Origin of the sequence: Pandoraea sp. PE-S2T-3 (assembly GCF_002179965.1) — a bacterium.
GTDB lineage: Bacteria > Pseudomonadota > Gammaproteobacteria > Burkholderiales > Burkholderiaceae > Pandoraea.
Window position 1 is genome coordinate 1 of record NZ_NGUQ01000005.1, and the last position, 57,671, is coordinate 57,671.

Sequence of the window (57,671 nt, forward strand, 5' to 3'; positions counted from 1 at the left end):
GCCGTCGCCGCCCACGCCGCCTCCGCCGCCGCCGCCCGCACTGTCGTCACCGCCTTGACCGCCCTTGATGACACCGGTCGACGCGTTGGTGACCGTTCCGGCGCCCACGAGGCTGACCCCGTTGCCGCCGGCCGCCGCCTCACCGCCCACGCCGGTCCCTGTACTGTTGCCAGCGCCGCCGCCGCGATTGCCCACGCCGCCGAGGATAGTGCCGGCGTTCGTCACGACGCCGCCGCCGTTGAGCCGGACACCGTCGCCGCCCTGCCCGCCGTCGGCGCCGACACCACCGGTAACGGTACCGGTGCCTGTACCACCGACGAAGGTCGCGCTTTGTGCGCTGCCGCCACCGCCTGTGCCGCCGTTGCCGCCGACAATCGTGCCGGTCGTCTGGTTGTTGAGTCTGCCGCTGCCGTCGATGAGCACGCCGACGCCGCCCGCGCCACCGAGCCCGCCGTTGCCGGAAACCGCAAGGGCGCCAGTGGCGAGTGCGGCGCCGCCATTTTCCCCGTTGCCACCGTTACCGCCGGTGATCATGCCGCTATTCGTTACGGTACTGCCGCCGGAAAGGGTTGCCCCATTGCCGCCCACGCCCGCGTCGCCACCGCGTCCGCCATAGGGGACCACGGCACCGTTGGCGCTGACTGACCCGCTGCCGCCACCGTTGCCACCGGCACCGCCAGTGACGACGCCTGAGGTGCCGTTCACGAAAGTGCCGCCTTGCGCCGAAACGACGGCGTCGCCCCCTGAGCCGCCTGCGCCGCCGTTCCCTGCGATGAAATTGGTGCCGTTGCCGCTGCCCGGAGAGGTCGCGTTGCCAAAGCTGCCGCCGCCGCCGCCGTTACCGCCTTGGCCACCGACGACGGTGCCGGTGTTGGTGGATTGCTGGCTGGTGGTGAGTTGCACCCCGACGCCGCCTGCACCGCCGCCGCCGCCATTGCCGCCGCCGCCGGTACCCGTGCTGTCGGTGCCGCCACCGCCGCCGCCGTTACCACCGCGTCCGCCCGCGATCGCGCCGCTGTTGGTTTGTCCGCCGGGGAGCTCGATACCGACCCCGCCCGCGCCGCCACCGCCGCCGCCCGCGCCGTTGCCGAGTGCACCGGTGACGTTTGTCGCGCCGCCGGTGCCACCGGTACCGCCGGTGCCTCCGGAAAGCCCCGGCACGCCGGAACCCGCCTGACCTGCGTCACCATTGCCGCCACCGCCGCCACCGGTGCCACCCGCACCGCCATTGCCGCCACTGCCTGCGGCGCCGGTGCCATCCACGCTCCCGCCGCCACCGCCGTTGCCGCCGGTGCCGTTGGTATTGCTCGCATCCGTCCCGGCGCCACCGTTCGGTGCCCCGGCGCTACCGCCTGCGCAGGTAACACCCGGCGCAGCGGTGCAACCACCGGTGCCGCCTGCGGCGAACGCTTGTGACATCGGGAATGTGACTAGCGCAGCGGCGCTGAGCGCGGCCGCCATTGCGGTGCGTACGGGAGATGCTAAAGCAGGGGATTGATGCGAGAGGCTCTGACTGGGTGCCACACTCATCCGCATTCGGACCGCGCGAGCGATAGCGGTGGGGGAATCGTTACGTTCGGTGCGGTCAATGCGATACAACATATCGGTTCGGCCTCCAACGTAGTTTGGATGAAAAAGTCTACCAAATTTCATTCCCTTACCGATACGTCATTTCATTCATATACAAACACTCGGATGCAGTCCGAATTTGTTTTCTCCTTTGATCGTTTTTCTTAAGATTCCAGTGATGGAAAGGCCTTAACTCCGCTAAATAGAGGCAAAAATGAACGCCGAGATTCAGCATGAATCATCAGGGCGTTGAGGCGACATGAGGTCTTGTAGGAAGGCGCCTACAGGACATTCCCTATCAAAACTGGCGGGTTGTCAGCTTCCATGCTCTGTAGTCCGAACGTTTATTCATATCGACAATATCGAATGATGTTCGGATTTTATTTTTGAAGGGAGTAATGCACCCGAGACTCCTACATCATTCGATGCAGGCGGAATATGTAGGTTAGATGTAGGGAGTGGTGGCCATTGCGGCACACTTGATATTTGATTTAATCGAGGCTTAATTAGTGTGAGGACCGACGTTCTATTTTTTTGAGGCCCCCAAAAGCAAAAGGCCCACATGCGAACATGTGGGCCTTGCTTGTTTGGTGCCGGCTACAGGAATCACCCCACACCTCTAAGCATTTGATTTTGAAGAAAAATATTTTTTACTGTCAAAAAATACCAACATAAGTACCAACAATATCCCCGGATGTTGGCGGACGACCGTGAACACTCATCACCGCGCGTCTCCATGGCACACGGCGAGGGCACGAAATTACGCCCAGCCTCCCACACCAAAAGAACAGCGTTCAGCCCACTGCCAAGCGCGTAAGACTTACAACTCCTCGCATGCGACCATCAAACTCTTGCCTCAGACGTTCATAGGTTTCCTCCGAGGTCATAGCGTCCTGGACCGGCGCAGGCTCCGCGCGCCGTACCTCTACGGAAACAAACGGCGTCCGATGCGTCGAACGCAGTTGCTCCATGAGCTCGTTGGAAGTTGGGACGTTGGGCATAGTCATGAAAACCTCACTGTGATTGCCGGACAAAGTACCTAGGGTTCAATTCGGGACTGAAGTAATGTTTGCGCTTAATCCACACCAAGCCCTCGGACTTCGTGATGACCGCAACATCCACTGGACCGCCCACGGACTGTGTACGTTGAGTCACCTTTTCCTTCAGTGATTCTAGCATGACCAGTGTTTCAGCCAGCTCCGCCATCTCGTTCGGTGGCAACCCGGAAATTACACTGTTCAGCGGGGCATAGTGCGTCTCCCACACCTGTGCCGACCACGCCTTTGCAAACTCTCCCTCAGCGGTAGCAATCAGCGTGGGGACAGTTGCCGCCGTCGCGGGAGCCAGATTCAGTCCGCTCACGAGCTGATTTACATGCACCCGAAACAACCCATTCACGGTAGACCAAACTTCGGGGGCAAACCCGGACAAAAACGTGTCGACCATGGACTTCTTCGCGAATGCTTCGATCACCGCTTCTACATCGTGATTGATCGCCTTCGACTCAACGTGCTCCACGATTAACCGATCTAACAGAAAGCCGTAGTACCTGAGCTCGGAATAGGCCGGGAAGTAATCCTTTTCGCCAAAACCGGCTACAACGATACCGGTATAGTCCGAATTAAAATTAACTTCGTAAAATCGATAGAGCGATTCTATTGCCAGTTCAGCGAATCCTTGGGTAGGGATTACGGCGGCTAAGTGCTGAAGTTGAGGCGCGCCAGCTAGGTAAGTTGCGATTTCCTGCGCCAACCATCCGGCATGATCCGCTTTCGCCTTAGCGACATCGGCGTCGACGAACGTCGGACTAAGCGGTTTGGCTGCATTTGTGGCGATTTCCGACGCAAGAAAATCGGCAATTGCCGCCTGCTGCACTGACGCGTCACCTGCATTCGCCAACACCGGCTTTTCCGACTGTGCCTTCTTCAGCAAATAGAAAAAGGAGCGGGCAGCAAGCTGCTTAAAGTGCTTCTCCCTATGTGCCGGGGGAAACAAATCCATATTGGCTCGTACGAATTCGGATAGCGCATCGGCATACTCCTGAACCGAATTTTTTACGTCGGAACCAAGGCTTGTCCGAAAGCTTTTTACAATTAGCTCCCAGGGGACATCTTGCAGTGCGGCGTTATTAAACAACATCACGCCAATAGGCGCGGTCGTAGACAGTTGGAATATTTTATTTGCACCGGACGCATAAGTTCGTTGAAGGTGTCCGTTCGCAAAAGTGCTGAACGTAACAGCGCTATCAGCAGCCAGCGCGACGGCCATGCGGTTGAGCACGGTCACTTCGCAAGTCACTTGGGGCCCCCCCGTATCGTTTTATTCATTCGAGTGCCAAATCAACTATTGCCTATATACGCAATCCCTTCAGAACAATCAAGTACTACCTACGTCCATACGGGCGCTTCTCTCCTCAGGGTACCGCTTACACCCATAGGGCACGAACGGCATATCTGAGCGTTACCGATCATTCAGCGCACGCGCGCTTGACGGTCGCCGTACCAATGCCAAACTCTTCGGCAGTCTCCCGAATACTTGCACCTCTTTCAGTCCGCCACGCCCTAATAGCTGCGTAGTCATGCGATCGCGCGCGCCCCTTGTATTTCCCTTCCGCCTTCGCGATCGCCACGCCCCGACGCTGCATCTCAGCACGATTCTTGTAATCGGCCTCCCCCTGCGCCGCCATAAATGCCAGTACGGCATCCCGGGTCGCTTTCTTGATGGGGTCTTGAGCTTTCCCGTCGAACACCATCCCGTTAAGTGTGCATTCGACGCGCACGCCGAGGTCCATCAATCGGCGCATGGTTCTGTGTAGTTCGTCATAACGGCGGCTAATTCGGTCAAGCCACCGCACAATGAGGACGCCACCGTGCCGTAAATCGTGCTCCGCTGTTCTCCACTGTTCGCGCTCGTCAGGGGCGACGTGGTAGCCGCTCACACCCTCGTCAATGAAAACATCCTTGTCCTGAACGCCATGCGCTTTGGCGTCGTCGTACTGGCTCGCTGAGGACTGCCCGTCCGTTGTCGAAATCCGGCCATAATAAAGCTTGCGCATGGCATCTTATGGATCATTTGAATATGTGGCTCAATTATAGCATGGCTCATTTTTACGGTTGATCCTATTGATCCATGCGGGAACGCCCAAATGACTGGCTCAATACGGTGTACCAAAACGAGCTATTTACGTTCAGTCACAAAAACATGGCTAACAGCACGTTGCCCTCCTGATTAACGGGGCGGGTCCCCAACGCACAGTTCCGTTATCCATCATTACTCGACATCGGTGAGTCAAGAAGAAATTCGCAATGCATGACCGCACTTGAGAATTACCGTTGCTGCGATGACGGCAGTACAGCATCTGTCGTTGTCAAAACTCGACAGATCAAATTTTTTTTGATACGCTGCCGCCGCTATGCAGGCGGCAGCGTGCAGCCCCCCCCTCGATGCGGCGAGAATATTCTCCTTCTAATTAATAGCGAATGAATAACACAAAGCCTTCCGTTATAGATTTGTTTTGCGGCTGCGGTGGCTTTTCGCTTGGTGCGGAATTGGCAGGCTTCCGATCTCTCGTGGCAATTGATATCGAACCAACACTACAATCCAGCTTTGGGAGGAATTTCCCCTCATCAAAGCCTGTAGAGGCTGATGTCTCAGATATTAATCAAACCGACTGGAGCCTGCTCATCGGCAGTAAACGGCCCGATGGGATTATTGGTGGTCCGCCTTGTCAAGGTTTTAGCCGAATTGGAAGGCGAAGCAAAAACGACCCGAGAAATACACTTATTCATCATTTTTATCGTCACGTTAATCTTCTTCAACCCAAATTCTTCGTAATGGAGAACGTGGAGGGTCTATTGGACGACGATAATATTGGGGTCTTAGAGGCTGCAATCGCGACTGTGTCGCATAGATACACCGTTTTAGGTCCGTTCGTAGTAAATGCCGCTGATTTTGGCGCGGCAACCAATCGTCGCAGAGCACTTGTAATAGGATACGACCCAAACGAGTTATTGCTTGAGCAATGTCTTTTCGATCAGGTGGCAGTCGAAAGAAAAGCTACCGTCCGAGATGCGATTTTTGATCTTCCGTCTCCAGTACCTCGCAATCCGCGAGATAAGAGTGATTTCGGCTGGGCGAATTACGAAACCAACGCCATTGCCATATCAGAATATGCTCAGGGTCTCCGCGAGCTACCTCCAGACGGTTTAGGCTGGTCCTCCGTGATAGAACGCCTATCATCGGGAATGGTGTCGGGGATGTTTGAAACACGCCATACGGCACCGGTGGAAGATCGGTATAGGTCGACCCCAAACGGAACTAGCGATCCGGTCAGCAAATCGTACCGTCTGAGTTGGGATGGGCAGTGTCCGACCATTCGTGCAGGCACCGGTTCCGAAAAGGGGGCGTTCCAGGCTGTGCGTCCGCTTCACCCGTCGGAACCCCGTGTGATTACAGTCAGGGAAGCGGCACGAATGCAAGCATTCCCGGATTGGTTCATTTTCCACCCTACTGTATGGCATAGCTTTCGAATGATTGGGAACAGTGTCTCCCCGAGTGTTTCGTTTGGGGTTTTGTCGGCCATATTTAAGAATCTAGGCCACAACGAATTAAACGCGGAACAGTTGAAACGCAGAGCTGCATAAGAAAGTTATCCGGGGAGTCGAGTATGGCAACAAAAAGATCGACGGCGTTCAATATCGACACAACGCCTAGCAAGCAGGTAATTGTAGAAAGTTTGACGCGTGACATATCAATCGATGCTTGCGTATTCGACTTGATAGACAACGCAGTAGACGCCGCAAGAAATTCGATTTTTGCGAAAAAATTAGATAACGGCAGCACTGAAGAATTACCTCTCTCATACAAAGGCTATGAGATAAAAATACAATTCAATGCCGATACGTTTTCCATACAAGACAATTGCGGTGGAATTTCAATCGCTGACCTTAAGACATCAGTCCTTAGGTTTGGCGAGAGATCAGCTCATCAGCTTGGAATTGGGGTGTTCGGCGTCGGACTGAATCGGGCGCTGTTTAAGATCGGCCGCATCAGTGAAATCGTCACGGATACAGGTATCCAGCGAGCGGAACTCACCTTAGACACGCGAGAATATCTGCACTCGGTCGGCTGGAAGCTTCCCGCAACTGAAGCCCCTACCACCGGAAAAACGAGTACCGCCATAAAAATTAGCGGGCTATCGACGGAGACTGCTCGGCGATTTGCTGACAAAAGCGAAATAGAAAAAATCGGCCTTGAAATCGGACGAATCTACAGTCGCTTCATAGAAAAAGGCTTGAAGATTTTCGTCAACCGAAAAGTGATCGAATCCCATGCCATTGAAATTCGAGAAAATGGTCCGTATGCTCCGGACAGGAAATTGTACAAAACAGAAGATGGAATTTCTATATTCCTTCACGCTGGCCAACATTCGAAGCATCGCTTTGTCGCGGAGCCAGATTACGACAAAGAGATTAACAGCCAAATCACCGATGAATTTGGCTGGACAATTTTTTGCAATGACCGCGCGGTAATCAGTCATGATCGGTCTGCAAAAACTGGCTGGTTTGCAAAATTCCACAGCGAGTTCTACGGTTTCGTTGGTGAAGTTAATTTTGTGGGTGATCCGGCGAAACTCCCTTGGACTACAACAAAAGAAGACGTCGACCTTAATAATCGAGCCTACCAAACTGCCCTCGACGATATGCGTCGTTTCGCGGAAAACTGGCGCAGCAACGCGACGGACGCGAAAAAGAAGAATAAGCAACGTATCCCGCTGAATCCACCTCCGTTGCCACCAAAAGCTCGGCCGGGCAAAAAGGAGCTGCCTGTCAGCAACCCGAAGCCCACCATCAAGAAAAAGGTGATCGAGAAAGTTGATCACCATCAGGTCGCAACGATCTTGCCTGCAGACATTGATGAGAAGCACTGCAATGATAAGCATCTTGCACTGGTGCACGAGGCCAAGCAATTAGTACTCGGGAATTTCGTTTATTCCGGCCTTGTCTTGATGAGGATTCTTTTCGAGGCGACTGTTGTTACCTATCTGATTCGCCACAATGCTTTTGATGCCTTTAGTGAAGCTATAAAAAAAGAGCGTGAAAAAGATAAGAAACTTAGCGTGCCGACTGGAAACTCGAGTATTCTCCCGAGCTTGGACGAGGCACTCACGTATCTCACCAAAAATCCGAACATCTTTGGGGCGGGAAAGGATCAGTATTTGAAGCACAGCCTAACCAGAATGCAGCATCATAAGAAGATGCTCAATAGTGCTGCGCATAATGCTTATCAACCAATTAATAGATCGGAGGCTCTTCAGATTCGGGATGAAATCCTCCCTATTTTGCGTCACCTCATAGAGAACTAACGAAGGCGGTCGAGTACGCAAGCAGTCCAACTATCGGCCATTGCGGGCGTTCAATCACATCGATCTAACCTCGCGATAAACCAATCCGCAAGCATGAGTTGGTGCCGACACTTTTGGCGATCATGTCACCAGCGTGCGAACTGCTGCCGGTGATGCCCCGACTATTATCCTGATAAGTTCGGCCTTAAATACCACTTAAGAAAGGGCTTCCATAGGTTCTACCCGAGCCGTACCGTGGGCCACGTCAGTATTCCCGCTGTCATCAACAAGGTACTCAAACCGTGGTCATCCGCCGGAACTAGTGCATAAAAATCACGCGGAAGCGGACGTTGTTAGCTAGTCAGCCGCGACCAGGCCGTTGCTAGCTCGCTGGTTGTTTGCGAGCATTGGGCTGCTGCCGGTTACATTGTCCACCTTAACTTGGTGTCCATTAAACCGGCAGCAGCCCACATCGCCGTGATCCGGCCGTCGAGAACGGACTTTGTCCGCGTGCAGTTGCGCCCCCTCTCATCCACTTCGGGCCGCCTGCGCGGTGTGCGCTTTGATGTCCAATACTCCAGCTCCAGCCAGATATGCCCCGTACGGCCAGTTGAGTGAACCGCCGTGGCGTTCGGCAGCACTCAGAAGTGTAGTCTCATGGCAAGAGCCATTCAGCAAAGTTGAGGGCGTGGTGCTCGGTCCGCGTGAATGTTACGGTGTCCGAGTATCCATCAATCCCGACGACTGCCACTGCGCCCGATGAGCGCCCATGCATGCAGACTAACGTTGATGTGATGTCTCGATCGGAAACCACCGCTTCGTGGTAGGCATGACGTTCAACATGATATGTTTCCCCGCAAGTCAGCGTGCACTTTCGCTGAATAGTTGCTTTGACTCGCGCGGCGGTCTTGCGGAGAGTGTTCGACGTTGCTGCGGCGTATCGATCGCCACCATAGCTAACCTCGTAGAGCGGTTGGTCACCAGTCGCGGCTGTCGCGACGTTGTATAGGACATTGGTAATCTGCCCTTTGAGGATTCGGCTTTCTACATGGCAATTGTGCGTGTGGATGAACGCAGGCATTCCACTCACGGCCCTAGGCCCTCGGGGCCAGAAATGCAGGCGCCACTCCTCCGTCTCGGTACGCCCTAGAAGCACGACAAAAAATCCATGTGGATGAATCAGACAAGTAGGATTCTCCCGCACCAGCCACGTCATAACGGCTGCTCGAAGCGTTGGCAGCGGCTCTGCTCGAACCCGGTTCCATTCCAGAGGGAAGCCGATGTTAGCGAGCATAGGGTGATGCAGATTTCATTGCCTGCATGGCCTGTGCTTCTAAGCTCTCAATAAGGGCACTCTTGCCGAACATAGCGAGGAGCGTTGTCGGCAATCCGCTATCACCGTCCAGGGTAACGCGGTACGCTTCGTCGCGTATCCAGGCAAATTCGTTAACGAACGCGGAAAAATCGCGGTGACTACGCAGATAGCGAGAGGCGGCGTCCTTTGGGTCCTCACGAGTGACCAGCAACTCGTCTGATGAGCCGTCGATGCGGAAAGTCGACAGACGCCCACTCAGAAATAGGTGGATGTCAATCAGTCCGAGATTTTGTCGCGAGACTTCAATGAGGGTGAGGATGGTCGCTAGCACCTCTTGTTGAACGTAGCGGGTGTCCCAGGACTTATGATCAAACGACGACGCTTTGCGATATATTGCATATTTGTCGCAGACGGTTTCGTTGCGAAAATCGAGCAGGACAACCTCCACTCGAATTGGGAGCCGGTTCTGGCGAGCTTGCCTCTCTAAAATCGGAAGAATTACCGCCCTAAAGTGCCTGCCGGTGCGCACGAAGATTTTGTAATCGGTAGCCTTCTTCGCGATGCCCTCTAAAGCCTGACCGATGTCTTTCGGCAGCAAAACAGTGGTCGCTGCGAGGTCATTCGGGTCGACAAAGAAATAAAGAAGGTACAGCCCCGAGGCAAGTGCAAAGACACCGCCTGCAACGATGGAAATAAATAGGCTGTTTACGGCGGCCCAGACAGGCGTGTTTGGAGCGTATAAGGCTATCGCGAGGATGCCGAAGACGCCAATTACGAGCAGTAAACAGGAAAAGAACAGAAAGCTCCGTCGCTGCGACGGCGAACTCAGGACACCGTATAAAGACATGGCGAATCGGCGATCGTATGAATGAGATTGGTATTTTGGACGAACGCAAAAATGATGATGCGGCTGGTGGTTTATGGCAAGCATCATCAAAATACTCGCATTCATCAGGTGAACCACGGTACAACTCGTGCCTGAGGCCATCTACATCTCGAAAGGGCATTTGCAGTGATGCGCCGCACTTGCCGCACTTTTAATCGTTGAGCCCACCGCGGAGAACATTTTGAACGTGCCGAAACCTGCGGAGATTTTTTCTTGGGCACCGCCGAGTATGCGCTTGAATTATCTTGTGTTACCGCTGAACGCCGTGCAATTGACGCAGGGTGACCCATTCGGGTGGACGTGTGGAGGTACATTCCCCCGCCATCGGTCAATTTGTATGGTTCCGCGGTGGGCCGGGCGTTGCGAGCGGCAGTATCTGTGAGGGGCATGAGTAGATACCAACACTTCGTTTTTGGTACCAACCAATATACCAGCAAGATTTTCGGCGGTCGTCGGACGGCCTCGGACGTAGAAAAACAAAAAACCCCGGGAAATCGTTGATTTCTCGGGGTTTTTGAAGCTCATCGGACTTCGATGAACTTAAATATGGTGCCGGCTGCAGGACTCGAACCCGCCACCTGATGATTACAAATCAACTGCTCTACCAGATGAGCTAAGCCGGCGAAGTCGCACATTGTAACCGATTCATTGGCTATTGCGACTACCTGTCAGTGCAAAATTCCTCACAACCGCGTCCGTTTGGGGAACCGCTCAAAGAGCACTTCCCCATCCGCACACGACGCCGTGAATTACTTCACCACTTTCAGGTGTCCACGCGGGGCATTGCTGCCAGCCGCGCCATTGCCGCCAGGACGTGGCGGCTCCGGATCGTCCTCGTCAGACTCCGGCGACGACGGTACCGATTCCAACTCCGGTCCCGCATCCGCCTGTGCCTGCTTGTCGACCGGGAAGGCCATTCCCTGACCATTCTCGCGGGCATAAATCGCCAGCACGTTCGGCACCTGCACCTCAACCTTCTGCGAGATGCCGCCGAAGCGGGCGCTGAATTCAATCCAGTCGTTGCCCATCTGGAGTCCGCTCGTGGCATCGAAGCTGATGTTCAGCACGATCTCGCCATCTTTCACAAACTCGCGCGGGACTCGCGTCTTGGCATCGACATGCACGGCCAGATACGGCGTGTACCCGTTATCGGTACACCACTCGTACAGCGCGCGCAGTAAATAGGGCTTGGTAGACGTTTCAGGAGGCATAAGACATTTCGTCCCCCCTTGGCCAGCCAGCCCGCCAACTTCGGCAGGCCGGCCCGCGCCAGCGGGGTATCGACGCATTCGCGACGTAATAACGCCGTATTAACGACGCATGACCTTTTCGGACGGCGTCAGCGCTTCAATGTACGCCGGACGGCTGAAAATACGCTCGGCATACTTCATCAACGGGGCAGCATTCTTCGACAACTCAATGCCGTAGTGATCCAGACGCCACAGCAGCGGCGCAATCGCCACGTCGAGCATCGAGAACTCTTCGCCCAGCATGTACTTGTTCTTCAAGAAGATCGGTGCAAGCTGCGTCAGACGATCACGAATCGATTGGCGAGCGGCCTGATGGGCCTTCTCGGCCGCACGGCCCTTGTCGTTCTCAAGCGTGCTCACGTGCACGAACAACTCTTTCTCGAAGTTGAACAGGAACAGGCGCGCACGCGCACGCTGCACCGGGTCTGCCGGCATCAACTGCGGATGCGGGAAACGCTCGTCAATGTACTCATTGATGATGTTCGATTCGTACAGAATCAGGTCGCGTTCAACAAGAATCGGCACCTGACCGTACGGATTCATCACCGCAATGTCTTCCGGCTTGTTGAACAGGTCGACGTCACGGATCTCAAAATCCATGCCTTTTTCGAACAGAACCAGCCGGCAACGCTGGGAGAAGGGGCAGGTCGTGCCCGAGTACAAAACCATCATAGCGCGTCTTCCTTAAAAACCAACGGGGCCGGGGTGGGAAACCGACGCTTCCCTGACCCTGGCCCCGTCGTACAGACGTTATTTTACTTCACGTCCTTCCAATAGGCCGCATTCAGGCGCCAGGCAAGCACCGTAAAGAGTCCCAAGAACAACAAAACCCAGACGCCAAGCTGCCTGCGCGTACGCTGCGCCGGCTCCGACATCCAATCCAGATAAGATACCAGATCAGCCATGGCAGAATCGAATTCCACCGGTTTCATCGTCCCTTGAGTGATCTGCACGAACTGTGCCGGGCCATGCTCCGCGCCCTCCACATGCTTCAATCCACGCTGTCCCTGCAACTGCCAGAACGGGTTCGGCATGCCCACATTCGGGAACGCCACGTTGTTCCAGCCCGTCGGGCGCGCATCGTCACGATAGAACGTGCGCAGGTACGTATACAGCCAGTCCGTCCCCCGCGCACGCGCCTCCACCGACAAATCCGGCGGCGCCGAACCGAACCAGTCCTTCGCATCCGCCGCACGCATCGCCACGGTCATCGTCTCGCCAATCTTGTCGGTCGTGAAAAGCAGATTGTTCTTGATCTCCGCTTCCGATAACCCAAGATCCTTGAGACGCGAATACCGCATCGATGCCGCCGAGTGGCAATTCAGACAGTAATTCACGAAAAGCTTGGCCCCGCGTTGCAGCGACGCCAGGTCGTCCACGCGGTTGGGCGCCGTATCGAGCGGCCCGCCCTCTTCCGCCATGGCCGGCGCCACAAAACCGCTGAGGAGCGCCAGGATGAGCAACAGTTTTTTCATCTTGATATCCCTAGTCGACTTGAGTGCGCTCAATGCGCCGCGAAGGTGACGCGCTCGGGCACCGGCTTGAACGTGCCGCGTTTGCTCCAGATCGGCATCAGCCAGAAGAATCCGAAGTAATACAGCGCGCCGATTTGCGAGACCGCAGTCTTCACGGGCGTCGGCTCCTGGATACCCAGGTAACCCAGCACAGCAAAGATGACGACGAGGATACCCAACAACACCTTATGAAATCCCGGACGGTACCGGATCGACTTCACCGGGCTCTGGTCCAGCCACGGCAGGAAGAACAGCGTCACCACCGCGCCGCCCATCACCACCACGCCCCAGAACTTGGCTTCGATCAGGAACATCGCCAACAACAGCAACACCACGCCGCCGGAACCCGCCACCTTGGTGGTGGCCGCTGCGCGACCCTTGATCCACCACACCGCCGCGACGATCACCGTCAACGCCATCAGGATGTGCTTGAAGTCATCGGTCGTGGCCCGCAGCATCGAGTAGAACGGCGTGAAGTACCAGACCGGTGCGATGTGCGGCGGCGTCTTGAGCGAGTCGGACGGGATGAAGTTGTTCGCTTCGAGGAAGTACCCGCCCATCGTCGGCGCAAAGAACACGATCGCCGAGAACACCATCAGGAACACACCCACACCCATGATGTCGTGCACGGTGTAGTACGGGTGGAACGGAATGCCGTCGAGCGGCCGGCCGTTGGCGTCCTTCTTGTCCTTGATCTCGATACCGTCGGGGTTGTTCGAACCCACTTCGTGCAACGCAATGATGTGCGCCACGATCAGGCCGATCAGCACCAGCGGGATCGCAATCACGTGGAAGGCGAAGAAGCGGTTGAGCGTCGCGTCCGACACCACATAGTCGCCACGAATCCACAGCGACAGATCGGGGCCGATGAACGGAATTGCCGAGAAGAGGTTCACGATCACCTGTGCGCCCCAGTACGACATCTGACCCCACGGCAGCAGATAACCGAAGAACGCCTCGGCCATCAGGCATAGGAAGATCAGACACCCGAACACCCACACCAGCTCACGCGGTTTGCGGTACGAACCGTACAACAGCCCGCGGAACATGTGCAGATACACCACCACGAAGAACATCGACGCACCCGTGGAGTGCATGTAGCGGATGAGCCATCCCCATGGCACCTCGCGCATGATGTATTCGACCGACGCAAACGCAAGGTTGGCGTCCGGCTTGTAGTTCATCACCAGGAAAATGCCGGTGACGATCTGAATCACCAGCACCAGCATCGCCAGCGATCCGAAGAAATACCAGAAGTTGAAGTTTTTAGGGGCGTAGTACTCGGAAGCGTGATCTTTCCAAAGCTGTGTCAGCGGGAAGCGGCGATCGATCCAGCCCAGCAAGCCCGTCGTGTCGACCTGTTTGTCGGCGGCCATGGTTACGCTTCTCCTTTTTCGTCTTTACCGATCACGAGCCGGGTGTCGTTCACGAACATGAAACGAGGAACGTCGAGATTCTTCGGTGCCGGCTTGTTCTTGAACACGCGGCCCGACATGTCGTACGTGGAACCATGGCACGGGCACAGGAAGCCCGGGTCGTGCCCCAATGCTGGGATGGTATTGGCGTCGTAAGGACCCGATGGAATGCAGCCCAGATGGGTGCAGATGCCGACCACAACGAGCAGATCCTTATGCTCGGCACGCGCCCGGAACGCGTTCTTGCAATACTCGGGCATCGGGTAGGAGAACGTCTCCTTGGAGTCCGGATCAGCGAGTTCGCCCGTCACTTTGGACAGCGAATCCATTTCCGCCGGCGTGCGGCGCACGATCCACACCGGCAGACCACGCCACGCCACGGTCATCTTCTCACCGGGCTTGAGATTACTGATATCGGCCTCGACCGGCGCACCGCCCGCCTTGGCTCGCTCAGAGGGTTCCAGAGAACTGACGAAAGGAACAAGTGTTGCAACGCCGCCCACGCCTCCAGCTACGGACGTTGCAATCAGCAGATTCCGGCGGCTACTGTCGACGGCCTTTTCTTGATTGTCACTCATCACAAGCCCCACACGGTTGATTTGATATTTCCGTCAACCTTAAATCATACGCGAGCGTAAATGCCTGAAACAACGGCAAAACGCCCCAGTCTCCTAGTGGTTTTCGCGTATTTTCAAAGGATTAACGTACCCTGCGGGCGGCTGATGCTCACCCGGGGTTTCGCTTCTGGGATGCTGCACGAGAGTCGCTATGATCGCCGCTTTCGTTGACGCGTGCACGACATTTAGTCATCATTTTCCCTGTCTCACCCCGGTGACAGCTACTGTGCGCGCCCCCGGCCCTCATTAAAACAGCGGAGGAATGGCATGAGCTTCATGTCGGAATTCAAGGAATTTGCCGTCAAAGGCAATGTGGTCGATCTGGCCGTCGGTGTGATCATCGGCGCGGCATTCGGCAAGATCGTCGACTCGGTCGTCAAAGACCTCATCATGCCGATTGTCGGCGCCATCTTCGGTGGCCTCGACTTCTCGAGCAAATTCATTCTGCTCGGCGCCATCCCGCCCGACTTCAAGGGCAACCCCACGTCGTACGCCGATCTGACCAAGGCCGGCGTTGCCGTCTTCGGTTACGGCAACTTCATCACGGTCGCCATCAACTTCATCATTCTGGCGTTCATCATCTTCATCATGGTCAAGCAGATCAACCGCTTGAAGCGCCCGGCCCCGGAAGCCCCGGCGGCACCGGCCCCGACGCCGGAAGACATCGTTCTGCTGCGCGAAATCCGCGACAGCCTCAAGAAGCAGAACGGCTGAGCTTTCTTGCCCTGTCCGCCAGCCACCCGCGCAGCGCGGTGGCTGGCCTTCGACACTGCCCCAACGCCGCCCCCGATTCAGACCGACTCAGACCGGATTAGGCATGTCGAAGAATTTGTGTTCGAGGCCGAAACGTTCGGCGACATGTTCGCCAACCGCTCTCGCCCCGCCGCGCTCCGTGGCGTGGTGCCCTGCCGCCAGATAGCCCACGCAGCACTCGTGTGCGAGGTGGGTGGTCGGTTCGGACACTTCGCCGCTGATGTAGACGTCCGCCCCTGCTGCAATGGCGGCGTCGAAGAAGCCCTGCGCGCCCCCAGTGCACCACGCGACGCGACGGACCACGCGATCGGGCGCCCCCAGCATGAGCGGTGTGCGACCCAGTGTCGCTTCGACATGCGCGGCGAGTTCGGCCAAAGTCGTGGGCTGCGCGGGCTTGCCGAGCCATCCGAGCTGATCGGGGCCGAAACGCCCGCCATCGTCGGCGAATCCCAACAGTTTGCCGAGCTGCGCGTTGTTGCCCAACTCAGGGTGTGCGTCGAGTGGCAGATGGAAGGCGAACAGGTTGATGTCGTTGCCGATCAGCAAGCCAAGGCGACGGCGTTTCATCCCCACAACACGCGCATCTTCGTTCTTCCAGAAGTAGCCGTGATGGACGATGACCGCGTCAGCGCCCCAGTCACGTGCCGCTTCGAGAAACGCCAGGCTGGCGGTCACGCCGCTGGCGATTTTGCGGATCTCATCGCGCCCTTCAACCTGTAGGCCGTTGGGGCAGTAATCGCGAAATTGCGCGATTTGCAGGGTATCGTTCAGATACAATTCGAGTTCAACACGATTCATATAAGGTCTCGCTCTTTCATGCTCAGACGCTTCTGGCTACTGTTCGCGCAAGCGGTCACCGTGCTGCTTGCGTTGCTCTTCATCATTGCCACGCTCAAGCCGCAGTGGTTGCAACGCCAGGGTTCGTTCGGCAAACAGTTGGCCAACCCGATCATCGCCCTTCAGGAAGTCGCTCCCAGCCTGTCGGACAAGCCGGCTACCGGCTCTTACGCCGACGGCGCGCAAAAGGCCATGCCCGCGGTCGTCAGCATTTTTCCAGCAAGGAACAAAAGCAGAATCGCGACCCGCGCCTTGATGACCCGCTGTTCCGTTACTTCTTCGGCGACGGCGGCGGCACGGTGCGGCAAGACCCGGTCTCGAGCCTCGGCTCGGGCGTGATCGTCAGCAGTGAAGGCTATATTCTCACGAATCATCACGTGGTGGACGGCGCCGACGAGATCGAAGTCGCCCTCGCCGATGGCCGCAAAGCCCGCGCGAAACTCGTCGGCAGCGACCCCGAGACCGATCTGGCCGTGCTCAAGATCACGCTGGACAACCTGCCCGCCATCACGCTCGGCCGCATGGATCAGGTGCGCGTCGGCGACGTGGTGCTCGCCATCGGGAACCCGTTCGGCGTCGGCCAGACGGTGACAATGGGCATCATCAGCGCGCTCGGCCGGAATCACCTCGACATCAGCACGTTCGAGAACTTCATCCAGACGGATGCGGCGATCAACCCCGGTAACTCCGGTGGCGCACTGGTCGACGTGAACGGCAATCTACTCGGCATCAACACCGCGATTTACTCGCGCAGCGGCGGCAACATGGGGATCGGCTTCGCCATTCCGGTGTCGACGGCGCGCACGGTGCTCGAGAGCATCATCACCAGCGGCACGGTCACGCGCGGCTGGGTCGGTGTCGAGCCGCAGGACATCACGTCCGATATCGCCGAGTCGTTCGGCTTGCAGCAGGACTCGGGCGTGATCATCGCCGGCGTCGTGCAAGGCGGGCCGGCGGACAAGGCTGGCGTGCAACCGGGCGATATCCTGACCAAGGTCAACGACGAGTCGATCCGCGACACGACCGAGTTGCTCAACGTGATCGCGCAGATCAAGCCGGGTACGCAGGCGAAGATCCACGTCACACGCAAGAAGAAGGATATGGACCTGACCGTGACCATCGGCAAGCGTCCGCCGCCGCCCAAGCGCCCCGCGCAGGACGACGACGACAGCAACGACGAGAACGGCGCCGACTGACGGCAAGCTGGGGTCCACGCCCCGGCGTTGGAAGGACAAAACGGCTGCGCTTCGGCGCGGCCGTTTTTGTTTGGCCGACGCGTTTGTCCGACGCGTCTGTCCGCCGCGTTTTGCATCGCCACGGGCTTCGCACCGGATTGGCATGGGTAATAAAAAAGCACGGGACGCAGCCCGTGCTTTTTTATTACTCGTGGGGACTCACACCTTCGTCACGTCGTCACGTTGTTATGTCGTCACGTCGTTACGGCGTTGCCTGCCCGTTCTCTTTCTCTTCGTTCGGGTGTCCTTGCTTGACGAAGATCCGTGCGGCGATCAGGCCAAGTTCGTAGAGGATACAGAGCGGGATGGCCAGCATCAGCTGCGAGAGCATGTCCGGCGGCGTCACCACGGCGGCGAGCACGAAGGCACCAACGATCACGTACGGGCGAATCTGCTTGAGCTTCTCGATGCTCACGACGCCCATGCGCGCCAGCACCACCACGACCACCGGCACTTCGAAGGTCACCCCGAAGCATAGGAACATGGTCAGAACAAAACTCACGTAATTGTCGATATCGGTATTCATCTCCGCGCCCAGCGGCGCGTTGTAATGCGCCATGAAGTGGAACACGGTCGGGAACACCAGAAAGTATGCGAACGCCATGCCGATCAGGAACAGCGAGTAACTGCTCACTACCAGCGGAAACACCAGCTTCTTCTCGTGCTGATAAAGCCCCGGTGCGACAAACGCCCATGCCTGATACAGCACGATGGGGAGCGCGATCACGAACGCGACCATCATCGTGACCTTCATCGGGACGAAGAACGACCCGGTGATGTCGGTGACGATCATCTTGCCGCCAGCGGGCAGCGATTGCGTCAGCGGGCGCGAGAGCAGGCGGAAGATGTCCGGCGCCCAATACACCAGCGAGAGGAACACCACGATCACCGCCGCACCCGCGCGAATGATGCGGTTGCGCAGCTCGATCAGGTGCGAGATGAAAGTCTCTTCGGTGCCCCCGTCAGGGGTTTGCTTGTCGTCGCTCACGTCGACTTATCCAGGAATGAGGCCGGTACGGCGCAAGGTGGCGGGAAGTAAGGTGCGCACGCGCCTCAGAAGAACTTGACGGGCCGGCGCAGCTTGGCCGGCGTATGCCGCGCGACCCGCGCCGCGCCCGACTGCACTTTCGTGCGCGTGGCGCTGGCCTGCTTGAACCACACCGGCGTTGCATTGCGGCGCACGCGCCAGTTGCGGCGCTTGGTCGACGCACGAATGCCGGACGTGACGACCGGCTCGGCGAGGTAGCTGTCGGAGTAGCCGGTCGCGGCATCGGTGCCACCCCCGGCCATCTCGCTGGACGACGTGCCCGTGGCGCTGGCCCAGGCCTCGTTGAGCGAGGACTCCTGCTCATTCAGATGTTTCTGAACCGTGCTCTGGGCGCTGCGAGCCGCGTTCTCGAACTCGCTTCGCATGTTGCGAAGTTCGTCGAGCTCCATCTCGCGGCCCACCTCGGCCTTCACATCGTTGATGTAACGCTGGGCGCGGCCAAACAGCGCACCCGCCGTGCGTGCCACCTTCGGCAGACGCTCGGGACCGATCACGACCAGCGCCACAACGCCGATCAACATCAGTTTGGAAAGGCCGAGATCGATCATGTCGACGCCGACTTAGCCTTGCTTGTTGTTGCTCGCGTCCTTGGCCTGCACGTCGATGGTCGTCGAATCGCGCAGTTCCTTGGCCGTCATCGGGTCTTCCTTGGCAGCCGGGGCGCTTTCGCCTTCCTTCATGCCATCCTTGAAACCCTTGACCGCACCGCCCAGATCGCTGCCCATGTTACGCAGCTTCTTGGTGCCAAAAACCATCATCACGATCACCAGCACGATCAGCCAGTGCCAAATACTCAACGAACCCATGACCACTCTCCTTGCGTGATTCGCCCTCGTCGCCTGGCGGCGAGGGTCTTATCGGACGATCCCGCCCGATGCATTGTATTTGCCCGTGTGAGCGCGGCAATGTGCCCCATTGTGGCACATCGGGCGTCACGTCCAGCATCGTAACCGCGTCAGACGCCGGGTAGAAATAAATGTTTCGTGAAACCTTTCCCGATGCGGCACTAGCGCACTGTGAACCGGCGATCTGCGGCAATTTTCCGCATCCCGCCGGGGCTTCACGTCATTTGCCTCACATGCGCTTCCACGGCCGCGGCCCGGCCAGAATATGCATGTGAAGATGATAAACCTCTTGTCCGCCGCCCGGGCCGTTGTTCACGACCACGCGGAAGCCGTTGCCGTCGACGTTCTCAGGGTCGCCGTCGTAGGCGTAACCCTGCTCGGCAGCGAGCTTCGGCGCGAGCAGCAGCATCTTGCCGAGCAATGCCTGGTCTTCCGGCTGGGCATCCTGCAACGTGGCGATGTGCTTGCGCGGCACCATGAGCAGGTGCAGGTCGGCAGCCGGATTTATGTCCTTGAACACAATCACGTCGTCATCGGTGTACACCTGCGTGCTCGGGATCTGCCCGGCGACGATTTTGCAGAAGATACAGTTGTCGTGCGTCATGCGGATGTCTTCCTCTCCAATGTCTCAAAGGGAGTGACCCAAAGGGAGTGCCCCAAATCGACGGCCTCGATCAATCGGGGCCGCCTGCGTCAGCGATCAGGTGCGCGCCGCGTACATGGGCTTGTTGTCGTTCAGGTAGAGCCAGCCCTTCACGATCCGGTACAGCGTCCAGATGCCGAGCACCCAGAGAATCGCGAAGCCGACCATCACCACCGCCAGCGCCACGCCCAGCACGCCCCACAGCACCGACCACCAGAAGGTGCGGATCTGCCACGTGAAGTGCGACGCGTAGAGCGTGCCGACGGCATCGTCACGCTTGATGTAGTTGATGATGATCGCCACGATGGCTGTGACGCCGCCGGTGAGCCAAAACAGGGCGTACAGGGCGTAGAGCACGTGCGTGAGCTTGCGCAGCGCGCGCTCCTGCTCGGTCGTGGGCGGATTGACGACGTAAGGATTGCCGGCGTTGCCGGTGCTGCCGGAAGGGTTGGTCGTACCGGGGGTCTGCGGATCGTTCATGGATGGTCTCCCTCGCGTCTGCCGGCGTGATGCGCCGGCATGTCGAATCGGTACAGTGTGTGCGGCGCTCAGTGCAGGTGTGCCGGCGTGCAGGCCGTTGATGCCGGCACGCCAGACTGCCCCGGATCAGTCGGCGTGTTCGCCGCGCGTGCCCCGCTGAGCCTTTTCCGTCAGCCCCGAGAGGCCTTCACGGCGCGCCAGCTCGGCGAGCACTTCGTCCGGGCTCAGGTCGTGGTGCGCGAGCAGCACCATGCAGTGGAACCACAGATCGGCTGTCTCGTTGACCAGCTTCTGGCGCAGATTGTCTGCGCCGCCGATGCGGATGTCCTTGGCGGCGAGCACCACTTCGGTGGCTTCTTCGCCGATCTTCTTGCAAATCGCGTCGTCACCCTTGTGGAACAGGCGCGCGACGTACGATTTGTCCGGATCGCCGCCACGACGCGAGGCGATCACTTCGGCAACACGCGCAAGCGTATCGTTCATGGTGCTCACTTATAGATCTTGTGCGGGTCTTTGAGCACCGGCTCGACAGTGGCCCATTGGCCGTCGTCGACAGTGCCCTCGAACTTCTGGAAGAAGCAGGAGTGGCGGCCGGTATGGCACGCAATGCCGTCGATCTGCTCGACCTTGAGCAGCACCACGTCTTCGTCGCAATCGAGGCGGATCTCGTGCACCTTCTGCACGTGGCCCGACTCTTCGCCCTTGTGCCACAGGCGTTTGCGCGAGCGCGAGTAGTAGACGGCTTCGCGGGTCTCGACCGTGCGCGCGAGCGCTTCACGGTTCATCCACGCGAACATCAGCACGTCGTTGCTGCCGACTTCCTGCGCGATCACGGGCACGAGGCCCTGCGCGTCCCAACTTACCTTGTCCAGCCAGTCTTGCGTCATGATCCGTTGATTCCCGTTCAGAGCCGCACCGAAATGCCCTTGTCGGCCATGAAGCGCTTGGCTTCGCCGACGGTGTGCTCGCCGTAATGGAAGATGCTGGCGGCGAGGACGGCGTCGGCATGGCCTTGCGTCACGCCGTTGGCCAGATCGGCCAGCGAACCCACGCCGCCCGAGGCGATCACGGGGATGCTCACGGCGTCCGACACGGCGCGCGTGAGCGCCAGATCGAAGCCGCTCTTGGTGCCGTCGCGGTCCATGCTGGTGAGCAGAATCTCGCCCGCGCCCAGCTCGGCAATCTTCTTCGCCCAAGCCACGACATCGAGCCCAGTGGCCTTGCGGCCGCCATGCGTGAAGACTTCCCAGCGCGGCGTTTCGCCGTCCGCCGAGACGCGCTTGGCGTCGATCGCCACGACGATGCACTGCGCACCGTGCTTGGCCGACGCGTCGGCGATCAGTTGCGGATTCGCCACAGCCGACGAGTTCATGCTGACCTTGTCGGCACCGGCGTTGAGCAGCCGGCGCACGTCGGCGACTTCGCGCACGCCGCCACCCACCGTCAACGGAATGAACACCTGCGCCGCCACCGATTCGATGATCGGCAGAATCAGGTCGCGCCCGTCGGAGGTGGCCGTGATGTCGAGAAACGTCAGTTCGTCGGCGCCCTGCTCGTCATAGCGGCGGGCAATTTCGACGGGGTCGCCCGCGTCGCGCAATTCAACGAAATTGACACCCTTGACCACTCGGCCAGCCGTCACGTCCAGGCACGGGATGATGCGTTTAGCGAGAGCCATGATGTTGGCACACGAGACGGCCACAGCCGTGAGCTCGCTTATGCCGCTCCTTGGGAAAGCTCGTCTGCGCGCGTTTGCGCCGACGAGAAATTCAGGTCGCCCGAGTAGATCGCGCGACCGCAGATGACGCCTTCGACGCCCTCGTTCTGCACGTCGCACAGCGCATCGATGTCACCCAGATTCGACAGACCGCCGCTGGCGATCACCGGCACCGTCACAGCCTGCGCGAGACGCACGGTCGCTTCGATGTTGATGCCTTGCAGCATGCCGTCACGGCCGATGTCGGTGTAGATGATCGACTCGATACCGTAATCTTCGAACTTGCGCGCGAGATCCACGACTTCGTGACCGCTCAGCTTGCTCCAGCCATCGGTCGCCACTTTGCCGTCCTTGGCGTCGAGGCCCACGATGATGTGCCCGCCGAAGGCGCTGCAAGCGTCCTTCAGGAAGCCGGGGTCCTTCACCGCCGCCGTGCCGATGATCACGTACGACAGACCGTCGTCGAGATAGCGCTCGATGGTGTTCAGGTCGCGAATGCCGCCGCCCAGCTGGACGGGGATGTCTTGACCCACTTCCTGGATGATGGAGCGGATGGCAGCCTCGTTACGCGGCTTGCCAACGAATGCGCCGTTCAAGTCCACCAGATGGAGGCGGCGTGCACCCTGCTCGACCCAATGTCGGGCCATGGCAGCGGGGTCCTCCGAGAAAACAGTGGCTTGATCCATGTCGCCTTGTTTAAGGCGTACACATTGACCGTCTTTAAGGTCGATGGCCGGGATGAGCAGCATAGGCAATCGTGAAACGTCGCTAGTGGGAAGTAAAAGGAATTCGCGAAAAACGCGGACAACGCAAAACCGATCCCTGCCCTGCAAGGCGCCGGCACGTCGGGATCGGAATATTCAACATGACACAGTATAAGCTGGCTCAGCCGAGAGGCCCGGGCGCCAAAGCGCCGCACGGGTCCCGCTCAGGCGGGTTAAGGTTTCCACTGTGCAAAATTGCGGTAAAGCGCGAGCCCTGCGTGGGCGCTCTTTTCCGGGTGGAACTGGGTGGCAAAGATATTATCTTGGGCCACTGCACAGGTAAAGGGCACCCCATAGACCGTCTCGCCCGCCGTCAGTTCGGCGCTCGCAGGGACGACGTAGTAACTGTGCACGAAATAAAAGTAGCTGTCGTCGGGCACACCGGCCCAGATCGGGTGAGCCCGGGACTGACGCACGCGGTTCCAGCCCATCTGCGGCACCTTGAAGCGCGAACCGTCGTCCTGCAACTGGCCTTCCAGATCGAAGCGCACCACGCGGCCCGGCAGCAGCCCAAGCGCAGGCGTGTTGCCCTCGTCGGAAATGTCGAACAGCATCTGCTCGCCCACGCACACGCCGAACATCGGCTTGGTGGCGGCGGCTTCGACAACGGCTTCGCGCAGGCCCGACTCGTTCAGGCAGCCCATGCAGTCGCGCATGGCGCCCTGACCCGGCAGCACCACGCGGTCGGCGGCGCGAATCTCGGCGGCGTCGCTGCTGATGCTCACGTCGGCTTCCGGCGCGGCAGCGCGCAGCGCCTGATAGACCGAGCGCAGGTTGCCCATTCCGTAGTCGACAATCGCAATCTTATTCATCTCAAACCCGGCAGCAGTATTTTCAAACCATCGATAATGAATTCCACGGCCAGCGCCGAGAGGATCAACCCCATCAGGCGCGTGCCGATGTTGATACCCGTGCGGCCCAGCCAGCCTTCGATTCGCCCGGCACTGCGCAGCGCCACCCAGCACACCGCGCCGACACCCACACCGATCGCCATCAACGCCAGAATCTGCGTCCACCCGGCAGCACGGCCCGAGTAAATGATCACGGTACTGATCGTGCCCGGCCCCGTGAGCAACGGAATGGCCAGCGGCACCACGGCGATGTTCGGCCGCTCTTCCGCCTCATGACGCTCTTCGGCGGTCGCGCGCGTGTTGCCGGTCTGCGCGTTGATCATGTTCACTGCCATAAGCAGCATGATCACCCCGCCGCCGACTTCGAGCGACGCAATCGAGATACCGAAAAAACGGATGATGTGCTCGCCGAACAGGCCCGAGCCCGCCACCACCAGTGCCACCGCAATCGCCGCCACATTGATCGTATGGCGTTTCTCTTCGCGCGTCTGCGTGGACGTCAGGCTGATGAACAGCGGGATCGCCCCCAGCGGGTTGATCAGGGCCAGCAGCGAAATAAAGAACTTGAAGGCGTCGAGCGTCATCGTGGGCACGCGGCGCCGGCATTCCGCCGGGGCAAAGAATCGTCGCAGGGGCCGCCAGCCACATAGGCCGGCGGGCTATCTCGCTGGCTCGCTTACAGGCTGCCCTTCGTGGACGGCACGACACCCGCCGCACGCGGATCGATCTCGACCGCCATGCGCAGCGCGCGTCCGAACGCCTTGAACACCGTTTCACACTGGTGGTGGGCGTTGATGCCGCGCAGGTTGTCGATATGCAGCGTCACGCCGGCATGATTGACGAAGCCACGGAAGAATTCGATGGTCAGGTCGACGTCGAAGCTGCCCACGCGCGCACGCGTGAACGGCACATGAAATTCGAGCCCCGGACGTCCGGAGAAGTCGATCACCACGCGCGAGAGCGCTTCGTCGAGGGGCACATAGCTGTGGCCGTAGCGCACGAGGCCCTTCTTGTCGCCCACGGCCTTGGCCACGGCCATGCCCAGCGTGATGCCGACGTCTTCCACCGTGTGGTGGTCGTCGATGAACGTATCGCCCTTGGCCTCGACTTCCATGTCGATGAGGCCATGACGCGCGATCTGGTCGAGCATGTGGTCCAGAAACGGTACGCCGGTGTCGAGCGTCTTCCGGCCGGTGCCGTCCAGATCGATCTTGACGCGTATTTGCGTTTCGCTGGTATCGCGAACGACTTCCGCAATGCGCATGATGGTGAGTTCTCGTCTTGTAGCTTGTTAGAGTGATGCGGCCAAGGCTTCGACCATCGCCGCATTCTCCGTGGGGGTGCCGACCGTCAAGCGCAGGCAATTGGCCAGCAATACGTGCATTTTACCCACGTTTTTGATCAACACCTTGCGGGCGAGCAGGCCCGCGAAGGTTTTGTCGGCATCCGGCACCCGCACGAGCAGGAAATTCGCATCGCTCGGGTACACGCTCACCCCGGGCAGCGCCGCCACGGCAGCCGCCAGCCGGCTGCGCTCGGCCCGCAATTCGGCCGCCTGCGCATCGAGCACGTCCAGGTGATCGAGCATGAATTCGGCACACGCCTGCGTGAGCACGTTCACGTTGTACGGCGGACGCACCTTGTCGAATTGGTCGAGCCACTGCGCACTGCCGGCCAGATACCCCAGCCGGATCCCGGCCAGCCCCAGCTTCGACACCGTGCGCATGACGACGACGTTCGGGAAATCCGCCAGACGCGGCATCCACGTCTTGCCCGCAAACGGCTGGTAAGCCTCGTCGATGACCACGAGGCCGCCGCTGGCGGCGCGCACCAGCGTCTCGATCTCGTCGTCGGCAAACAGGTTGCCGGTCGGGTTGTTCGGGTACGCCAGATACACCACCGCGCCCGGATGCGCCGCAATGGCGTTCAGCATGGCCGGCATATCGAGCGAGAAGTCAGCCTTCAGCGGCACGCCCACGAACTCGATGCCCGCAAAGCGCGACGACATTTCGTACATCACGAAACCCGGCATCGGTGCGATCACTGCTGCGCCCGGACGGGCCGTGGCGGTCGCGATCATGCTGATGATTTCGTCAGATCCGTTGCCCAGCAACAGCTTCGCCCTGGCCGGCACACCCATCGCATGCGAGAGCTTGGCGAGCAGCGCAGCGGGGCGCGGCGCCGGGTAGCGATTGAGGGCCACCTCGGCCAGACGATGACCCAGCGCGGTGCGCAGGGCTTCGGGCAGCCCGTAGGGGTTCTCCATCGCGTCGAGCTTCAGCAGGCCGCTGGCATCGGGCACGGGATAGGTGCTCATGGCGAGCACTTCGGGGCGAATCACTTGATCGACAGACATGAGGGTCGGACCACCTGAATGGATAACGCGCGAATCGGTTTGAAGGACTGAAGCGTGTGAATCTACGAAGTCTACGAGCCGCCGAGGTCTACGACGCCAGCCGCGGCAAATCAGTTGAAAGCGAACGTCAGCAGTCCGGCATCGGCCCCGTCGATCTTGACGGTGCAGCGGCGCCCGGTCTCCACGCTGCCGAGCGCATCGGTGATGCGCTGCACGCGCACGCCGGTTTGCCACGACAGCGCCTGCGCCACCGCCGGGCTCACGCGCGCGGGCGATTCCTCGGCTTCGCAACGCATGGCCACCAGCCGGTTGCCCACGCGGCCGAACACACCGTGCGCGACTTCGTCGTCGGTGCCGCGCAAGGCCGTCTTGCCGTCCAGACGCAGCACGTAGACGTCGTTATCGAACGCCTGCCGGCGCACGCATACGGTCATGCGCTCGACGGACGCGCCTTCGAACGTCGCGTGCTGGCAGTAATTCCCGGCAGCATGCGCCGCTGAGCCGGCCGCCGCGCCGAGCGCGAACAGCGCGGTAACACGCACAACGAAGCGCATGACAAAGCGCGTGAAAAAACGCACGGCAGCACGCCGCCCGGCCAGCACGGGGCGGGCAGGCGGCATGACTGACGATGCAGGGGATGGGGCGAGCGATGCGCGAGCCCGACGCCGGGACGTAGCCGGCGCCGAAGCGATTTGCACGGCGGGCCACAGGGCGTCGTCGCGCATGTCAGGACTCGTGATGCAGACGGAATTCGGCGCTGCGCGCGTGGGCTTGCAGGCCCTCGCCGTAGGCCAGTTCGGCAGCGATTTCGCCGAGCATGCGGGCACCGCCTTCGCTCACTTCGATCAGGCTCGAACGCTTGATGAAGTCGTACACACCCAGCGGCGACGAGAAGCGTGCCGTGCGCGAGGTCGGCAGCACGTGGTTCGGCCCGGCGCAGTAATCGCCCAGACTTTCGCTCGTGAACTTGCCGAGGAAAATCGCACCGGCGTGGCGAATCTTGTCGCCCCACTGCTGCGCGTTTTCCGTCGAGATCTCAAGGTGTTCCGGCGCGATCACGTTGGCGATCTCGCAGGCTTCGTTCATGTCGCGCACCTTGACCAGTGCGCCACGGCCTTGCAGCGACGCCGCGATCACATCGCGGCGCGGCATCTCGTCGATCTGACGCTCCATCGACTGGTGCACGCGGGCGAGATACGCCGCATCCGGGCACAGCAGAATCGACTGCGCGAGTTCGTCGTGCTCGGCTTGCGAGAACAGGTCCATCGCCACCCAGTCCGGGTCGGTCGTGCCGTCGCAGATCACGAGGATTTCCGACGGGCCGGCGATCATGTCGATGCCGACGGTGCCGAACACGCGACGCTTGGCCGCGGCCACGAACGCGTTGCCCGGGCCGACGATCTTGTCGACCGCCGGCACGGTCTCGGTGCCATAAGCCAGTGCGCCCACAGCTTGCGCGCCGCCGATGGTGAACACGCGGTCCACGCCAGCGATATGCGCAGCGGCCAGCACCAGCGGGTTCTGCACGCCATCTGGCGTGGGCACCACCATGATGATTTCCTTCACGCCAGCCACACGCGCGGGAATCGCATTCATCAGCACCGACGACGGATACGCCGCCTTGCCGCCCGGCACGTAAATGCCCACGCGATCGAGCGGCGTGACCTTCTGACCGAGCACCGTGCCGTCCGACTCGGTGTACTGCCAGCTATGGCTGCCGCATTCGATGCGTTGCTTCTCGTGATAGGCGCGCACGCGCGCAGCAGCCGCTTCCAGCGCTGCACGGCGCTTGGGCTCCAGACTCTCCAGCGCGGCTTCGAGTGCCGTGGCCGGCAGCTCCAGCGCGGTCATGCCGGAAGCGCTCAGGCGGTCGAACTTGTTGGTGTATTCAATGACGGCTGCATCGCCGCGCGTCTTCACGTCGGCGAGGATCTCGGCAGCCGCGCGATCGATGGCGGCGTCTTCGCTCGCCTCGAACGCCAGCACGTCGCGAAGCTGCTTCGCGAAGCCGTCGGCAGAGGAATCGAGTTTGCGAATATCGAGTTTCATGCTGTTTGGCGGGAGGCCTGCTCGAAGGCATCCAGAATAGGCTGCAACGACTCGCGCTTCAACTTGAGCGCAGCCTGGTTGATCACGAGGCGGGACGAGATCTCCATGATCTCCTCCACTTCCACCAGATTATTGGCCCGCAGCGTGCCGCCGGTGCTCACCAGATCGACAATCGCGTCGGCCAGGCCCACCAGCGGGCCCAGTTCCATCGAACCGTACAGCTTGATCAGGTCGACGTGCACACCCTTGGCCGCAAAGTGCTCGCGCGCGGTCTGCACGTACTTGGTGGCCACCCGCAGGCGGGCGCCCTGACGCACGGCGTTCGCGTAATCGAAGCCCTTCGGTACAGCAACAGACATGCGGCAACGGGCAATGTTCAAATCGATCGGCTGATACAGGCCGCCACCGCCGTGCTCGATGAGCACATCCTTGCCGGCCACGCCGAAGTCGGCGGCACCGTATTGCACATACGTCGGCACGTCGGTTGCGCGCACGATGATCACGCGCAGGTTCGGGTCCGTGGTCGGCAGAATCAGCTTGCGCGAGGTCTCGGGATCTTCCGTGACTTCGATACCGGCAGCAGCGAGCAGCGGCAGCGTTTCCGTAAAGATACGCCCTTTCGAAAGCGCCAGCGTCAGCGGTTGGCTGAGCGGCTGGGCAGACTTGGCGGAACTCATGCAATCTCTCCCTGGCGTGCTTGCACACGACGGATTCGCGCGCCCACGGCGCACAACTTGGCCTCGATACGATGATAGCCGCGATCGAGGTGATGAATACGGTCGACGAGCGTGCGGCCATCGGCCGTCAGGCCCGCCACGATCAGGCTCGCGGAGGCGCGCAGGTCGGTTGCCATCACATGCGCACCCGACAGGCGTTCCACGCCGGCAATACGCGCGGTATTGCCTTCGATGCCGATATTCGCGCCCAGACGCAGCAATTCCTGCACGTGCATGAAGCGGTTCTCGAAGATCGTCTCGACGACCTGCGATGCACCTTCTGCAATGCAGTTCAGCGCCATGAACTGCGCCTGCATGTCGGTCGGGAACGCCGGATATTCCGACGTCTGAAAACTCACGGCCTGCGCGCGTCGATCCATCGACACACGCAACCAATCCGCACCCGCAGTCACATTCGCACCGGTCTCGCGCAATTTCGCGATCACGGCATCGAGCGTGCCCGGCACCACGCGACGCAGCGTGATATCGCCGCGCGTGGCCACGGCCGCGCACAGGAACGTGCCGGCTTCGATGCGATCGGGCACGACGTCGTGCGTTGCACCATGCAAGCGCGCCACGCCGGTCACCACCAGACGCTCGGTGCCGATGCCTTCGATCTTCGCGCCCATCTTCACCAGCAGGTTCGCCAGATCGGTCACTTCCGGCTCACGGGCGGCGTTGGCCAGCACGGTCACACCGTCGGCCAGCGTCGCTGCCATGAGCAGGTTTTCGGTGCCGGTCACGGTGATCATGTCGGTCACGAGCGTCTCGCCGCGCAGACGCGCCGCCTTCGCCACGATATCGCCATGCGTGAGCGTGATCTCGGCGCCCATCTTTTGCAGGCCCTTGATGTGCTGATCGACCGGACGCGCACCAATGGCGCACCCGCCCGGCAGCGACACGCGCGCCTCGCCGCAGCGCGCGAGCAACGGCCCGAGCACGAGGATCGACGCCCGCATGGTCTTCACCAGTTCGTACGGTGCAGCCGCCTCGGTGATCTGCGACGCGTCGAGCGTCACCGACTCGCCATCGCGTTCGACCTTCACGCCCATGCGCGCGAGCAGCGTCAGCATGGTGCGCACGTCGTGCAGATCTGGGACGTTGCCAAGCACCAGCGGCTCGGCCGTCAGCAGACTTGCACACAGAATCGGCAGCGCGGCATTCTTCGCGCCCGACACGGTAATTTCTCCCGCCAGCCGCTCGCCACCTTCGATTTCCAGATGGTCTGCGGCCACACGCTCGCCGGCGGCGGACTCGCCGTTGCCGGCTGCGCCGGCGCTTTCTTGCGTAATCCTCATTGCGCCTGATACTCCGCCGGCGTCAGCGTCTTCATCGACAACGCGTGAATTTCTGCCTTCATGCGATCGCCCAGGGCGGCGTACACCAGTTGATGGCGCGCGATGAGGCGCCGGCCTTCGAACTGCGCGCTCACGATGGTCGCGTAGAAGTGCTGGCCATCGCCTTCGACGGCGACGTGCTCACAAGCCAGTCCGGCTTCGATGTACTGTTTGATTTGTTCTGGGGTGGGCAGCATTTTGCCGATCCTAAGAAAGTTCAGTGACGCAGTTTGTAGCCGTGGCGCAGCAGATTCAGCGCCACGGTTGCGAGTATCAGGAACGTCGCGCCGACGACCGCCAGGCTCGTGGCCGGCGAGACATCGGAGACGCCGAAGAAGCCGTAGCGGAACCCGTCGATCATGTAGAAGAACGGGTTGAAGTGCGACACGGCTTGCCACAGCGGCGGCAACGAATGAATCGAATAGAACACGCCCGCGAGGAACGTCGCCGGCATGATCAGGAAGTTCTGGAACGCCGCGAGCTGGTCGAATTTCTCGGCCCAGATGCCCGCAATCAGTCCGAGCGTGCCGAGAATCGCCGCGCCCAGGAACGCGAAACCGAGAATCCACAACGGCGCGGCAAACGTCAGATGCGTGAACGTCACGGTCACGAGGAACACGCCGAAGCCGACGCACAACCCGCGCACCACAGCGGCCAGCACGTACGCACCGAACATCTCCCAATGCGAGAGCGGCGGCAGCAGCACGAACACCAGATTGCCGGTGATCTTCGACTGAATGAGCGACGAGGAACTGTTCGCGAACGCGTTCTGCAACACGCTCATCATCACCAGACCCGGCACCAGAAACGACGTGTAAGTGATCTGGTCGTAGACCTTCACACGGTCTTCGAGCACGTGGCCGAAGATCATCAGATACAGCAGCGCGGTAAGCACCGGCGCCGCCACCGTCTGGAAGCTCACCTTCCAGAAGCGCAGCACTTCCTTATAGAACAGCGTACGAAAACCGATCATGCTGCCACCTCCTGCGCGCGCGCACCGGACATGATCTGCACGAAAACGTCTTCGAGATCTGCCTTCTGAATTTCAATGTCTTCGACGATGCCGCCGGCCGCACGGCAGGTGGCGAGAATCGACTCGACTTCGTCACAGCCCGCCAGACGCAGTGCGAACTGACGTCCGCCGGTGTCTTGTCCGTCCACGAGGAGCGGACGCAGCGAATCGGGCAACGTGCCCTGACGGAAGCGCAGCACGAGCCGCGTGCCCGCAAAACGCTGCAACAGCGATGCTGTGCGTTCCAGTGCGACGACTTCGCCGCGCTTGAGCATGGCAATGCGGTCGCACAGCGCTTCGGCTTCTTCGAGATAGTGCGTGGTGAGAACGATGGTGTGACCTTCGCGGTTCAGGCGCGAGATGAACTTCCAGAGCGTCTGACGCAGTTCGACGTCGACCCCGGCGGTCGGCTCGTCGAGCACGATCACCGGCGGACGATGCACGAGCGCCTGCGCCACCAGCACGCGGCGCTTCATGCCGCCCGAGAGCTGGCGCATGTTCGCATCAGCCTTGTCGGTCAGATCGAGGTTGGCCATCACTTCGTCGATCCAGTCGTCGTTGCGCGTGAGGCCGAAGTAGCCCGACTGAATGCGCAGCGTCTCACGCACCGAGAAGAACGGATCGAAGACGAGCTCCTGCGGCACCACGCCGAGCTTGCGGCGGGCGTTGCGGTAGTCGCGCACGACATCGTGACCGAGCACGCTGATGCTGCCGGCGTCGGCACGGGCCAGACCTGCGAGGATGCTGATGAGCGTCGTCTTGCCGGCGCCGTTGGGGCCGAGCAGACCGAAGAATTCACCTTCTTCGATCGAGAAGCTGACGCCCTTGAGCGCCTGCAACGCCTCATAGCGTTTTTTGACGTTACGGATTTCGATGGCGGCCATGGGCTGCACGCGCCCGGCTTGGCGGACGCGCCATTTTTTGTAACTCCGGACACGGCGCGCCGAGCGCGCAAACCGGGGAGGATGGCGGCAATGACGGCGTCGGTGCCCCGAATGGGGGGTTACCGCTCAATAGACGGCGGAAAACCCCTGATTATAAAGGAAGCGGGAGCCCGCCGTGGTTTTGGCCGACGGGTCAGCCCGCCAGGCCCCGCCCTGCTGGATTCGACAGGCATCGGCGCTCCGTGCCGGAACAAACACCGGAACAAAAAAAGCGCCGTCGTGGGACGGCGCTTTTTCTGGATTCCATGGGCTTGGTGGGCTGGCCACCCCGCCGACAGGGCACCGGCCAATCAGCTCGAGAGCAGATGGTCGACGCCGTACACCAGCGCGAGGCTGGCCAATCCTGTCGGCAAGTTAGTGAACGCCAACGTCAACCCACGTCGGCCGGCATGGCGGCGCAAGGCCAGCAGCACGGCCAGTGCCGATGAGTCGAAGCGCGTGAGCCCCGCGCAATCGACGTGGGTTTCCCCCGCGTCGATGCGATCGATGGCCTGCGCGAGCACCTCACCGGCGGTGTCGTGCGTGAGATCGGTTTGCAAAGCGAGCATGCGCTTACTTGCCGCCCGAGAGCTGCTGGTTGCGCGTCTTCAGGAACTGGATCAGACCATCGATTCCGCTCTTGTTGATCTGCTCGGCAAACTGGCTGCGGTACGTCTGGATCAGCCACGAGCCGAACACGCTCATGTCATACAGTTTCCATTCGCCACTCGCCGTCTTGTACAGGCGGTAGTCGAGCTCGAACGGCTGGCCATTGTTGAGCACGCTGGTGTTGACCGCGACATCGGTATCGCCCGGTTGCGCGCGGAACGGCTTGTACTCGACCTGTTGATCACGAATCGATGCGATAGCACCGGCGTACGTGTACAGCAGCAACTTTCGGAACTCGGTCGTGAGCTGGTCGCGTTGCGCCGGCGTGGCCGTCGCCCATGCACGGCCCGTGGCCAGTTGCGTGGTCTTCGCGAAATCCGCGTGCGGCATGATCTTGGTTTCGATCAGCTTGGTAATGCTGTTCAGGTCACCGCGTTGAATGTTCGGATCGGTCTTGGCAGCGGCCATGACCTCGGACACCGTCTGCTTGACCAGCGCGTCAGGCGCCTGGGCCTGTGCCATCGCCGAGCCCGCAGCGGTAAGCGTCATGAATGCCATGACGGGAATGAGCCAGAACTTCTTCATTGTGGACTTCCTCTTTCGAGTGACGAGTGTTGCGGGTTTTGATACCCGCGTTACGTGTTGAGTTCGCAGATTCCCGCCGGCGCGTTGTAACAAACTGTTGCCTGACGGGCCTGACGGGCACATCCCGCATGGCGGGACGCAGCGAGGTGTTGGTACGACAGGACGCGCGCGAACGCGCGTCCCTCATGAGATCAACGACGGAACGGCAGACCACCCGGCACCATCGTGCCCGGCAGCGGCGAGCCTTGCGGCGAACCCGGTTCCGGCTCGGCCGATGCACCCGATGCCGGCGCCGGCATTGGCTGCGCGCCCGCGCCAGCCGCCGCGCCTGCGGCACCCGCACCAGCAGCGCCGGCAGCGCCGTCTTCCTCTTCGTAGTTCGGCAGCGGGGCACTCCCCGATGCGCCGCCGCTGATCAGGTACTTGCGGCGTGCCAGATAGGCGTCACGCGTGAACGAATACGGATCGAGCGCTGCTGCTTCGAGCAGGTTCGAAGCGTCGAGCAGGTTGGCCCGCGTGTTCACCAGACGCACACCATACAGCGAGTAGCTCACCCAATCCGGCTTGATATAGGACGTCGGATCGAGGTACAGATTGGCCGCCATCCCGGCCGTGTCGCGCACCGTGCTCGGGCCGAGCAGCGGCAACACCAGGTACGGGCCGTCAGGCACGCCCCACTTGCCGAGCGTCACACCGAAGTCCTGGCTATGCTTGGGCAAGCCGGCCGGGGTTGCAAAGTCGAACAGACCACCCACGCCCCAGAGCGTATTGATCGTCAGGCGCATCAGATCCTGAACGGCCGCCGTGATCTGCAATTGCAGCAGGTTGTTGGCGAAGTTGTACACGTCGCCGACGTTCGAGAAGAAGTTCGTGACCATGTCGCGCCCAGGTTGCGGCACCACAAAGCGGTAGCCCTTCGCTACCGGGGTCATGACAGCCTTGTCGAGCTTGTCGTTGAACGTGTACATCGAACGGTTGAACCCTTCGATGGGGTCGGTCGGCGTGGGGTTCGTCACAGTGGCGCAGCCGGCCAGCGTCAAGGCGCCGACGGCCAGCACTGCCGAAGTACGGAAGCGGGTCATTTCTTTTATTTTCCTTGGTTAGCCGTTGCCCCTTGTCCCGGCGCGGCAGCCGGTGCAGGCGCTGCCGACGCGCCGCCCGGTTGGGCCCCGCCAGCATCCGCCGCCTTGTTATACAGGAACTGGCCGATCAGGTTTTCCAACACAATTGCGGACTGCGTGAGCGTGATCGTATCACCGGCTTTCAACATTTGATCGTCACCCCCGGGTTCGAGCCCGATGTACTGCTCGCCGAGCAGGCCGGAGGTCAGGATCTTCGCCGACGAATCTTTCGGGAACTGGTACTGCGAATCGATGTTGAGCGTGACGCTGGCCAGATAGCGTTTGTCGTCGAACTGAATCGACGACACGCGTCCGACCACCACACCCGCGCTCTTGACGGCGGCGCGCGGCTTGAGCCCGCCGATATTGTCGAAGCGCACGGTGACCGGGTACGTACTCGAGAACGACAGCGAACTCATGTTACCCGCCTTGAGTGCGAGAAACAGCAGTGCCGCGAAGCCGAGAACCACGAACAAGCCGACCCAGAAGTCGAGAGGGTGTTTTTTCATTGTGTCAGTGTGCGCAATCTGTCTGTAGTTGTCTTAGGCGGGATCGCCTGACGGTTAGCTGAACATCAAGGCCGTGAGCAGGAAGTCGAGCGCCAGCACGGCCAGCGACGCCTGCACCACCGTGCGTGTCGTCGCGCGCGAGACACCCTCGGGCGTCGGCTGAGCTTCAAACCCCTGATACAGCGCAATAAAAGTCACGGCAATGCCGAACACGACGCTCTTGATCACGCCGTTGGCGACATCCGCCCAGACGTCGACGCCGCCCTGCATCTGCGACCAGAACGCGCCGCTGTCGACACCGATCATCTGCACGCCGACCAGATAACCGCCGAAGATACCGACCGCCGAGAAGATCGCGGCAAGAATCGGCATCGCAATCACGCCCGCCCAGAAACGCGGCGCAACGACGCGCGCGATCGGGTCGATCGCCATCATCTCCATCGCCGTCAACTGCTCGCCGGCTTTCATCAGGCCGATCTCCGCCGTGAGCGACGTCCCCGCGCGCCCGGCAAACAGCAGTGCCGTGACGACCGGACCGAGCTCACGCACGAGCGACAGCGCGACGAGCAGGCCGAGGGCCTGTTCCGAACCGTACTTGTTAAGCGTGTAATAGCCTTGCAGGCCCAGCACGAAGCCGACAAACAGGCCCGAGACCGCAATGATCACGAACGAGTAGTTGCCGACGAAGTGAATTTGATCGGTCACCAGACGCGGGCGGCGCAGCAGCGCACCGGTCGACCTCAACATGCGCAGGAACAAGCGCGCGCCATAGCCCAGGCGCTCGACATGCCCGCGGACAAAACCGCCGATCGCCGTGATCATGCGCGGCCTCCCATGCCGAAATCTTCCGCAAGCGGCAACGCGGGGTACTGAAACTTCACCGGGCCGTCCGGTTGCGCGTCGATGAACTGGCGCACGGTCGGGTCCTGCGAGGCCCGCAGGTCCTCCGGCGTCCCCTCGGCACCGATTCGGCCTTCGGTAATGAAATAAATGTAATCGGCGATAGCGAAAGTCTCGGAAACATCGTGCGACACAATGATCGACGTGGCGCCCAACGCATCGTTGAGCTTGCGAATCAGGTTCGCCGTGATGCCCATGGAGATCGGGTCGAGACCGGTGAACGGCTCGTCGTACATGACCAGATCCGGATCGAGCGCAATCGTGCGCGCCAGCGCGACGCGTCGCGCCATGCCGCCCGAAATCTCGGCCGGCTTCATGTCGCGCGCCCCGCGCAAGCCCACGGCGTTGAGCTTCATGAGCACCAGATCGCGAATCATCTCTTCATCGAGACGCGTATGCTCACGCAGCGGAAACGCCACATTGTCGAACACCGTCATGTCAGTAAAGAGCGCGCCAAACTGGAACAGCATGCCCATGCGGCGGCGCAACTTGTACCAACCGTCCCGGTCCAGCGACGACACATCGGTGCCATCGAAATCGACGACGCCACGGCTGGCATGGACCAGACCGCCGATCAGGCGCAGGACCGTGGTCTTCCCACAGCCGGAGCCGCCCATGACCGCAATGACCTTGCCGCGCGGAAACCGCATGTTCAGCCCGGAAAGGACGAGGCGTTCGCCATAACCGAAGCTAACGTCGCGCAATTCGAGCAGATTTTCCGTATTCGGGATAGGCACGTTTCGGGTCTTATAGTGCGGCGCAAAACGCCAATTATAGGGGGGAATGCCGATCGATGCCGTCCACGGGGAGGCTGTGACAGGCAGTACTGGCAGTTGCCCGCGGGATTTTACAGGCGGGCGGCCGGCACCGCAGAACCCCGTTCCGATGCGCGTAACGGGGAAAAACGTAACCCCGGCAAGGACTTAGGAAGGGTTTGATCGGCGCAGCTGTTGCGCCGTTGCTACAATATGCCGCTTTGGGCAATAAACCATTGATTGTTATGCAGTCTTCTCCGGCCGGGCCTGACGCCAGCGCGCCTGCGCCCTCGACTCGATTTCAGACGCGTCCGATGCGCCCCGCCGACCTTTCCCAAGTGTTGGTGGTGCAGTCACAGGCCTATGGCGACGTGATGCTGGAATCGGAAGCCACGCTGGGCTCGCGTCTGGCGCTGTCCCCCGCCACCTGCTGGGTTGCCGTGGATGAAGCCGCCGTGGTGGCCGGGTATCTGTTCACGCATCCGTGGCAACTCGCCGCCCCGCCACCGCTCGACATGGCACTCGACGCCCTGCCCGATGCCCCCGATTGCTGGTACGTCCACGATATGGCGCTCGCGCCACGTACGCGAGGCGCGGGCGTAGCGGCTCGCCTGTACGAAGCCGCATTGGCCTCGGCACAGACACTTGGGCTTGCCGCCTCCGCGCTCGTTGCAGTGCAGCAATCGCAAGGCTTCTGGGCGTGTTTCGGCTACGTGGCCGCTGCCGACGTCTCACCGCTGATCGCGGCGAAGCTGGCCGGTTACGGCGACGGCGCGGTGTTCATGACGCGTACGTTGTAATTCGGGCGGCAGTGCACGGCACATCGCCGCCACCCTCACCACCTCCCGCACACGACGTCACGCCCTCACCCGTCGTCATGCCCGTTTCGCAAATTCCGTTTGCATGCCCTTGACGGCCACTGCCACGTCGGCGGCCTCCGTCACGGCGCGCACCACAGCCGTGCAACCCACGCCAGTCTCCAGCACCTGCGGCAAGTTCTGCGCATCGATGCCGCCGATGGCAACGAGCGGGTAGTGCGGCGAAATCAGCTTCACGTAGCGCGCGAGCTTGGCCAGCCCTTGCGGCGCGGTGGTGATGACCTTGGTCGTCGTCGGGAACACGGCCCCCACGGCCAGATAGCTCGGGCGGAAGTGGTGAGCCGCGAGAATCTCGTAATAGCCGTGCGTGCTGATGCCCAGCCGCATGCCGCTCGCGTGCAGCGTTTCGACTTCAGCGGCGGAAAGCGCCGCCATGTCCTCCTGCCCCAGATGCACGCCGTAGGCGTTTGCCCTCGCCGCTTCGCGCCAATGGTCGTTGATGAACCATGCGCTGTCGTGTGTCACGCGCTTGCCGGCGGCCACCGTGCGCGCGATCTCGGACGTCAGCGCGGGATGGGCCGGGTCCTTGACGCGAAGCTGCACGGTGCCGACCTGAAGGTCAGCCATGCGCTCGCACCAGTCGGCATCGGGGAGGACCGGGTACAACCCCAGCCGTGCCGGACACGCGGGAAATTCACCGGGGCTCGGCACCTGACCAACCACTTCCGGGAACGTCGCCAACACCGTCGGCCAATCCCCCAGTGCGTCGGCATCTTCTGCCCGCGCATGGCTTCCGTCGGTACGCCACGCGCGGCCAAGCACGAGTGCGTCGTGCGGTGCAAAGCCGCAATCGAGAAACGCGGCGAACGCGGGGAAAAACGCAGGATCGTCCACGCCGGCCACGCGATAGATCTCGCCGTCCGCATACAACGTGTCTTCGACGCCACCGCGCGGCAACGCACGCGAGCACAGCACAACCGCACCCGCCGCACGCCACACGTCGATCTGCACCGAGGTGCCGGTATCCAGTGCACCTTGCGGCGTCAGCGGCCACCAGAACACGTCACCTTTGGCAAAACCGCCCGGCGGCACCTGCGCGTGCAGTCGCCATTGCGCGGTAGTCCGGGCATCCGGCCAAGGCGCGAGACGAGCGCGGATCGCGCTGGCCGCCTGTTGCCACGCCAGCGCAAGCGGCGCATCCGCCGGCAGGCACTGCACGTGATGCAAAGGATCGATATGCCCTGAATCACCGGGCGTTCGTGCAGCCGCGCGGGCGGACATCGTCATGAGTAGTCCTTGCTGTGCCAGAACGGCACGCCGACCACCGGCGTGCTGGCCTCGGCGCTTTCGCGCTCGGCCATCGGCCCGGCGAGCCACGCACTGCGCCCCGCCTTGATGGCAGACGCGAACGCACCGGCCATTTCCACCGGCTGCGCCGCCAGCGCCACGGCCGTGTTCAGCAGCACGCCATCGAAGCCCCATTCCATCACCTGACAGGCATGCGACGGCAGACCGAGACCCGCATCGACGATGAGCGGCGTGTCGGGCAGGCGATCGCGCAGCAAGCGCAGGCCATACGGATTGATCACACCCTTGCCGGTGCCGATCGGCGCGCCCCACGGCATCAGCGCCTGACAACCGACGTCGAGCAGACGGCGGCACAACACCAGATCCTCGGTGCAGTACGGCAGCACCTTGAAGCCGTCGCGAATCAATTGTTCAGCGGCCGTGACGAGACCAAACGGGTCGGGCTGCAACGTGTAATCGTCACCGATGAGTTCGAGCTTGATCCAGTCGGTCTCGAACACTTCGCGCGCCATTTGCGCGGTGGTCACCGCTTCCTGCACGGAATGGCAGCCCGCCGTATTGGGCAGCACGGGCACGGCGAGGCGCCGCAGCGTGTCCCAGAAATGGCTTTCCGACGCCTGCGCGCCGGTGCCCGAGAGTTGACGGCGCAGCGCCACGGTCACCATGCCGGGGCGGGCGGTGTCGATGGAATCGTTCAGCGCCTGCAACGACGGATAGCGCGCGGTGCCGAGCAAAAAGCGGCTGCCGAAGCGGGTGTCATAGAGGGTCAGCGCGTCGCGCGTGCTGCCTGCGGCCACGTTGGCCGATTCGGTAATTGCGTTCATTTCAGCCTCCGGCGACCGGTTGCACGACATCGACTTTGTCGCCCGGCACGAGCGCGCGCGCAGCGTATTGGGTCTTGGGCACGAACTGCCCGTTCACGGCGGCCGCGAACGGCGGCTTGGCGCCGTAGGCCGCCAGTGCGTCGGCAAGCGTTGCCGCGTCGGCCACGCTCAGCGTCTGTTGATTGATCTGGATATCCATTGCGTACTGTTCCCTCTCAAGCCCGGCGGAACAGGTCCGGCCAAGGCCGGCTTGCTCGCCACGTCTCCCAATCGAGCGCGTCTCCTACTGCCGTTGGCGCGCCCTTCGTTTGCATCAATGCCTGCGCCAGTGCGCACGCTTCGCCCGTCACCGCCGGTGCCAGCAGATAGCCGTGCCGGTAGAGGCCGTTCACGCGCAACAGCCGCGCACCGTCCCACTGCACGCGCGGCAGGTGATCGGGCAGCGCCGGGCGGCAGTTGACGTTCAACTCGACGATGCGCGCCTCACCGAACGCAGGGTTCAGCGAATGCGCCGCCGAGAGCAATTCGAGCGCCGAGCGCACCGTCATCGGCGACATGTCTTCAGATTCGAGCTCGGTCGCGCCGATCACATAGAGATCGTTCTCTTTGGGCGCGATGTAGATCGGATAGCGCGGATGCAGCAATCGCACCGGACGGCGCAGGCCGATCCCCGGCGCGTGAATGCGCACGACTTCACCGCGCACACCGCGAAGCTGCGTGAGCGCCGCGCGTGCGCCCAGGCCGCGACAGTCGATGACGAGTCCGGCGTCGGGGTAGTCCCCTTCGGTAATTTCGGTGTTCCAGTGCAGTTCGGCACCGGCTTTTGCCAGCCCTGCGGCGAGTGCCCGCAGCAACTGGCGGTTATCAAGCTGGCCCTCGTTGGGCAGCAACCAGCCTTCCTGAAAGCGTCCGGCGAGCGCGGGTTCGACATCGGCGAGCGATTTCGCCCCTTGTCCACCCAAGCGCTCGACGCCGCCGCGCAGCAATTCAGGCGGAGCATTGGCGCGCATGCGGCGGTCGAACATGACAGCTTCGGCGCGGTCGGGCTGGTGCCACACGACGAGCGTGCCGTTGCGTTGGAAGAACACGTGTTCGGGCAGGCCGTCGATCAGCCCGGGCCAGCGCTCGAGCCCGACGGCGCCCATTTCGACGATGCTCGGCTCGGCCACGGCCGCTTCGGCCAGCGGTGCGAGCATGGCGGCGGCGACCCAACCGGCGGCAGACGAGCCGTCGGCATCGCCGCGCTCATAAAGCGCGACGCGCGCGCCGGCGCGAATCAGTTGCCACGCGACGAGACGGCCGGACAGCCCCCCGCCGAGCACGGCAACGTCGGGACGTGAAGTCGTGGCGCTCATACGCGCACGCCCGCACAGGCCATCTCGGCGTGCAGGCACTCAGGGCAATGCGAAGGAATTTGCGGAAGGTAACGCATGGGGTCCTTTCCTCATGAAAGCAAAAGGACGAAACGGTGCCAGGCACCTTACCCCACTGGAGGAGTCGGAAACTTCCCACGCCGGTATTACCCGGGTCGGGTGCAAAGGGTCTCTCTCAGCCCCGCAATCGTCACGCATGGTCTACACCCGCGTCAGATACGGAGCACCCCTGTTTCGCCCGCAGCCATTACAACATAGATGCCGACGCCCGTGCAAGCTGGCTTCCCGGGTGGGTAGACGCTCGACGCGTCTCGTTTTTTGACGTTTTTCCCGGGCGTTGTAACAGCGCGTAAACTGAATTTCGGCGTGACGCGAGCCCTGGGCCGGGAATCGTGCAACACACTGAGGAAGACGACGGTCAAACGAACCGTCGGGTACCGGTGAAGCCGTCGGGGCGTCATCGGGCACTCGATCCGGAACACGCGCGGCCGCGCGCCTCCGGGCACTCCCCATAACACGTTGCACCACTGCGGCAACGCCGCCAGACGATCATGGCCCACACGCCGACGCCACCCACGCCACCCGCCTCGCCGGAGGTTCCGCCGCCGGGCGCCACCGATCCGGCAAAGCCGGCGCCAACGCCCCCGAAATCGCCCACGGCATGGCAACTGATCCGGCCGTACTGGGTCTCCGAAAAGCGTTGGGAAGGACGCCGCCTGCTGCTGCTCGTGATCGCCCTGAATCTCGCGGTGGTGTTCATCAACGTGCGCCTGAACGCGTGGAACGCGCGCTTTTACGACGCCCTCGACAAGCGCGACTGGCCGATCTTCACTTCGTCGCTGATGGAGTTCGCCGTGCTGGCGTTCAGCTTCATCATCATCGCGACGTTTCGCACGTACTTCCGGCAGATGCTGGAAATCAAGTGGCGGCAGTGGGTCACCGATACGAATCTGACGAAGTGGTTCACGCGTCAGGCGTATTACCGTATCGAGCGCGATCATCTGGCGGACAACCCCGACCAGCGTATTTCCGAGGACATTCGTACGCTGGTGAATTCCTCGCTGGCGCTCTCGCTGGACCTGCTGACCACGCTCGTCTCGCTGTTCTCGTTCGTGACGATTCTCTGGACGATTTCGGGTGCCGTCTCGTTCGCGCTCGGCACGATGAACGTGACGGTGCCCGGCTACATGGTCTGGGTCGCAGCCCTGTATGCCGTGGTCGGCTCGTTCTTCATCTTCAAGGTCGGCCGCCCGCTCGTCGGACTCAGCTATCGCCAGCAACAAGTGGAAGCCGACTTCCGTTTTCTGCTGGTACGGCTGCGTGAAAGCTCGGAGCAGATCGCGTTGTATCGCGGCGAAGGCGCCGAGCTTTCGCGCCTGAAATCGGCCTTTGGCGCGGTGCGCGACAACTGGTGGCAGATCATGGTCGTCACCAAGCGGCTGATTTTCGCGAACTCGATTTACGGTCAGATCGCCATCGTGTTTCCGATCATGGCGGCGGCGCCCCGGTACTTCGCGGGCGCCTTCACGCTGGGCGTGCTGATGCGCATCATCGATGCGTTCGGACAGGTCAGCGATGGCTTCTCGTGGTTCGTGAACAGCTTCACGACGCTGGCCGACTGGAAAGCCACGATCAACCGGTTACGGGAATTTACACGCGTGATCGACGAACCGCCGCGCGCCGGCGGCATTGCGGTGGTCCCCGCGCAGGCCGGTGCAGCGCCCGCGTTCACCGCCACCGATCTGCAACTCGCGCTGCCGAACGGCGCACCGCTCGCGAACGTCGGCTCGTTTGCCTTCGCACGCGGCTCGCGCTGGCTGGTGCGCGGGCGCTCCGGCTGCGGCAAGAGCACGATGTTGCGCGCGCTGGCCGGGCTGTGGCCATTCGGCAGTGGACAGGTCGACGTACCCGCCAATGCGCGTGTCCTGTTCCTGTCGCAACAGAGCTATCTGCCGATCGATACGCTGGCGGCTGCGCTTGCCTTCCCGTCGCCGCCGCAAACCTTTACCGATGCGCAGTATCGCGATGCGCTCGCTGCGGTGAGCCTCGGGCAATACAGCAACGATCTGCAAACCGTCGCGCATTGGGCACGGCGTCTGTCGGGCGGCGAACAGCAACGGCTCGCGGCAGCCCGTGCGCTGCTTCAGAAACCCGACTTCCTCTTTCTCGATGAAGCGACCAGCGCGCTCGATGTCGAAACCGAGGAAGCCGTGTACGACGCGCTGCACGCGAATCTTCCCGATACGACGATGGTCAGTGTTGCGCATCGCGAGACACTCGGCCGGTTCCATCAGCACACCATGACGCTGCATCCCGTCGAGGAGGTTGCGCCACCGCGCGCGGTCGGGGCGGCATAGTGATTTTCGCCCCTTTTTTCACCCAGTTTCACCGCCGCTTTCGGCATTCGCACAACGGTATTGGCCGCGACTTTGTTCACTTCCTAATTAATATTGACGCGGCTATTCCACGCCTCCCCCCGTTTGGCATAATCACACGCACCCTCCGCTTTATCCGGGCTCACCGTGATTACCCCTACTTCTTCGTCAGGCGACCATGCCCGACGCACTATCGTCGTGACCGGTGCCGCCTCAGGCATCGGTGCCGCCATCGCACGGCACCTCGCCGCGCCCGACACGCAACTTCTGCTGCACACACGCGGCAGCTCCCCTGAGAGCCAACAACGACTCGCCGATGTTCGCACCACGTGCGAATCGCTCGGCGCAAATTGCGCTGTGTGGCTGGGCGATCTCTCGGATGTGTCTGCCGCCGCGCGACTGATCGACGCCGCCCGCGACGCCTTCGGCCCCGTCGACCAGATCGTGAGCAATGCGGGTTTCGCCACGCGACAAAGTTTCGCCGACATCGACGACGAGGCCTTTGCCCACGCACTGGCGGCCATGCCCGGCACCTTCGCCGCGCTGCTGCGCTGTGCCCTGCCCGACTTGCAACGCTCGTCGCGCGCGAGCATCGTCGCGATCAGCTCGTTCGTCGCACATCGTATCGCCGCGAACACGACCGGGTTTCCTGCGACAGCCGCCGCGAAAGCCGCCATCGAAGCGCTCGCGAAAAGCGCCGCCGCCGAGTACGCGCGCGCCGGTATCACGGTGAACTGCGTGGCACCGGGCTACACCCGCAAGGACGGCGGACACTCCGCGATGGACCCGGCCGCATGGCAACGCGCTGCCGACGCCACCCCGACCGGCCGCCTCTGCGAACCCGATGACATTGCCGCACTCGCCGCCTTCCTGCTCGGCCCGCACGCCCGGCAGATCACCGGTCAGGTGATTCACGTCGACGGCGGCCTGACGATTTAACACCGCGTCAGAACAACAACACCGTGCGACGGCACAGGTGACCGGCGCAGGCAGCGCTGGCAGCACACACACATAACGACAAATACACGATTCACCGAGGAGTCTTCATGGCATTTTTTTCCTGGTTCAACGAACTCAACACGAAGGAACGCAAGGCCCTGTATGCGGGCTTTGGCGGCTACGCCGTCGACGCGTTCGACTTCATGATCTATTCGTTTCTGATCCCGACGCTGATCGCCGCATGGGGCATGACGAAGGGTGAAGCCGGCATGATCGCGACCAGTTCGCTGATCTCGTCAGCGGTCGGCGGATGGCTCGCCGGGATTCTCGCGGACCGCTACGGCCGCGTTCGCGTCCTGCAATGGACGATCGCCACGTTCTGCCTCTTCACGTTCCTCTCGGGCTTCACCAACTCGTTCTGGCAACTGCTCATCACGCGCACGTTGCAAGGCATCGGTTTCGGCGGGGAGTGGACGGTGGTCACGATGATGATGGGCGAAATGATTCGCTCGCCCCAACATCGCGCGAAAGCGGTCGGTACGGTGCAAAGCAGCTGGTCCGTGGGTTGGGCCGCGGCGGCGTTGCTCTACTGGTTCTTCTTCGCCGTGCTCGATGAAGGCACGGCATGGCGCGCCTGCTTCTGGATCGGCATTCTGCCCGCCGTGTGGATCACCTACGTGCGCCGCAACGTGTCGGACCCGGAGATATTCACGCAAACGCGCAAGAAGATTGCGGAGGGAAAACTGCAAGGCAACTTCACGCAGATTTTCGCGCCCGAGCATCTGAAGACGACGATTCTCGGCAGTCTGCTTTGCACCGGCATGCTCGGTGGTTACTACGCGATCACGACGTGGCTGCCGACGTATCTGAAAACGGTGCGCGGTCTGTCGGTGTTCAATACGAGTGCGTATCTGATCGTGCTGATCGTCGGCTCGTTCGTGGGCTATATCGTCGGCGCGATTCTTTCGGACAAACTCGGCCGTCGCGGTGCGTTCATCTTCTTCGCCGTCGCCTCGTTCGTGCTCGGCATGGTCTACACGATGCTGCCGATCACCGATAGCGCGATGCTGTGGCTGGGCTTCCCGCTGGGCATCGTGGTGCAGGGTATTTTCGCGGGCATCGGCGCGTATCTCACCGAGTTGTATCCGAACCATATTCGCGGCTCGGGTCAGGGCTTCTGCTACAACCTCGGGCGCGGCATCGGTTCGTTCTTCCCGATCGCCGTGGGCATGCTCGCGCAAACGGGCTCGCTCGTGAAAGCCATCGGCTTCGTCGCCGGTGGCGGCTATTTGCTGGTGGTGGTCTGCGCGCTGCTGTTGCCCGAGACACGCGGCAAGGTGCTTACGACGCCGGACTTCACGCACTGATTGCGCACTGATCAAGCACTGAAATGGCAAAACGGGATGCCGGATCGCGAACGACGTTCGATCCGACATCCCGCTGCCTCACCGGGCGCTCGCCTGAACCACCGCGAGCGCGCCGGACAACTACCGCGGTGCGCGCCGCTTGTACGCGGCGTCGCGACCGTCATACCCCCGCCTACACACCCGCTACCGGCCCAACATTCAACACGCCCGCATAAGGCGTTTCCGGCAAACCCTGCACGCCGCATCGCACGGCTAACACGTGACCATCGTGCTCGCTGGCATTCGCCCCCGGACGGATCGACGTGACAAACAACGTATCGTACTCTCGCCCGCCAAACGCGCACATCGACGGTTTGGACACCGGCAACACGATCTCGCGATCCAGTGCACCGGCAGGCGTAAAGCGCAGCAACCGGCTGCCATCGTTCGCACAAGTCCAGTAGCAGCCGTCCGCATCGACCGCCGCGCCATCGGGACGGCCCGGGTACTGGTTCATATCCACGAACAGGCGCTGCCCGCTGATCGCACCGCTATCGATATCGAAGTCGAACGCCCACACGAGACGCCGCGTCGGGTGCGAATCGCTCAGGTACATCGTGCGGCCATCGGGCGAGAAGCCCAGACCGTTCTGCGTCACCAAGGCATCAACCAACGGCGCCGACAACTGGCCCGCGGCGTCGAACCGGAACAACGCGCCGGCATCGCTCGCCAACGACATGTCCTGCACCATCGTGCCCGCCCAGAAGCGGCCCTGCCGGTCACAACGTCCGTCGTTGAAACGCATGCCGGGCGCCGGAAACACCGGCGCGGCGAGACGTTGAAATTTCGCCGTGTCGACGACGCCCGACTTACCGGGATCAGCGAGGTCATCGCGGTGCACCGCAAACAGCCCGGTCTCGGCACCGGCGAGCAGGGTGCCCGATGCGTCGAACGTGAAGCACGCCACCTGCTCGGGGAAGGTCCACTGGCGATGCACGCCATCGGCCGGCGTCAGCCGATGCAGTTGCTTCGCCGGAATATCCACCCAGTAGAGCGCCTGTTCGTCAGCGCGCCAGAGCGGGCTCTCGCCCACCGCGTGCGGTGCCGCACGCGCCGGCTCCAGTCGCTCAACATGCTCGACGCGTTCGATCGACAGACTCATGCCTTGGGCTCCATCGGCCCCATCAGCACGAACGGACCGCCTTGGTAGCGCTGGGTCCAGTCATCCATTTGCGTATCGGGTGCCTTCGCCGGGAACAGCCCGGCGAATTCAGCCGAACTGTCTTGCGGGCGGTAGCCGAGGAACGATGCCTTGGTGTTGTCGACCCACAGCGTCGGGTTGTCCGACACGCCGTAGACGATGGCGTGGCCCACGCGGTTGGTGAACAGCGAGCAGCGCACCAGTTCAGCCAGATCGCGAAAGCTCAGATACGTGATCATCATGCGCGGATTCTTCGGCTGCTCGAACGACGAGCCGATGCGCAGACACACGGTCTCGAGACCGAAGCGATCGAAGTAGTAGCGCGACAGATCTTCGCCAAAACACTTCGACAGCCCATACATGCCATCGGGACGGTGAGGCGCGTCGGTGTCGAGCACTTCGGTGACTTCATGGAAGCCCACCGCATGGTTGGAACTCGCGTACACGATGCGCTTCACGCCCTGCTTCTGCGCTGCGCTGTAGACGTTGTACAGCCCCAGAATGTTCGCTTGCAGAATGTCGTCGAACGGCGCTTCGACGGAAATACCACCCAGATGCACGAGCGCATCCACGCCGTCGAGCAAGGCGTGCACGGCGGTGCGATCTGCGAGATCGACCTGCATCGCTTCTTCGTGCGGTGCGTCTGCGGTGACCGGCACGATGTCGCTCACGCGAACGATGTCCGCCCATTCGGCAAGCTTGCCGCGCAATTGTTTGCCGAGGTTGCCCGCCGCGCCGGTCAGCAACAGACGGCGGAAGGGTTTGCCGGAAGTCTGGCTCATGTCACTCCTTGTTCATCGGTAGATCGCCATGCATACGTCGATGCATCGCTACAACGAAATCGACACTGCGCCACACACCCATCGAGGTGCGCGGCGCAGTGTCCGTCAAACTTGCTGTTCAGACTTGCGTTCAGGTTCAGGCGAACGCGCAGGCTCACGCATTCGCCGTGCGCCCCACATCGACACGCTGCGCCGGTGCCGGGGTCGCCGTGCCGGTGATATGCGGCTTGACCACGGTCCACAGAATCACCGCACCGATCAGGTCGCCCAGACCCAGTGCCACGAAGAACGGCGCATAACCGACGGCGGTCACGAACGCGCCGATCACCAGCGTGAACAACAGGTTGCCAATACCGGCCGAGAGACCCGCCAGCCCGGTGACCGTCGCCACCTCGTTACGCGGAAACAGGTCCGCCGACATGGAGATCACGCTGATCGAAAGCGTCTGATGCGCAAAGCCGCCGAGGCACAGCAGGAAGATTGCCATCATCGGGTCTTTGACGAAGCCCACGCCGCACATCGCCGTCATGACGAACGCACCGATGGTGAACACCACGCGCTTGCCGTTGAAGATGGTGATCTTGAAATGCTTGTTGAGCCACACGGAAATGGTGCCACCCATCAGACAGCCGATGTCGGCCGCCACGAACGGCAGCCATGCCGTCGCTGCAATGGTCTTTAAATCGAAGCCACGCGCCTGACTCAGGTACAACGGCATCCAGAACACGATGGTGCCCCACACCGGGTCGGCGAAGAAACGCGGCAGGGCGATGCCCCAGAAATTACGCTGACGCAGAATCGAGCGCAGGTTCGGCTTGCGCGCATCGGCCGCCGCATCGACGACGTTGCCTTCGTTGATGTAGTCGGATTCGGCCTGCGTGAGCGCCGGGTGGTCCGTCGGATGACGATAGAACGCGAACCACAGCGCCCCCCACACCAACCCCAGCGCACCGGCGATGACGAACGCGGTTTCCCAGTTGTAGCGCAGGATCGACCAGGCGATCAGCGGCGGCGCAAGAATGGCGCCGATAGATGTGCCGATGTTGAAGATGCCCGCCGCGAACGCGCGCTCTTTCGACGGAAACCAGAAGGCTGCGGCACGCATGCCGGCCGGAATAAACGACGCTTCGGCCAGCCCCAGCAAACCGCGCAGGACGAACAGACCGACCCAGCCGTCTGCCAGACCGTGCAGCATGCACACGATCGACCACATCACGCCGCACAGCAGGAAGCCCAGACGCAGGCCGATGCGGTCCATCAGGTAGCCCGTCAACGGGGCACCGATCGGGTACAACACGAGGAATGCCCCCGTGATCCAGCCGTACTGCTGGGTGCTGATGTGGAGATCCTTCATCACCGTGGGGGCGGCAACGGCAAGTGAGCTGCGCGCAAGGTAGTTCATGACCGTGCCGAGTGTCAGCAGTCCGATCATCCACCAGCGCAGGCCTTTGATCTTCAGTGCCATGATGGTTGTCTCTCTGTTGTGGATTTTTTTGTTGCGAGTGCATGGCTCGCATGGAGAGGCATCCTACGTGAGACGATGTACGATGACAATGCCTGTTTATGGCGTTTACGGATAATCCCTAGTGTTTTGATTCGCCCCGGCACGGCGCGTCATACGCCTTATATACATTGATGTTTGCACATGTTGGGAAGGATTTCCCACATGTCGGCGCATTGAAAAGATGTCTTGTTGTATGACATCTTATATTTAGCGATTTACTGAATTTCCAGCTGAGCGAGCGTTGCACCCGACAGCGCCTGCGCAAGACGAACAGGCAAGAAAAAACCGCCCGAACGTTGCCGTTCGGACGGTTTCTCCACAGCGACGCGACTGCCTACGGCCGCGCCCCCTCCTCTCAAACTCAACAACCACCCCGTATTTGTGGTTTTGGCAGGCAAACTTGCTTAGCGCGGCAGTTCCGAATGGCCCATCAGGAACTCGTCGACCGCACGTGCGCACTGACGGCCTTCGCGAATCGCCCACACCACCAGCGACTGACCGCGACGCACGTCACCGGCTGCAAACACCTTCGGCAGATTCGTCGTGTAGGCGCGCTCGCCTTCGGTCGAGGCACGCACGTTGCCGCGCGCATCCTTGTCCACGCCGAACGCGTCGAGCACGGTCTGGAGCGGCGAGACGAAGCCCATGGCGAGCAGCACCAGATCGGCCTTCAACTCGAATTCCGAGCCAGCCACTTCCTGCATCTTGCCGTCCTTCCATTCGAGGCGCACGGCGATCAGCTTTTCCACCTTGCCGTTCTTGCCTTCGAAGCGCTTCGTCGCGACCGACCAGTCACGCTCGCAACCTTCGTCATGACTCGACGACGTGCGCAGCTTGGTCGGCCAGTACGGCCACACCATCGGCTTGTTTTCCTGCTCCGGCGGCTGCGGCAGCAACTCGAACTGCATCACGTGCTTGGCACCGTGACGGTTCGACGTGCCCACGCAATCCGAACCCGTATCGCCGCCGCCGATCACGATCACGCTCTTGCCGGTTGCCAGCATCTGGTTCGCCAGCTTGTCGCCCGCATTGACCTTGTTCTGCTGCGGCAGGAATTCCATCGCGAAATGCACGCCTTCGAGCTCACGCCCCGGCACCGGCAGATCGCGCGGCTGTTCCGCACCACCCGCGATGACCACGGCGTCGAACTGCGCTTGCAGTTGTTCCGGCGAAATCGTCTCTTTCGAGAAGTTGTTGATGGTGGCATCCGGCGCCTCTTTGCCGATGTACACACCGGTGCGGAAGGTCACGCCCTCGGCTTCCATCTGACGCATGCGGCGATCGATCAGCCACTTCTCGAGCTTGAAGTCGGGAATGCCGTAACGCAGCAGGCCGCCCACGCGATCGTTCTTTTCGAACACGGTCACGTCGTGACCGGCGCGTGCCAGTTGTTGCGCCACTGCCAGACCCGCCGGGCCCGAGCCGACCACCGCAACCGTCTTGCCAGTCTTGTGCTTGGCGGGCTGCGGCTCAACCCAGCCTTCGCTCCACGCCTTGTCGATGATTGCGTGTTCGATCGACTTGATGCCCACGGCGTCGCTGTTGATGTTCAGCGTGCACGCGGCTTCACACGGTGCCGGGCAGATGCGGCCCGTGAACTCCGGGAAGTTGTTCGTCGAGTGCAACACCGCAATCGCCGACTTCCAGTCCTGGCGATACACCAGATCGTTGAAGTCGGGAATGATGTTGTTGACCGGGCAACCGTTGTTACAGAACGGGATGCCGCAATCCATGCAGCGCGCGCCCTGTACTTTTGCCTGATCGTCGGAGAGCGCGAGCACGAACTCCTTGTAATGCTTGACCCGTGCCAGCGGTGCTTCGTACGACTCGCTCTGGCGCTCGAATTCGAGAAAACCTGTGACCTTGCCCATGTTTCTTCAGTCGGAAAGTTTTGTGGTTACCGTGCCTCACCCGCGCGCGGCACGCCGACAGGGCCCTCACCCTGTGACGTGACCGCGCATTCGGTATCAGGCCGCCAGTGCTTGTTTGTCGTTGGCTTTGGCCATTTCGCCCAAAGCACGTTTGTATTCGTTCGGGAACACCTTCACGAACTTGCGGCGGGCGCTGTCCCAGTCCTCGAGCAACGCCTTGGCGCGCATCGAACCGGTGTACTGGAAGTGACGCTCGATCAGCTCGCGCAGCAACGCTTCGTCGGTCTGGCCGCGATGCCACAGGCCCTGACTCACCGTACGCTCCTGCTCGCCGTGCGGCAGCACCGGATCCAGCGCGACCATCGCCGTGTTGCACTTGGCGCCGAAGGTGCCGTCGGCGTCGTAGATGTACGCCACGCCACCCGACATGCCCGCAGCAAAGTTGCGGCCCGTCTCGCCCAGCACGACCACCGTGCCGCCGGTCATGTACTCGCAACCGTGATCGCCCGTGCCTTCCACGACGGCCGTAGCCCCCGAGTTACGCACGCAGAAGCGCTCGCCGGCCACACCATTGAAGAACGCTTCGCCTTCGATGGCGCCGATCATCACGGTGTTGCCCACGATGATGTTGTTCTCGGCGTCGCCGCGGAAGTCGTTGGTCGGACGCACGATGATGCGGCCGCCCGACAAGCCCTTGCCGACGTAGTCGTTACCGTCGCCCACGAGATCGAGCGTGATGCCGCGCGCCAGGAAGGCACCGAAGCTCTGACCCGCCGTGCCCTTGAGTTGCACGTGGATCGTGTCGTCCGGCAGACCTTCGTGACCGTAGCGCTTGGCGACTTCGCCCGAGAGCATCGCGCCGACCGTACGGTTACGGTTACGCACCGGCTGAATGAACGAGACGTGCTCGCCCTTCTCCAGCGCCGGCAATGCCTTCTCGATCAACGCGTGGTCGAGTGCCTGCACCAGACCGTGATCCTGCGACTCGACATGCAGACGCGGCACCGAGTCTTCGACTTCCGGCAGGTAGAAGATGCGCGAGAAATCGAGACCCTTCGCCTTCCAGTGCTCAACGCCCGACTTGGTGTTGAGCAGGTCGGCACGGCCGATCAGGTCATCGAACTTCGCGATGCCCAGTTGCGCCATGATTTCGCGCACTTCCTCGGCCACGAAGAAGAAGTAATTGACGACGTGTTCCGGCTTGCCCTGGAATTTCTTGCGCAGCACCGGATCTTGCGTCGCCACGCCCACCGGGCAGGTATTCAGGTGGCACTTGCGCATCATGATGCAGCCTTCGACGACGAGCGGTGCCGTCGCGAAGCCGAATTCGTCAGCGCCGAGCAGCGCACCGATCACCACGTCGCGGCCGGTCTTCATCTGACCGTCGGCCTGCACGCGGATACGGCCGCGCAGACGATTGAGCACCAGCGTTTGCTGCGTCTCGGCCAGACCCAGTTCCCACGGCGAGCCAGCGTACTTCACCGACGACAGCGGCGAGGCGCCCGTGCCGCCATCGTGACCGGCGATCACGACGTGATCGGCCTTGGCCTTGGCAACACCGGCAGCCACCGTGCCCACGCCCACTTCGGACACGAGCTTCACCGAGATCGACGACGAGGCGTTCACGTTCTTCAGATCGTGAATCAGCTGTGCCAGATCTTCGATCGAGTAGATGTCATGGTGCGGCGGCGGCGAGATCAGACCCACGCCCGGCACCGAGTAACGCAGCTTGCCGATGTACTCGGTCACCTTGTGACCCGGCAATTGACCGCCTTCGCCCGGCTTCGCGCCCTGCGCCATCTTGATCTGGATCTGATCGGCAGAGACCAGATAGTCGGCCGTCACACCGAAGCGACCCGAGGCCACTTGCTTGATGCGCGAGCGCAGCGAGTCGCCGTCTTGCAGTTCGATGTCGGCTTCGATGACATCGTGGCCGACGATCGAGGCAAGCGATTCGCCCTTCTTGATCGGAATGCCCTTGAGTTCGTTGCGATAACGGCGCGGATCTTCACCGCCCTCACCCGTGTTCGACTTGCCGCCGATACGGTTCATCGCCACGGCCAGCGTCGCGTGCGCTTCGGTCGAGATTGAACCGAGCGACATGGCGCCCGTCGCGAAACGCTTCACGATATCTTTGGCCGACTCGACTTGATCGAGCGGGATCGCGCGTTGCGGATCGACGCGGAACTCGAACAGACCGCGCAGCGTCATGTGGCGCTTGCTTTGGTCGTTGATGAGGTTCGCGTATTCCTTGTACGTCTGGTACGAGTTGGAACGGGTCGAGTGCTGGAGCTTGGCGATGGCGTCCGGGGTCCACATGTGGTCTTCACCACGAATGCGGAACGCGTATTCGCCACCGGCGTCGAGCATGTTGGCCAGCACCGGGTTGTCGCCGAAGGCTTCGCGATGCAGACACACTGCCTCTTCCGCCACTTCGAAGATGCCGATACCGCCGACGTTCGATGCCGTGCCCTGGAAGTACTTGCGGACCAGTTCCTGCGACAGGCCGATCGCTTCGAAGATCTGCGCACCCGTGTACGACATGTACGTCGAGATGCCCATCTTCGACATGACCTTGTGCAGGCCCTTGCCGACGGCCTTGACGAAATGCTTCACGGCCTTCTCGGGCGTCAGGTCGCCGCCTTGCTTGCGGGCGATCTGGGCGAGCGTTTCCATTGCGAGGTACGGGTGCACGGCTTCTGCACCGTAGCCGGCCAGCAGCGCGAAGTGATGCACTTCACGGGCCGAACCGGTTTCCACCACGAGACCCGTGCTCGTGCGCAGGCCTTGCGCCACCAGATGCTGGTGCACAGCCGACGTAGCGAGCAGCGCCGGCATGGCGACTTGTTCGCGATTCGTCAGACGGTCGGAGACGATCAGGATGTTGTAGCCCGACTTCACCGCGTCAACGGCTTCGGCGCACAGCGATGCGAGGCGGGCTTCGATGCCTTCCTTGCCCCAGGCGACCGGGTAGCAGATGTTCAACTCGTACGAGCGGAATTTGCCGCCGGTGTACTTGTCGATGTGGCGGATCTTCGAGATTTCCTTGAAGTCCAGCACCGGCTGCGACACTTCGAGACGCATCGGCGGGTTGATGTTGTTCGTGTCGAGCAGGTTCGGCTTCGGGCCGATGAACGACACCAGCGACATCACCATGTTCTCGCGGATCGGATCGATCGGCGGGTTCGTCACCTGCGCGAACAACTGGCGGAAGTAGTGATAGAGCGTCTTGTTCTTGTTGCTCATGACCGCGAGCGGGCTGTCGTTGCCCATCGAGCCCACGGCTTCTTCGCCGTTGATCGCCATCGGCGTCATCAACAGCTTCACTTCTTCCTGCGTGTAACCGAACGCCTGCTGCAAGTCGATCAGCGGCGTGGCCGTGTCGTGATGCACACCGGCCTCTTCCACCTTCGGCTCGATCTCGTCGAGCTTGATGCGCACGGCGTCGATCCAGCTCTTGTAGGGCTTCGCGTTGGCGAGGTTGTCCTTGAGTTCCTTGTCGTCGATGATGCGGCCCTGTTCCATATCGATCAGGAACATCTTGCCCGGTTGCAGGCGCCACTTCTTGACGATCTTCGACTCGGGAATCGGCAGCACGCCCGACTCCGACGCCAGAATCACCATGTCGTCATCGGTGATGACGTAGCGCGCCGGGCGCAGACCGTTACGGTCGAGCGTCGCGCCGATCTGACGGCCGTCGGTGAAGGCGATGGCGGCGGGGCCGTCCCACGGCTCCATCATCGCGGCGTGGTACTCGTAGAACGCGCGGCGGTTCTCGTCCATCAACGTGTGCTGTTCCCAGGCTTCCGGGATCATCATCATCATTGCGTGGGCGAGCGGGTAGCCGGCCATCGTGAGCATTTCGAGGCAGTTGTCGAACGATGCCGTGTCCGACTGGCCCGGATAGATCAGCGGCCACAGCTTTTGCAGATCGCTGCCGAGCACGGCCGACGAGATCGCGCCCGTGCGGGCGTTGATCCAGTTGACGTTGCCCTTTACCGTGTTGATTTCGCCGTTGTGCGCCACCATGCGATACGGGTGGGCGAGTTCCCAGGCCGGGAACGTGTTGGTCGAGAAGCGCTGGTGCACGAGGGCGAGCGCGGAGACGGTGCGCGGATCGGCCAGATCGCGGTAGTAGCGGCCGACCTGATCGCACAGCAGCAGGCCCTTGTAGACGATGGTGCGTGCCGACATCGACGGCACGAAGTATTCCTTGCCGTGCTTGAGCTTGAGCGCCTGAATGCGGTGGCTCGCGGTCTTGCGGATGACGTACAGCTTACGTTCGAGCGCGTCGGTCACCATGATGTCCTGACCGCGCCCGATGAAGATCTGGCGGATCACCGGCTCGGTGGCCTTCACGTTCGGCGACATCGGCATGTCGCGGTCGATCGCGACATCGCGCCAGCCCAGCACGACCTGACCTTCGGCCTTCACGGTGCGCTCGAGCTCTTGTTCGCAAGCGAGACGCGACGCGTGTTCCTTCGGCAGGAAGATCATGCCCACGCCGTACTCACCGGCCGGCGGCAGCGTGACGCCCTGACGGGCCATCTCTTCGCGGTAGAACTGATCGGGAATCTGGAGCAGGATGCCGGCACCGTCGCCCATCAGCGGGTCGGCGCCCACGGCGCCCCGGTGATCGAGGTTCTCGAGGATCTTCAGACCCTGCTCGACGATGGCGTGACTCTTCACACCCTTGATATGGGCCACGAAGCCGACACCGCAGGCGTCGTGTTCATTGGCCGGGTCGTACATGCCCTGTGCGTCCGGCGCCACGTACGCCTCACCCGGCAGCGCTGCTGCCGTCGCAATCGGTTGCTGTTTCTTTTCCACGAGTTACACCGTCTCTTGGCGAGGCCGCCGCGCGCATGTTCGTCACGGTCGGCCGGGTTAAGTGGGGGTTGGCCGGGCAGGCCAGACTGCGGTGTCGCACGCGTCGAAGATCATTCTCGAGTGTCGCCACAGGTACCGACTCAGTGCGCACGGTTTTGCGCATCGCACCAATCGGCCGAAGTTGGAATATACGCTATGAAATTCACAATGACAAAATATTTTAATGGGGTCAGATTCTAATTAGAGACCGCACCAAAAGAAGGCTTATTTTTATTGGGGTCAGATTATTTTCGGCAATTTGACCGCCGCCATTAATTTGTTGAATTTCAAGCAGTTGGGGGAGATTGGCGAACCCGGACGGGTTCGCCGATGGGGAGATTCAGCAGGGGATTAGAGCAGGTCGCTGGCCGACTTACGTGGACGACCACGGGTAAGTGGACTCACTCGGCGATTCGCCGCCAGCGACATTCGCGCCAGATATTCGGGGCCGCCAAGCAGCCATCCTTTCTGCGTTGCTGTACGCAGCGCGTCAACCTCATAGGGTGGCAGCGGAACCGAGAACCCCTCCGCGTAGGTGCGTTGACGCTCGAACGGCGTATTGCCAAGTGACCAATACAGCGCGTGATCGGTCACGAGGCTATCGACTGTCAGGCCCACGTGATGGTTGTAGCTCGACCACACATAGTTGCCCGGGGCGTCGGCCAGCCCGGCACGCACCGGGTTGAGTTCGACATAACGGCTCGCGAGCAGCAGATAGTGCTCGGCCTCGATGACCGTCGCCCGGTAGCGCCCTTCCCACAAGGTGCCGGTGCGCTGGTGCCGCCGGTTGAAGTACAGCACGTAATAGCGCCCGACCGCCTGAAGCGTGGCGGGCAGGCTGCGCTCGTCGGCGGGCGTCGCGACCAGGTGGAGGTGGTTCGGCATCATGCACCACGCGTGAATCGCCAGCCCGTGCGCTCGCGCGGCCTCGCGCAGACGGTCATGGAATACACGCCGATCCTCGTCGTCCACGAAGATGGCTTGCCGGTTGTTGCCGCGCAGAATCACATGCTGCGGCTGACGGGGAATAAAGAGTCGCGGTAATCGGGCCATGCGAATTCAAATGTAAAGCTTTAAAGCTCGATATCACGATTCGCGAGGCAGTTTCAACAGCAAAAACCTCTTTAAATACTGATATCTAGCCAATTCCCTTTGATTCGTACAAAAACTCTAGATTCGACGATTGCGCCCAGAGTCCACCAGCGCATAATGCATCGAAAAATAAATAAATAATCTTGGGAGGATAGACAAATGACAACTCGGACCTACCGGTCCGCAGCGTGCTTTTGCGCGCTCGGTATCGGCATATCACTGGCGTCCACCAGCGCCACTGCACAACAAGCCGGCGACAACGTCGTCAACCTCGGGTGGTTTCACATCGCGCCGCAAGACTCGAGCAAGCCGATGACCACCAGCACCAATCAGGACGGTCTCACCCCAGCGCTCGTGCCGGCGAACTTTACCTCACCGGGCTCCGGCGCGAAGGTCAGTAATGCCGACACGCTCG

Annotated in this window: 54 protein-coding genes, 1 tRNA gene, 1 pseudogene and 1 riboswitch (1 of these 57 running past the window's edge); of the genes and pseudogenes, 9 read left to right on the forward strand and 47 right to left on the reverse strand. The window is 61.3% G+C overall.

Annotated elements, in window-relative coordinates; translation table 11 throughout:
- The 3 genes from CDV46_RS27540 to CDV46_RS01155 form a co-directional block, all read right to left on the reverse strand.
- The coding region (locus tag CDV46_RS27540; protein WP_217896708.1) for a hypothetical protein at positions 1-1,461 on the reverse strand (1,461 nt) is incomplete at its 3' end.
- 1,122 nt (positions 1,462-2,583) lie between these two features.
- Positions 2,584-3,855 carry a hypothetical protein gene (locus CDV46_RS01150; protein WP_087721563.1) on the reverse strand — a complete coding sequence of 424 codons (1,272 nt, stop codon included), beginning with the start codon at positions 3,853-3,855 and terminating at the stop codon, positions 2,584-2,586.
- Positions 3,856-4,036: 181 nt separating this feature from the next.
- Positions 4,037-4,624 carry a recombinase family protein gene (locus CDV46_RS01155; protein WP_087721564.1) on the reverse strand — a complete coding sequence of 196 codons (588 nt, stop codon included), beginning with the start codon at positions 4,622-4,624 and terminating at the stop codon, positions 4,037-4,039.
- A gap of 424 nt (positions 4,625-5,048) precedes the next feature.
- Between CDV46_RS01155 and CDV46_RS01160 the strand changes: the two genes are divergently transcribed.
- Positions 5,049-6,212, forward strand: a complete 1,164-nt coding sequence (locus CDV46_RS01160) for a DNA cytosine methyltransferase (protein ID WP_087721566.1) — start codon at positions 5,049-5,051, stop codon at positions 6,210-6,212.
- 23 nt (positions 6,213-6,235) lie between these two features.
- The gene (locus CDV46_RS01165) at positions 6,236-7,933 is read left to right on the forward strand and encodes an ATP-binding protein (RefSeq protein ID WP_087721568.1); all 1,698 of its coding nucleotides are present in this window, start codon (positions 6,236-6,238) and stop codon (positions 7,931-7,933) included.
- Between the two features lie 1,262 nt (positions 7,934-9,195).
- Here the strand turns inward: CDV46_RS01165 and CDV46_RS01170 are convergent.
- From CDV46_RS01170 to petA, 7 genes are all read right to left on the reverse strand, one after another.
- Positions 9,196-10,191: a hypothetical protein gene (locus CDV46_RS01170; protein WP_140413266.1), complete on the reverse strand. Its 996-nt coding sequence runs from the start codon at positions 10,189-10,191 to the stop codon at positions 9,196-9,198.
- 469 nt (positions 10,192-10,660) lie between these two features.
- Positions 10,661-10,736: transfer RNA gene (locus tag CDV46_RS01175), tRNA-Thr, on the reverse strand.
- Between the two features lie 126 nt (positions 10,737-10,862).
- The gene (locus tag CDV46_RS01180) at positions 10,863-11,324 is read right to left on the reverse strand and encodes a ClpXP protease specificity-enhancing factor (protein ID WP_058376311.1); all 462 of its coding nucleotides are present in this window, start codon (positions 11,322-11,324) and stop codon (positions 10,863-10,865) included.
- 99 nt (positions 11,325-11,423) lie between these two features.
- Complete coding sequence (locus CDV46_RS01185; RefSeq protein ID WP_058376312.1) at positions 11,424-12,035, reverse strand: glutathione S-transferase N-terminal domain-containing protein; 612 nt, start codon at positions 12,033-12,035, stop codon at positions 11,424-11,426.
- Between the two features lie 83 nt (positions 12,036-12,118).
- Positions 12,119-12,838, reverse strand: coding sequence for a cytochrome c1 (locus tag CDV46_RS01190; protein ID WP_058376313.1), 720 nt, complete (start codon positions 12,836-12,838; stop codon positions 12,119-12,121).
- A gap of 29 nt (positions 12,839-12,867) precedes the next feature.
- Positions 12,868-14,253 (reverse strand): cytochrome b, encoded by a 1,386-nt coding sequence (locus CDV46_RS01195; RefSeq protein WP_087686266.1) that lies wholly within the window; start codon positions 14,251-14,253, stop codon positions 12,868-12,870.
- A 2-nt stretch (positions 14,254-14,255) separates the two neighbouring features.
- Complete coding sequence (petA, locus tag CDV46_RS01200; RefSeq protein WP_087686267.1) at positions 14,256-14,870, reverse strand: ubiquinol-cytochrome c reductase iron-sulfur subunit; 615 nt, start codon at positions 14,868-14,870, stop codon at positions 14,256-14,258.
- A 306-nt stretch (positions 14,871-15,176) separates the two neighbouring features.
- Here petA and mscL point away from each other — a divergent pair, with 306 nt between their 5' ends.
- Positions 15,177-15,623, forward strand: coding sequence for a large conductance mechanosensitive channel protein MscL (gene mscL, locus CDV46_RS01205; protein ID WP_058376316.1), 447 nt, complete (start codon positions 15,177-15,179; stop codon positions 15,621-15,623).
- A gap of 87 nt (positions 15,624-15,710) precedes the next feature.
- Here the strand turns inward: mscL and CDV46_RS01210 are convergent, their stop codons facing one another.
- Positions 15,711-16,460 (reverse strand): Nif3-like dinuclear metal center hexameric protein, encoded by a 750-nt coding sequence (locus CDV46_RS01210; protein WP_087721571.1) that lies wholly within the window; start codon positions 16,458-16,460, stop codon positions 15,711-15,713.
- An 18-nt stretch (positions 16,461-16,478) separates the two neighbouring features.
- Here CDV46_RS01210 and CDV46_RS01215 point away from each other — a divergent pair.
- Positions 16,479-17,695: pseudogene (locus CDV46_RS01215) on the forward strand (Do family serine endopeptidase).
- 241 nt (positions 17,696-17,936) lie between these two features.
- On the opposite strand, the gene tatC reads toward CDV46_RS01215, so the two are convergent.
- The 26 genes from tatC to CDV46_RS01345 all read right to left on the reverse strand — a co-directional run bounded on the left by tatC (position 17,937) and on the right by CDV46_RS01345 (position 36,930).
- Positions 17,937-18,722 (reverse strand): twin-arginine translocase subunit TatC, encoded by a 786-nt coding sequence (tatC, locus tag CDV46_RS01220; protein ID WP_087686269.1) that lies wholly within the window; start codon positions 18,720-18,722, stop codon positions 17,937-17,939.
- 65 nt (positions 18,723-18,787) lie between these two features.
- Entirely contained in the window at positions 18,788-19,330 is a 543-nt protein-coding gene (gene tatB, locus CDV46_RS01225) for a Sec-independent protein translocase protein TatB (RefSeq protein WP_087686270.1), read from the reverse strand.
- Positions 19,331-19,342: 12 nt separating this feature from the next.
- On the reverse strand, positions 19,343-19,588 hold the full coding sequence (gene tatA, locus CDV46_RS01230) for a Sec-independent protein translocase subunit TatA (protein ID WP_058376321.1): 246 nt from the start codon (positions 19,586-19,588) through the stop codon (positions 19,343-19,345).
- Positions 19,589-19,856: 268 nt separating this feature from the next.
- Positions 19,857-20,231, reverse strand: coding sequence for a histidine triad nucleotide-binding protein (locus CDV46_RS01235; protein WP_087721573.1), 375 nt, complete (start codon positions 20,229-20,231; stop codon positions 19,857-19,859).
- A 96-nt stretch (positions 20,232-20,327) separates the two neighbouring features.
- Positions 20,328-20,750 carry a DUF4870 family protein gene (locus CDV46_RS01240; RefSeq protein ID WP_254915891.1) on the reverse strand — a complete coding sequence of 141 codons (423 nt, stop codon included), beginning with the start codon at positions 20,748-20,750 and terminating at the stop codon, positions 20,328-20,330.
- A 126-nt stretch (positions 20,751-20,876) separates the two neighbouring features.
- The gene (locus CDV46_RS01245; protein ID WP_058379937.1) at positions 20,877-21,233 is read right to left on the reverse strand and encodes a phosphoribosyl-ATP diphosphatase; all 357 of its coding nucleotides are present in this window, start codon (positions 21,231-21,233) and stop codon (positions 20,877-20,879) included.
- 5 nt (positions 21,234-21,238) lie between these two features.
- Complete coding sequence (hisI, locus tag CDV46_RS01250; protein ID WP_058376323.1) at positions 21,239-21,637, reverse strand: phosphoribosyl-AMP cyclohydrolase; 399 nt, start codon at positions 21,635-21,637, stop codon at positions 21,239-21,241.
- Between the two features lie 17 nt (positions 21,638-21,654).
- Positions 21,655-22,428: an imidazole glycerol phosphate synthase subunit HisF gene (hisF, locus tag CDV46_RS01255; RefSeq protein WP_058376324.1), complete on the reverse strand. Its 774-nt coding sequence runs from the start codon at positions 22,426-22,428 to the stop codon at positions 21,655-21,657.
- Positions 22,429-22,466: 38 nt separating this feature from the next.
- Entirely contained in the window at positions 22,467-23,216 is a 750-nt protein-coding gene (hisA, locus tag CDV46_RS01260; RefSeq protein WP_087686271.1) for a 1-(5-phosphoribosyl)-5-[(5-phosphoribosylamino)methylideneamino]imidazole-4-carboxamide isomerase, read from the reverse strand.
- A gap of 188 nt (positions 23,217-23,404) precedes the next feature.
- Positions 23,405-24,043 carry an imidazole glycerol phosphate synthase subunit HisH gene (hisH, locus tag CDV46_RS01265; RefSeq protein WP_058376326.1) on the reverse strand — a complete coding sequence of 213 codons (639 nt, stop codon included), beginning with the start codon at positions 24,041-24,043 and terminating at the stop codon, positions 23,405-23,407.
- A complete protein-coding gene (locus tag CDV46_RS01270; protein ID WP_058376327.1) occupies positions 24,040-24,666 on the reverse strand; it encodes a MarC family protein in 627 nt (208 codons plus the stop codon). Before CDV46_RS01270 ends, hisH begins: the two co-directional genes overlap by 4 nt.
- Positions 24,667-24,758: 92 nt before the next feature.
- Positions 24,759-25,346: an imidazoleglycerol-phosphate dehydratase HisB gene (hisB, locus tag CDV46_RS01275; RefSeq protein WP_058376328.1), complete on the reverse strand. Its 588-nt coding sequence runs from the start codon at positions 25,344-25,346 to the stop codon at positions 24,759-24,761.
- Positions 25,347-25,373: 27 nt separating this feature from the next.
- The gene (gene hisC / locus CDV46_RS01280) at positions 25,374-26,438 is read right to left on the reverse strand and encodes a histidinol-phosphate transaminase (protein ID WP_087721575.1); all 1,065 of its coding nucleotides are present in this window, start codon (positions 26,436-26,438) and stop codon (positions 25,374-25,376) included.
- A gap of 110 nt (positions 26,439-26,548) precedes the next feature.
- Positions 26,549-27,163, reverse strand: a complete 615-nt coding sequence (locus tag CDV46_RS01285) for a hypothetical protein (RefSeq protein ID WP_087721577.1) — start codon at positions 27,161-27,163, stop codon at positions 26,549-26,551.
- Between the two features lies 1 nt (position 27,164).
- Positions 27,165-28,487, reverse strand: coding sequence for a histidinol dehydrogenase (hisD, locus tag CDV46_RS01290; protein ID WP_087721579.1), 1,323 nt, complete (start codon positions 28,485-28,487; stop codon positions 27,165-27,167).
- On the reverse strand, positions 28,484-29,164 hold the full coding sequence (gene hisG / locus CDV46_RS01295; protein ID WP_058376332.1) for an ATP phosphoribosyltransferase: 681 nt from the start codon (positions 29,162-29,164) through the stop codon (positions 28,484-28,486). Before hisG ends, hisD begins: the two co-directional genes overlap by 4 nt.
- On the reverse strand, positions 29,161-30,501 hold the full coding sequence (gene murA, locus CDV46_RS01300) for a UDP-N-acetylglucosamine 1-carboxyvinyltransferase (RefSeq protein ID WP_249277357.1): 1,341 nt from the start codon (positions 30,499-30,501) through the stop codon (positions 29,161-29,163). The genes hisG and murA overlap by 4 nt, the downstream gene beginning before the upstream one ends.
- A complete protein-coding gene (locus tag CDV46_RS01305) occupies positions 30,498-30,737 on the reverse strand; it encodes a BolA family protein (RefSeq protein WP_087686275.1) in 240 nt (79 codons plus the stop codon). The genes murA and CDV46_RS01305 overlap by 4 nt, the downstream gene beginning before the upstream one ends.
- A 20-nt stretch (positions 30,738-30,757) precedes the next feature.
- Positions 30,758-31,513 carry an ABC transporter permease gene (locus CDV46_RS01310; RefSeq protein ID WP_087721581.1) on the reverse strand — a complete coding sequence of 252 codons (756 nt, stop codon included), beginning with the start codon at positions 31,511-31,513 and terminating at the stop codon, positions 30,758-30,760.
- Positions 31,510-32,436 (reverse strand): ABC transporter ATP-binding protein, encoded by a 927-nt coding sequence (locus CDV46_RS01315; protein ID WP_087686276.1) that lies wholly within the window; start codon positions 32,434-32,436, stop codon positions 31,510-31,512. Before CDV46_RS01315 ends, CDV46_RS01310 begins: the two co-directional genes overlap by 4 nt.
- 350 nt (positions 32,437-32,786) lie before the next feature.
- On the reverse strand, positions 32,787-33,044 hold the full coding sequence (locus tag CDV46_RS01320) for an STAS domain-containing protein (protein ID WP_058376336.1): 258 nt from the start codon (positions 33,042-33,044) through the stop codon (positions 32,787-32,789).
- A 4-nt stretch (positions 33,045-33,048) separates the two neighbouring features.
- Positions 33,049-33,669, reverse strand: coding sequence for an MlaC/ttg2D family ABC transporter substrate-binding protein (locus CDV46_RS01325; RefSeq protein ID WP_058376337.1), 621 nt, complete (start codon positions 33,667-33,669; stop codon positions 33,049-33,051).
- A 191-nt stretch (positions 33,670-33,860) separates the two neighbouring features.
- The gene (locus CDV46_RS01330) at positions 33,861-34,751 is read right to left on the reverse strand and encodes an MlaA family lipoprotein (protein WP_087721582.1); all 891 of its coding nucleotides are present in this window, start codon (positions 34,749-34,751) and stop codon (positions 33,861-33,863) included.
- Between the two features lie 5 nt (positions 34,752-34,756).
- Positions 34,757-35,299, reverse strand: a complete 543-nt coding sequence (gene mlaD / locus CDV46_RS01335; protein ID WP_058376339.1) for an outer membrane lipid asymmetry maintenance protein MlaD — start codon at positions 35,297-35,299, stop codon at positions 34,757-34,759.
- A gap of 54 nt (positions 35,300-35,353) precedes the next feature.
- A complete protein-coding gene (mlaE, locus tag CDV46_RS01340; RefSeq protein ID WP_087686278.1) occupies positions 35,354-36,121 on the reverse strand; it encodes a lipid asymmetry maintenance ABC transporter permease subunit MlaE in 768 nt (255 codons plus the stop codon).
- Entirely contained in the window at positions 36,118-36,930 is an 813-nt protein-coding gene (locus CDV46_RS01345; protein WP_087686325.1) for an ABC transporter ATP-binding protein, read from the reverse strand. The genes mlaE and CDV46_RS01345 overlap by 4 nt, the downstream gene beginning before the upstream one ends.
- A 338-nt stretch (positions 36,931-37,268) precedes the next feature.
- Here CDV46_RS01345 and CDV46_RS01350 point away from each other — a divergent pair, with 338 nt between their 5' ends.
- Entirely contained in the window at positions 37,269-37,754 is a 486-nt protein-coding gene (locus CDV46_RS01350; protein ID WP_087721584.1) for a GNAT family N-acetyltransferase, read from the forward strand.
- Positions 37,755-37,829: 75 nt separating this feature from the next.
- On the opposite strand, the gene CDV46_RS01355 is transcribed toward CDV46_RS01350, so the two are convergent.
- From CDV46_RS01355 to CDV46_RS01370, 4 genes are read right to left on the reverse strand one after another with little or no spacing between them, the layout of a single operon-like run.
- A complete protein-coding gene (locus tag CDV46_RS01355) occupies positions 37,830-39,059 on the reverse strand; it encodes a thiamine phosphate synthase (protein ID WP_254915893.1) in 1,230 nt (409 codons plus the stop codon).
- Positions 39,056-39,904, reverse strand: a complete 849-nt coding sequence (locus tag CDV46_RS01360; protein WP_087686280.1) for a thiazole synthase — start codon at positions 39,902-39,904, stop codon at positions 39,056-39,058. Before CDV46_RS01360 ends, CDV46_RS01355 begins: the two co-directional genes overlap by 4 nt.
- Position 39,905: 1 nt before the next feature.
- Positions 39,906-40,103 carry a sulfur carrier protein ThiS gene (gene thiS / locus CDV46_RS01365; RefSeq protein WP_087686281.1) on the reverse strand — a complete coding sequence of 66 codons (198 nt, stop codon included), beginning with the start codon at positions 40,101-40,103 and terminating at the stop codon, positions 39,906-39,908.
- Between the two features lie 16 nt (positions 40,104-40,119).
- Positions 40,120-41,259: an FAD-dependent oxidoreductase gene (locus CDV46_RS01370; RefSeq protein WP_087721586.1), complete on the reverse strand. Its 1,140-nt coding sequence runs from the start codon at positions 41,257-41,259 to the stop codon at positions 40,120-40,122.
- A 133-nt stretch (positions 41,260-41,392) separates the two neighbouring features.
- Positions 41,393-41,518, reverse strand: a riboswitch (TPP riboswitch).
- 310 nt (positions 41,519-41,828) lie between these two features.
- On the opposite strand from CDV46_RS01370, the gene CDV46_RS01375 reads away from it, so the two are divergent.
- The 3 genes from CDV46_RS01375 (at position 41,829) to CDV46_RS01385 (ending at position 45,958) form a co-directional block, all read left to right on the forward strand.
- Entirely contained in the window at positions 41,829-43,634 is a 1,806-nt protein-coding gene (locus CDV46_RS01375) for an ABC transporter ATP-binding protein/permease (RefSeq protein WP_087721587.1), read from the forward strand.
- Between the two features lie 168 nt (positions 43,635-43,802).
- On the forward strand, positions 43,803-44,591 hold the full coding sequence (locus tag CDV46_RS01380; protein ID WP_176398980.1) for an SDR family oxidoreductase: 789 nt from the start codon (positions 43,803-43,805) through the stop codon (positions 44,589-44,591).
- Between the two features lie 107 nt (positions 44,592-44,698).
- On the forward strand, positions 44,699-45,958 hold the full coding sequence (locus tag CDV46_RS01385; RefSeq protein WP_087721590.1) for an MFS transporter: 1,260 nt from the start codon (positions 44,699-44,701) through the stop codon (positions 45,956-45,958).
- Positions 45,959-46,130: 172 nt separating this feature from the next.
- Here the strand turns inward: CDV46_RS01385 and CDV46_RS01390 are convergent, their stop codons facing one another.
- The 6 genes from CDV46_RS01390 to CDV46_RS01415 form a co-directional block, all read right to left on the reverse strand.
- A complete protein-coding gene (locus CDV46_RS01390; RefSeq protein ID WP_087721592.1) occupies positions 46,131-47,099 on the reverse strand; it encodes an SMP-30/gluconolactonase/LRE family protein in 969 nt (322 codons plus the stop codon).
- Positions 47,096-47,920: an NAD-dependent epimerase/dehydratase family protein gene (locus CDV46_RS01395; protein WP_087721593.1), complete on the reverse strand. Its 825-nt coding sequence runs from the start codon at positions 47,918-47,920 to the stop codon at positions 47,096-47,098. The genes CDV46_RS01390 and CDV46_RS01395 overlap by 4 nt, the downstream gene beginning before the upstream one ends.
- Positions 47,921-48,074: 154 nt before the next feature.
- The gene (locus CDV46_RS01400; protein ID WP_087686287.1) at positions 48,075-49,385 is read right to left on the reverse strand and encodes an MFS transporter; all 1,311 of its coding nucleotides are present in this window, start codon (positions 49,383-49,385) and stop codon (positions 48,075-48,077) included.
- 443 nt (positions 49,386-49,828) lie between these two features.
- On the reverse strand, positions 49,829-51,295 hold the full coding sequence (locus CDV46_RS01405; protein WP_087686288.1) for a glutamate synthase subunit beta: 1,467 nt from the start codon (positions 51,293-51,295) through the stop codon (positions 49,829-49,831).
- A gap of 96 nt (positions 51,296-51,391) precedes the next feature.
- Positions 51,392-56,125, reverse strand: a complete 4,734-nt coding sequence (locus CDV46_RS01410) for a glutamate synthase-related protein (RefSeq protein WP_441339296.1) — start codon at positions 56,123-56,125, stop codon at positions 51,392-51,394.
- A gap of 390 nt (positions 56,126-56,515) precedes the next feature.
- Positions 56,516-57,217, reverse strand: a complete 702-nt coding sequence (locus tag CDV46_RS01415; protein WP_087721595.1) for a transposase — start codon at positions 57,215-57,217, stop codon at positions 56,516-56,518.
- A gap of 198 nt (positions 57,218-57,415) precedes the next feature.
- Here CDV46_RS01415 and CDV46_RS01420 point away from each other — a divergent pair, with 198 nt between their 5' ends.
- On the forward strand, positions 57,416-57,671 hold the 5' end (the start) of the coding sequence (locus tag CDV46_RS01420; RefSeq protein ID WP_087686290.1) for an OmpW/AlkL family protein. It continues 593 nt past the right edge of the window; the window shows 256 of its 849 coding nt (coding positions 1-256); it begins with the start codon at positions 57,416-57,418; its stop codon lies off the right edge, out of view.

Coding starts and splice junctions, on each gene's coding strand:
- CDV46_RS01155 (WP_087721564.1), bottom strand. CDS start 4,624: ATGCGCAAGCTTTATTATGGCCGGATTTCGACAACGGACGGGCAGTCC.
- CDV46_RS01160 (WP_087721566.1), top strand. CDS start 5,049: ATGAATAACACAAAGCCTTCCGTTATAGATTTGTTTTGCGGCTGCGGT.
- CDV46_RS01165 (WP_087721568.1), top strand. CDS start 6,236: ATGGCAACAAAAAGATCGACGGCGTTCAATATCGACACAACGCCTAGC.
- CDV46_RS01180 (WP_058376311.1), bottom strand. CDS start 11,324: ATGCCTCCTGAAACGTCTACCAAGCCCTATTTACTGCGCGCGCTGTAC.
- CDV46_RS01185 (WP_058376312.1), bottom strand. CDS start 12,035: ATGATGGTTTTGTACTCGGGCACGACCTGCCCCTTCTCCCAGCGTTGC.
- CDV46_RS01190 (WP_058376313.1), bottom strand. CDS start 12,838: ATGAAAAAACTGTTGCTCATCCTGGCGCTCCTCAGCGGTTTTGTGGCG.
- CDV46_RS01195 (WP_087686266.1), bottom strand. CDS start 14,253: ATGGCCGCCGACAAACAGGTCGACACGACGGGCTTGCTGGGCTGGATC.
- petA (WP_087686267.1), bottom strand. CDS start 14,870: ATGAGTGACAATCAAGAAAAGGCCGTCGACAGTAGCCGCCGGAATCTG.
- mscL (WP_058376316.1), top strand. CDS start 15,177: ATGAGCTTCATGTCGGAATTCAAGGAATTTGCCGTCAAAGGCAATGTG.
- CDV46_RS01210 (WP_087721571.1), bottom strand. CDS start 16,460: ATGAATCGTGTTGAACTCGAATTGTATCTGAACGATACCCTGCAAATC.
- tatB (WP_087686270.1), bottom strand. CDS start 19,330: ATGATCGATCTCGGCCTTTCCAAACTGATGTTGATCGGCGTTGTGGCG.
- tatA (WP_058376321.1), bottom strand. CDS start 19,588: ATGGGTTCGTTGAGTATTTGGCACTGGCTGATCGTGCTGGTGATCGTG.
- CDV46_RS01235 (WP_087721573.1), bottom strand. CDS start 20,231: ATGACGCACGACAACTGTATCTTCTGCAAAATCGTCGCCGGGCAGATC.
- CDV46_RS01240 (WP_254915891.1), bottom strand. CDS start 20,750: ATGAACGATCCGCAGACCCCCGGTACGACCAACCCTTCCGGCAGCACC.
- CDV46_RS01245 (WP_058379937.1), bottom strand. CDS start 21,233: ATGAACGATACGCTTGCGCGTGTTGCCGAAGTGATCGCCTCGCGTCGT.
- hisI (WP_058376323.1), bottom strand. CDS start 21,637: ATGACGCAAGACTGGCTGGACAAGGTAAGTTGGGACGCGCAGGGCCTC.
- hisF (WP_058376324.1), bottom strand. CDS start 22,428: ATGGCTCTCGCTAAACGCATCATCCCGTGCCTGGACGTGACGGCTGGC.
- hisA (WP_087686271.1), bottom strand. CDS start 23,216: ATGCTGCTCATCCCGGCCATCGACCTTAAAGACGGTCAATGTGTACGC.
- hisH (WP_058376326.1), bottom strand. CDS start 24,043: ATGAATAAGATTGCGATTGTCGACTACGGAATGGGCAACCTGCGCTCG.
- CDV46_RS01270 (WP_058376327.1), bottom strand. CDS start 24,666: ATGACGCTCGACGCCTTCAAGTTCTTTATTTCGCTGCTGGCCCTGATC.
- hisB (WP_058376328.1), bottom strand. CDS start 25,346: ATGCGCATTGCGGAAGTCGTTCGCGATACCAGCGAAACGCAAATACGC.
- hisC (WP_087721575.1), bottom strand. CDS start 26,438: ATGTCTGTCGATCAAGTGATTCGCCCCGAAGTGCTCGCCATGAGCACC.
- CDV46_RS01285 (WP_087721577.1), bottom strand. CDS start 27,163: ATGCGCGACGACGCCCTGTGGCCCGCCGTGCAAATCGCTTCGGCGCCG.
- hisD (WP_087721579.1), bottom strand. CDS start 28,487: ATGAAACTCGATATTCGCAAACTCGATTCCTCTGCCGACGGCTTCGCG.
- hisG (WP_058376332.1), bottom strand. CDS start 29,164: ATGAGTTCCGCCAAGTCTGCCCAGCCGCTCAGCCAACCGCTGACGCTG.
- murA (WP_249277357.1), bottom strand. CDS start 30,501: ATGAGGATTACGCAAGAAAGCGCCGGCGCAGCCGGCAACGGCGAGTCC.
- CDV46_RS01305 (WP_087686275.1), bottom strand. CDS start 30,737: ATGCTGCCCACCCCAGAACAAATCAAACAGTACATCGAAGCCGGACTG.
- CDV46_RS01310 (WP_087721581.1), bottom strand. CDS start 31,513: ATGATCGGTTTTCGTACGCTGTTCTATAAGGAAGTGCTGCGCTTCTGG.
- CDV46_RS01315 (WP_087686276.1), bottom strand. CDS start 32,436: ATGGCCGCCATCGAAATCCGTAACGTCAAAAAACGCTATGAGGCGTTG.
- CDV46_RS01320 (WP_058376336.1), bottom strand. CDS start 33,044: ATGCTCGCTTTGCAAACCGATCTCACGCACGACACCGCCGGTGAGGTG.
- CDV46_RS01325 (WP_058376337.1), bottom strand. CDS start 33,669: ATGAAGAAGTTCTGGCTCATTCCCGTCATGGCATTCATGACGCTTACC.
- CDV46_RS01330 (WP_087721582.1), bottom strand. CDS start 34,751: ATGACCCGCTTCCGTACTTCGGCAGTGCTGGCCGTCGGCGCCTTGACG.
- mlaD (WP_058376339.1), bottom strand. CDS start 35,299: ATGAAAAAACACCCTCTCGACTTCTGGGTCGGCTTGTTCGTGGTTCTC.
- mlaE (WP_087686278.1), bottom strand. CDS start 36,121: ATGATCACGGCGATCGGCGGTTTTGTCCGCGGGCATGTCGAGCGCCTG.
- CDV46_RS01350 (WP_087721584.1), top strand. CDS start 37,269: ATGCGCCCCGCCGACCTTTCCCAAGTGTTGGTGGTGCAGTCACAGGCC.
- CDV46_RS01355 (WP_254915893.1), bottom strand. CDS start 39,059: ATGACGATGTCCGCCCGCGCGGCTGCACGAACGCCCGGTGATTCAGGG.
- CDV46_RS01360 (WP_087686280.1), bottom strand. CDS start 39,904: ATGAACGCAATTACCGAATCGGCCAACGTGGCCGCAGGCAGCACGCGC.
- thiS (WP_087686281.1), bottom strand. CDS start 40,103: ATGGATATCCAGATCAATCAACAGACGCTGAGCGTGGCCGACGCGGCA.
- CDV46_RS01370 (WP_087721586.1), bottom strand. CDS start 41,259: ATGAGCGCCACGACTTCACGTCCCGACGTTGCCGTGCTCGGCGGGGGG.
- CDV46_RS01375 (WP_087721587.1), top strand. CDS start 41,829: ATGGCCCACACGCCGACGCCACCCACGCCACCCGCCTCGCCGGAGGTT.
- CDV46_RS01385 (WP_087721590.1), top strand. CDS start 44,699: ATGGCATTTTTTTCCTGGTTCAACGAACTCAACACGAAGGAACGCAAG.
- CDV46_RS01390 (WP_087721592.1), bottom strand. CDS start 47,099: ATGAGTCTGTCGATCGAACGCGTCGAGCATGTTGAGCGACTGGAGCCG.
- CDV46_RS01395 (WP_087721593.1), bottom strand. CDS start 47,920: ATGAGCCAGACTTCCGGCAAACCCTTCCGCCGTCTGTTGCTGACCGGC.
- CDV46_RS01400 (WP_087686287.1), bottom strand. CDS start 49,385: ATGGCACTGAAGATCAAAGGCCTGCGCTGGTGGATGATCGGACTGCTG.
- CDV46_RS01405 (WP_087686288.1), bottom strand. CDS start 51,295: ATGGGCAAGGTCACAGGTTTTCTCGAATTCGAGCGCCAGAGCGAGTCG.
- CDV46_RS01415 (WP_087721595.1), bottom strand. CDS start 57,217: ATGGCCCGATTACCGCGACTCTTTATTCCCCGTCAGCCGCAGCATGTG.